We start from the raw sequence: 57,671 nt of genomic DNA, 5'->3' as shown, positions 1-57,671 counted from the left end.
ACTTCAAGACCAGCGGCTGCACCACCTGGAAGAAGACGGGCTGAGCCGCTCCACGGCGACGGCCCCCCACGGGCAACGGCGTCATTCCCCTCCGGTGGTTCCGCGTATCTTTTCGACAGTCGCCCACAGACCAGAAGAAGCAGGCGGAGGAAAGGACCACCCCATGGACTCGGCCGCAGCCGCAGTCTCGGCACCGGGCCCGAGCGCGGCCGGCACCCAGGTCGGGAGCCGCACCACCTGGCAGAAGGCCCTGCGGGCGCCACGGCTCGATCCCTACTGGCTGGCGGGGACGCTGTTCGTCCTCTACGCCACCCTGTCGGTCACCCGGCATCTGCGGATGCTGACCATGTCCTGGGACCTGGGTATCTTCGAGCAGGCCATCCGGACCTACGCACACCTCCAGACGCCCGTCGCCGACCTCAAGGGCCCCGGGACCAACATCCTCGGCGACCACTTCAGCCCGGTCACCGCACTCCTCGCCCCCTTCTACAGGCTCTTCCCCGGCCCCGTCACCCTCCTCATCGCCCAGGCCGCGCTGTTCGCACTGTCCGCCGTGCCCGTCACCCGGCTCGCCGCCGGGAAGCTGGGCCGGGCCCGGGGGCTGGCGATAGGTGTCGCCTACGGGTTCTCGTGGGGCGTGCAACGCGCTGTGGACTTCGACTTCCACGAGATAGCGTTCGCCGTGCCGCTCCTGGCCTTCTCCCTGGAGGCCGTGGTCAACCGGCGCTGGCGGACCGCCGCATGGTGGGCACTGCCCCTCGTCCTGGTCAAGGAGGACCTGGGGGTCACCGTCGCCGCGATCGGCGTGGCGATCCTGGTCTCCCTGCGCCGCACCGGCCGCGATCCCCGCGCGATGCGTCTGGCCTGCGGGCTCGTCGCCATCGGCCTCGCCGCCACCGCCCTGACCCTGACCGTGGCCATCCCGGCCTTCAACAACACCGGCTCCTACGACTACTGGCAGAAGCTCGACGGCGAGGGCCCCGCCCCCACCATCCCGCTGCTGACGGCACTGCGCACCCTGCTGTGGATACTGCTGCCGACCACCGGCCTGCTGGCCCTGCGCTCCCCGGTGCTGATCGCCGCCGTGCCGACCGTCGCCTGGCGCTTCGTCTCCCACGACGACCACTACTGGGGCACGGACTGGCACTACAACGCCGTCCTGATGCCGATCGTCTTCGTGGCACTGACCGACGCGCTCGCCAAAGCGCACCACAGCCCGCGCGCCTGGCTGCGCAGATACGCCGGGCAGCTGCCGGCCGCAGTGGCCGGGGCGGCGCTCGCGTTCAGCGCGGCCCTGCCGCTGTACGGCCTGACCGAGCCCGCCACCTACCGAATACCCGAGAGCGTCCGGGCCACCGAGCGGCTGCTGCAGCGCATACCCGACGGCGCCACCGTCGAGGCATCGGACGTGGCCTCCATAAGCCGCCTCACCAGTCGTTGCCGGGTCTTCTGGATCGGCGACACCCGGGGCATCGAGCCCGACTACCTGGTCGAGCGCGTCGGCGACGGCAGGGCCGCCAAGGATCTGGCGGCGGATGCCGAGCGGATGCATCCGAACACCCGCTACGAGATGTTCGGCGCCGAGGGCGCCACCGTGGTGCTCAAGCGGGTCGCCCCCGCGTGAGCACCACGGCACCGCCCCCAGCAGTGGGACCGCGATGCGGGCCCGCAGCCGGGGCCCGGGCGTGACCCGTGATGGCGCGACCCGTGATACGGGGCGCTATGGAGCCGCGCACGGCGCGAACCGGGCGCGACTGGGTCAGCCGGGTCTGCCGGGTCAGCCGGGTCAGCCGGGTCAGCCGGGTCAGCCGCCGAGGATCGTGGTGAGGAACTCGCCCGTCCACGCCAGGAGTTCCCGGCCGACCAGCGGCTTGCCGCCGATGGGACGGGTCGCCGGGCGGGGCACCAGGATCTGCTGCGTGGCCGGTTTCATGACCGTCCGCGGGTAGAGCCGCTTGAGCCTCAGCTCCTGCGACTCGCGCAGTTCCACCGGGCCGAAGCGGACGTTGGAGCCCTGGAGGGTGATGTCGGTGACCCCGCAGGCGCGGGCGAGCATACGCAGACCCGCGACGAGCAGCAGGTTCTCCACCGGCTCGGGGAGCTTGCCGTAGCGGTCGGTCAGCTCCTCGCGGACGGCCTTGATGTCCTCCTCGCTGTTGGCGGAGGCAATGGCCCGGTAGGCCTGGAGGCGCAGCCGCTCGCCCGGCGCGTAGTCGTGCGGGACGTGCGCGTCCACCGGGAGTTCGATCTTGACCTCGAGCGGCGGGGGCTCCTCCGCTCCGCCGGCCTCCAGCGAGGCCCGGTAGTCGGCCACGGCCTCGCCGACCATGCGGATGTAGAGGTCGAAGCCGACGCCGGCGATGTGTCCGGACTGCTCGCCGCCCAGGAGGTTGCCCGCGCCGCGGATCTCCAGGTCCTTCATTGCCACGTACATGCCCGCGCCCATCTCGGTGTGCTGGGCGATGGTGGCCAGGCGCTCGTGCGCGGTCTCGGTGAGCGGCTTCTCCGGCGGGTAGAGGAAGTAGGCGTAGCCGCGCTCACGGCTGCGGCCGACCCGGCCGCGCAGCTGGTGCAGCTGCGACAACCCGAAGTTGTCGCCGCGCTCGACGATGAGGGTGTTGGCGTTGGAGATGTCGATGCCCGACTCGACGATCGTCGTCGAGACCAGCACGTCGAACTTCTTCTCCCAGAAGTCGACCACGACCTGCTCCAGCGCGGACTCCGACATCTGGCCGTGCGCGGTGGCGATCCGGGCCTCGGGCACGATCTCCCGCAGCCGGGCCGCCGCCCGGTCGATGGACTCGACCCGGTTGTGGATGTAGAAGACCTGGCCCTCGCGGAGCAGTTCGCGCCGGATCGCGGCGCCGATCTGCTTCTGGTCGTACGGCCCGACGAAGGTCAGCACCGGGTGGCGCTCCTCCGGCGGGGTGGTGATCGTCGACATCTCGCGGATGCCGGTGACCGCCATCTCCAGCGTCCGGGGGATCGGGGTGGCCGACATGGTGAGCACGTCGACGTTTGCCCGCAGCTTCTTCAGCTGCTCCTTGTGCTCGACGCCGAAGCGCTGCTCCTCGTCGACGATGACCAGGCCCAGGTCCTTGAACTTGGTCTCCGAGGAGAAGAGGCGGTGCGTGCCGATGACGATGTCGACCGAGCCCTCGCGCAGGCCCTCCAGCGCGCCCTTGGCCTCGGTGTCGGTCTGGAAGCGGGAGAGCGCCTTGACCACGACGGGGAACTGCGCGTACCGCTCGGAGAAGGTGCCGAAGTGCTGCTGCACCAGCAGCGTGGTGGGCACCAGCACCGCGACCTGCTTGCCGTCCTGCACCGCCTTGAAGGCCGCGCGGACCGCGATCTCCGTCTTGCCGTAGCCGACGTCGCCGCAGACCAGGCGGTCCATGGGGACGGACTTCTCCATGTCCTCCTTGACCTCGGCGATGGTGGTGAGCTGGTCGGGCGTCTCCGCGTACGGGAAGGCGTCCTCCAGTTCCCGCTGCCAGGGTGTGTCCGGCCCGAAGGAATGGCCCGGGGCGGCCATCCGCGCCGAGTAGAGCTTGATCAGATCGGCGGCGATCTCCTTGACGGCCTTCTTGGCGCGCGCCTTGGTCTTCGTCCAGTCCGCGCCGCCGAGCCGGTGCAGCGTGGGGGCCTCGCCGCCCACGTACTTGGTGACCTGCTCCAGCTGGTCGGTGGGGATGTAGAGGCGGTCGCCGGGCTGGCCGCGCTTGGCCGGCGCGTACTCGACGAGCAGGTACTCGCGGGTGGCGCCCTGGACGGTGCGCTGGACCATCTCGATGTAGCGGCCCACGCCGTGCTGCTCGTGCACGATGTAGTCGCCGGCCTGGAGGGTCAGCGGGTCGATGGACTTGCGGCGGCGGGCCGGCATCCGGCCCATGTCCTTGCTCGCGGACTTCTGGCCGGAGAGGTCCGTCTCCGTGAGGACGGCGATCTTCAGCCCCGGGTCGACGAAGCCGTTGTCCAGGCTCGCGCAGGAGACGTGCACCAGGGACGGGGAGAAGTCGTCGAGCCCGGCGTCGAGCCTGGCGGGGATGCCCTCGCCGCCGAGCACCTCGACGGTGCGGGCGGCCGGTCCGTGCCCCTCGGTGACGAACAGCGTCCGCCAGCCGTCGGCCAGCCAGCCCTTGGTGTCGGCCAGGGCACGGGCGGTGTCGCCGCGGTAGCTCTCGGGGGCGTGCATGCCGAGCTTGAGGGTGTCCGAGTCGCCCTCCTCGTCGGCCGCACCGAATCCGATGTCGCCAGAGGCGAACGGCGTGACGGACCACCACATCGTGCCCAGTTCACGGGCCCGGTCGCGGACGTCGGCGATGCTCCACAGCGAGGCGGCGTCCACGTCGATGGGCGCCTCGCCGCCGCCGGCGGTGGCCGCCCACGACGCCTGGAGGAACTCCTGCGAGGTGGCCACCAGATCGGCCGCGCGGGTGCGCACCCGCTCCGGGTCGCAGACCACGGCCATGCTGCCGGCCGGCAGGACGTCGAGCAGCAGCTCCATGTCGTCCACCAGCACGGGCGCCAGGGACTCCATGCCCTCGACGGCGATGCCCTCGGCGATCTTCCCCAGCAGTTCGCCGAGCTCCGGGTGGTCCTCGGCGAGGGCCGCCGCGCGCTCCCGCACCTCGTCGGTCAGCAGCAGCTCACGGCAGGGCGGGGCCCACAGGCCGTGCTCCGCGACCTCCAGGGAGCGCTGGTCGGCGACCTTGAAGTAACGGATCTCCTCGACGTCGTCGCCCCAGAACTCCACGCGCAGCGGGTGCTCCTCGGTGGGCGGGAAGACGTCCAGGATGCCGCCGCGCACGGCGAACTCGCCGCGCTTCTCGACCAGCTCGACCCGGGCGTACGCGGCGGCGGCCAGCGCCTCGGTGACATCGCCGAGGTCGGCGCTCCGTCCGCTGCGCAGGCTGACCGGCTCCAGGTCGCCGAGCCCCTTGACCTGCGGCTGGAGGACCGAACGGACGGGCGCGACGACCACGCTGACCGGTCCGGCCGCCGGGTCGTCCGGGCTCGGGTGGGCCAGGCGGCGCAGCACGGCGAGGCGGCGGCCGACCGTGTCCGAGCGCGGGGAGAGCCGCTCGTGAGGCAGGGTCTCCCAGGACGGGTACTCCACGATCCCGTCCGGCGGCAGCAGATCGCGCAGGGCGGCGGCCAGGTCCTCGGCCTCACGGCCGGTGGCGGTGACAGCGAGCACGGGCCGCCCGGTGCGGGCGAGTGCCGCGACGGCGAAGGGGCGGGCGGCGGGAGGGCCGACGAGGTCGACGTGCGGCCGGTTGCCGTCGGCCGCGGCCTTCACCGCTTCGGCGAGCGCCGGATCGTTGACGACGGCGTCGAGCAGACCGTGCAGGCTCATGGAGGGCTTCCCGTCCAGGGTTGGGCGCAAGTGGACAACGCGAACGGCCCGACGCGTGGGGTGTACGGGTCGGGTGTCCCACCAGCGTACGACGGTCGGGGGGGCGGTGCGGGGGCGTTGGGGGGTGGGGAGGTTTGCCCCCCGGCCCTCCCTTTCACCGTTTCTCCCGGGGCTCCGCCCCTCGGCCCGAACCGCCCTCCGGGCGGTGGCGGGGGCTCCGCCCCCTGCACCCCCACCGGGGCTCCGCCCCTGGACCCCCTTTTCGGGGCTGCGCCCCTGCCCCCGCAACCGCGCTCCGCGCGGTTGCCCTCAAGCGCCGGACGGGCTGGAATCGCGGCTCCGCCGCTCGTCCTCGAACTCCCCGGAGGGGGCGACCCCCAGGCGGGCCGAATTCCGCCCCCGCCGAAGTTCGGCCCGGGCCAAGCCCCAAACAGGCCGAGCCCCCGAAAAGCCGGGCGCACAGCCCAAGGGCCCGGACGCGCACCCCCGTGGCGCGTCCGGGCCCTCGTTTCCCTCCCCCCGTTCCTCTCCTCCTCCGGAATCAGTCCGTCGCGCGGAATCAGTCCGTCGCGATCGCGTTCAGGACGTTCATCCGGCCCGCCCGGAAGGCCGGGACCAGGGCGGCCAGGAGGCCGACCAGGGCGGAGCCGAGGAAGACGGTGACGATCGTGGGCCAGGGGATGTCCAGCACCCCGAGTCCCTCCAGCGCCAGCAGTTTCTGGGCCGTCGCTCCCCAGGCCAGACCCAGGCCCAGGCCCAGCAGGGCGCCGAAGAGCGCGATCACCACCGACTCCAGGCGGATCATGCGGCGCAGCTGGCGGCGGGAGAGGCCGATGGCGCGCATCAGGCCGATCTCCCGGGTGCGCTCGACGACCGAGAGGGCGAGGGTGTTCACGACGCCCAGGACCGCCACGACGATCGCCAGGGCCAGCAGGCCGTAGATCATGTTGAGCAGCTGGCCGACCTGGTCCTTGATCAGCTCCTTGTAGTCGGCCTGGTCGCGGACCTTGAGCTGCGGGTAGTCCTTCAGCGCCGCCTTCAGCGCGGCGGCGGCCTCGTCGGCCTGCCCGTCCTGGGCCTTGGCCAGCATCATCAGCGGCGGCGGCATCTTGTCGGCTGGCAGGTACTGCCGGGCCGTGGCGATGCCCGTGTACATCGCGCCCTTGTCGATGCTGGTGTCGTCCGAGGTGATCGCGCCGACCTTCAGCCGTGCCGTGCGTCCGTCCGTCATGGCGACGGTCAGCCGGTCGCCGACCTTGATGCCGTGCTCCTCGGCGTAGCCCTCGGGGACGGACATGGCGTCCTTGCCGTAGGCGGCGGAGAGCTTGCCCGCCACCGTCCCGGCGCGCACGTCCTCGGCGTAGCTCGGGCTCGCGGCGGAGATCCGCTGGTCGCCCGCCTTGCCGTCGGGGGTGGTGATCCGGGCCCGGACGACGGCGTACTCGGTGACGTGCTCGACGTGGTCCGCGGACTTCACGGCCCTGACCATGGCCGGGGTGAGCGGCCCGTTGTTGCCGTCGATGATGAAGTCCGCGCCGACGGACCTGTCGAGCTGTTCGGTGGCCGAGGCGACCATCGAGGAGCCGACCACCGACAGGGCGGCGACCAGCGCGAGGCCGATCATCAGGGCCGAGGCCGTGGCGCCCGTACGCCGCGGGTTGCGCAGCGCGTTGCGCTCGGCGAGGCGGCCGACCGGTCCGAAGACCCGCAGGACGACCGCGCCGAGGACGCGCACGACGAAACCGGCGAGCAGCGGGCCGACGACGACGAAGCCGACCAGGGTGAGCAGGACGCCCGGCGCGAGCAGGCCGGAGCCGCCGGACGCGTCGTCCGCTCCGCCCGCCGCCACCAGGGCGGCCGCGCCGGCGCCGGTGAGCACCAGGCCGATGGCGGTCCGTACCTTGCCGGCCTTGGCGTCGGCGGGGTTGCCCGCGTCGCGCAGGGCCGCCATCGGGGAGATCTTCCCGGCCCGGCGGGCGGGCAGGTACGCGGCGAGGACGGTGACGACCACGCCGACCGCGAGGCCGACGAGCGGGGTGGTGGGCTTGACGGTCAGTTCGCCGAGGTCGAGCTTCACCCCCAGGGATCCCATGAGCTCCATGAGTCCCACGGCCAGCGCGATGCCGCCGCCGATGCCCAGGACCGAGCCGACGACGCCGAGCAGCAGGGCCTCGGTCAGCACGGACCGGTTGACCTGACGGCGGCTCGAACCGATGGCCCGCATCAGCCCGATCTCCCGGGTGCGCTGGGCGACCAGCATGGAGAAGGTGTTGACGATCAGGAAGACGCCGACCAGGACGGCGATGCCGGCGAAGCCGAGCAGCGCGTACTTCAGCACGTCGAGGACGGAGCCGAAGTCCTTCTCGTTCTCCTCCTTGGTCTCGGCGGCGGTGCGGACGGTGTAGTCGGTGCCGATGGCCGCGGTGACGTCCTTCTTGAGCCGGTCGTGCGTGACGCCGGACGCGGCGGTCAGCCCGAAGCCCGTATAGGCGCCGGAGGTGCCGAGCAGCTTGGCCTGCGCGGTCGGGGTGTCGAAGTAGAGGACGGCCGCACCGGGGTTGGTGGTCCGGTAGGTGACGATGCCGACGACCCGTACGGAGAAGTCACCGGGCGCGGTCGTCACCCGGAGCGTGTCGCCCATCTTCACGTGATGCTTGTCGGCGGTGTCCTTGTCGAGGACGACCTCGCCGGCGCCGTGCGGCTCGTGGCCGCTGGTGATCTCGACGGACTTCTTCTGGCCCTCGTGCCAGTTGACGCCCACCGTGGGAGCACCGGAGGAGGGGCTCAGGCTCTCGTTCTCCTTGGCGCTGGAGACGGCGAGCTGCTGGCTGGAGACCAGCGGCTCGACCTTGGCCGCGCCCGGCACCTTCGCCAGCCGGCCGGCCAGCGACGCGGGGAGCGTCTGCGGCGTGCCGGTCTCCTGGGCGCGGTCGTTCTTCTTCGGGCCGACGCCGACGTCGGAGGCGGTGGCGCCGAAGAGCTTGTCGAAGGTGGCGCTCATGGTGTCGGTGAACACCAGGGTCCCGCAGACGAACGCCACCGAGAGCAGGACCGCGACGGCGGACAGCGCCATGCGGCCCTTGTGCGCGAGGACGTTGCGCAGGGAGGTCTTGAGGACGGTCACGACACCCGTCCGCGGGCGTCGAAGTCGGCGGGGGTCCGGGGGCCGCTCCCCGGAATGAAGCGCAGCATGCGCTCCAGGACCATGTCGGCCGTGGGCTGGTGCATCTCGTCCACGATCCGGCCGTCGGCGAGGTAGAGGACGCGGTCGGCGTACGAGGCGGCGACCGCGTCGTGGGTGACCATCACAATGGTCTGGCCGAGCTCGTCCACCGAGCGGCGCAGGAAGCCGAGGACCTCGGCGCCGGAGCGGGAGTCGAGGTTGCCGGTCGGCTCGTCGCCGAAGATGATCTCGGGCCGGGCTCCAGGGCGTTGAGCGTCGGCAGCAGGTTGAACGCCTGGAAGATAAAGCCGATCCGGTCGCGGCGGAGCTGGGTGAGCTTCTTGTCCTTGAGACCGGAGATCTCGGTCTCGTCGATCCAGATCTGACCCGAGGTCACGGTGTCGAGTCCGGCCAGGCAGTGCATGAGGGTCGACTTGCCGGAGCCCGAGGGGCCCATGATCGCCGTGAAGCGGCCGCGGGCGATGTCCACATCCACGTGGTCCAGGGCGGTGACGCGGGTCTCGCCCGAGCCGTACGCCTTGACCACCTGCCGGGCCCTCGCCGCGACGGCGACCTGTCCCCCGCTGCCCCCGGTCCTGGGTATCGATACGGCCGTCGTCACGTGAGCTCTCCCGTTGGTGTCCTGATGCGCTGAACTGCGCCTTCCAGCCTGCTTGTCGCGCAGGGCCGGCGCGATGGGGCCCGGTGGTGTCTTCGGGGTGGGGCCAGCCCCACCCATGTCCTCCGGCTGCCTTCAACGAGCCTAGGAGCGGCGGACCGCCGCCCCCTCCTGCTGCGGGACGAACCGCGGCACCGGGGACGTACGGGCCGACCCCTAAGGGGCACGGCATCCCATGTCCGTTATGTCCCAGGGTCATCAGCCGTCACCCATGGGGTCTTTGATGCGCCCGAAAACAGTGGGAAAGGAGGGAAATGGCCGAACCGCGTTCCCCTCCGGGGGAACGCACGGCGAAGAAACCGTGAAGCACGTCCCGGGGCAAGACAATTGGGGCTTGAGGGAATTAGTGTTCGGGGTTATGGCCGAGGGGGGCGTCCGACGACCTCCCTGCGGACGGCCGCAGGTCTCCCGAGGAAGCAGCCCCAGTGAAGATACTTCGTACGCGCGCTGCCAGCGTCTCCCGACAGGGACTGTGCACTGCTCTGCTCGTCGCCAGCCTGACGGCCGCGGTCGCCGGCGCCAGCCCCCCGCACCCCAAGGCCAACGCCGAGGATCCCGCACCCGGGCCCGGCAATCCGCAGAGCCTGCCGCACGGCTCACCGAACCTGGCCCTGCCCGACCTCGTCCCGCCGCCGGGCTCCGGCAAGCCCGGCCCCGGCGGCCCGGGGAGCAAGGAGGAGGTCAAGGGCATCCCCGCAACGGCCCTGGCCGCCTACAAGAACGCGGAGAGATACGCGAAGGAGCAGTGGCCGGACTGCAACGTGTCCTGGGAACTCATCGCCGCCATCGGCAAGGTGGAGTCCGAGCACGGTGCCATGGGCGGCGGCCTGCGCCCCGACGGATCCACCGAGAAGGCCATCATCGGGCCCCGGCTGACGGGCGAGAAGTTCGCGCTCGTCCGCGACACGGACGGGGGGCGCTGGGACGGCGACACCCAGTACGACCACGCCATCGGGCCCATGCAGTTCATCCCGTCCACCTGGGCCTCCTACAGCGCGGACGGCCGGGGCACCGGGCAGAAGGACCCCAACAACATCTTCGACGCGGCGGCCGGCACGGCGCGCTATCTGTGCGCGGGCGGCCTGGACCTGAGCAAGCAGGCCGACCTGGAGAAGGCCGTCCTGCGCTACAACGCCTCGCGCGAGTACCTCAACAGCGTGGTCGCGTGGATGAACGCGTACCGCAACGGGGAGGGGGGCGCGATCCCCGAGCCGAGCGGCTCGACGCCGTACCCGGGGAGTACGCCCCGGCCGACGCGGCCGGTGCCGACGGCGCCGGGGACGCCGGGGACGACGCCGCCCGCCAAGACGCCGCCCTCGACTCGGCCGGAGCGGCCGGGCGACGCGCAGAAGCCGGGCGGCGACCGGGACAAGTCCCCGGCCCCGGGCAAGTCCCCGGACCGGCAGAAGCCCGGGGACAAGGACAAGCCGGGGGACAAGGGCAAGCCCACGCCCACTCCGCCGGCCCGGGCCGCCCGGCTCGACCGGGTCGATGACGAGGAGCTGACCGCGACGGTCGGCGGGACGTTCAAGCAGAGCCCGAGCGTGCGGGCCTTCACCGCCGACGGCAAGGCTGCCCCCCGGGGCACCCGCATCCGCTTCGAGATCATCGGTAAGACCGAGGCCCGCTTCCCGGACGGCACTCGGACAGCCTCCGTCGTCACCGGCCAGGGCGGCCTCGCCACGGCGAAGAAGATCAGCGCGGGTGACAAGCCGGGCGACTTCACCATCCGTGCCGCCGTCGAAGGACTCGACCTCAAGCCCGTCTACTTCGACGCGACGGTCGAGGCGCCGCGGGCCGCTCGCTTCGCGGCGGTGGGCGGTGACCTGAAGCTCACCAAGGGCACCTCCGCCAAGGAAAAGACCGTGGCCAAGGCGTACGACGCCGACGGCAAGCCCGTGGCCGGGGTCAAGGTCACCGTCACGGTGCTGAAGAACGGCCAGCAGGCCGGTACCGGCCCCTACTTCGGCGTCAAGGACGGCAAGCAAATCCGTACGACGACCGTCACGACCGACGCGGACGGTCTGGTCACGCTGAAGGAGCTGTTCGCGGGCGACCAGGACGGCACGTTCAACCTGATGCTGTCCACCGACGGCGACAAGCCCACCGTCCTCCCCCTGAAGCTGACCGTGGACAAGGACAAGGACAAGCCCACCACCCCGGGCAGTCCCGGCACGAAGCCCACGCCCACGGGCCAGGCCACGGCCAAGAGCAAGCCCACTCCCACGTCCAGCCGCTGATCCCGGCCCCGTCCCGTCCGCCCCGCCGGCGGGCGGGACGGTGCGTGCGGCCGGGCGGATCAGTCGCCCAGCGCCGGGTCCTCCGCCACCGGCTTGCCCGTCAACGCGGCCAGGCTGTGCCGGACATGGGCCATGTGCGAACGCAACTCCTCGCGCCGCTCCTCGTGTTCGCGGAGCACCCGCTCGGTCTCCCGGGCGATCCGCTCCTCGCGCACCCGGGCCTGGGCGATCAGCGAGGCCGCCTGCGCCTCCGCGTCCTCCTGGCCGTGCCGTGCCGCCTCCTCGGCGTCCGCGTAACGGCGCTGGGCCTCGCTCAGCGTGGAGCGGGCGTACTCCTCCATCGCCGCCACCCGGGCGTCCAGCGCGGCCTCGCGCTCGGCGGCCTCGCGGCCCGCCACGTCCCAGCGCTCGGCCTGGTCCTTCTCCTGGTCGGCGAGCATCGCGGCGGTCCGCTCGCGCATCTCCTGGAGCATGCGCACCGAGTCCGCGCGCCGCTGCTTGGCCTCCTGGCGGGCCGTCGCCCGCAGGTCGTCCGCCACCGACTGGGCCGCCAGCTGCGCCTGCCGGGCCCACTCCTCGGCCTCGGCCCGGACCTCCACCTGGTACTCGTGCGCCGCGTCGCGCACCTTGCGGCCGTGGACGCCCGCCGCGTCGTGCATCTCGGCGGCCTCGGCCTCGGCCCGCTCCCGCAGCCCCAGAGCCTCCGCCTCCGCCGTCGTCACCAGCCCCTGGGCGCGCGCGCCCAGCGTCTCGTACGTCTGCGGGGGCAACTGCGTGACCACCTGCGCCAGGCGCTGGACCTCGTCCTCCATCTCGCGCTGGAGGACCGTCAGCCGCGCGGCACGCTCCCACGCCGAGTCGCGCTGCCGCGCGAACTCGGCGAGGGCCCGGTCCACCTGGTCAGGCCGGTAGCCGCGGCCTCGTACGACAGTGAAACCGTCAGGAGACACCGATGCACTCATGCTTGTAGCCCCTTATTCCGGAAACCCGGTATGCGACGCGGTCAGGCGCACATCATTCCCGTACGGGAGAAGTGCCCGAAACGCGACACTCCGCCCGTCTCTGCTGTCAAGGATGCGCCAACCGGCAGCGCGGGGCGCTAGAAGAGACCGTCCCACATCTGCTCCAGCAGCACCGCCCACCAGTTCTCGGGCGAGGCCAGGGCCGCCGGGTCGAGCGCCGCGAGCTGGTCCTGGAAGTCCACGGTCCAGCGCCCGGCCTGTTCCGGAGTCAGACCGTAGCGCCAGCGCCACATCCGGCCGAGCAACGCCAAAGAGCGTACAAACTGAGGAAGGCTCGTGTTGACGAACTGCGGTGCCACGGACCGCCCGTCCGGGGCCGCCTCCAGCGGCACGGCCACGATGTGCGCCGTGCCGTACTGCACGCACAGCTGACGGCCGAAGTCGCTGCCCATCACCAGGTACGAACCGGCGTCCGGCGCCGGCTGGACCCCGCGCTCCAGCGCCAGCTCCGCCAGCGTCGGCACCGGGCGGCCCGGCTGCGCCTGCGCCCAGAAGAACGGGCCGAAGTCGCCCGGCAGGCCCGCCCACACCAGGGTCTGCGCGACCACGTCCGGCACGCCCTGGCGCGAGACCGCGCGCTGGTCGAAGCGGAAGACGCCCTGCGGGCCGAAGGAGTCCATGAGTTCCCGGCCGACGGCGTCCGGGGCGAGGGGCGGGGCCGGGCTCACCTGGTGCGGCTGCGGCGGCGGCACCCGGTTCGGCGCCGGCCGTGCCGGGCCGCCCGCCACCTGGTGCAGTTCGCCCTGGTGCTCCACCAGGTGCCGCACGCCCTGCTGACGGGTGGCGTGGTCGCGGCCGTACGGGGCGGTGTGGCTGACGCGCACCTGCGGCCAGGTCTCGCGGACCATCCGGGCGCAGTAACCGCCCGGCACGTCGCACGACTCCAGCTCCGTGTGCAGCTCCAGCACCTGCTGCGGCGGCACGTTGAGCGACCGCAGCTCGTGCAGGATCTGCCACTCCGGGTGCGGCGCGCCGAGCGCGCTGCGGCGGATGATCTGCTGCTCCGACCCGTCCTGCGCGCGGTAGCGCAGGACGGCCATGTAGCCCGGGCCCACGGTCGGCACGCCGGCCGGGGGCTGCGGGTAACCGTAGGCGCCGGACGCCTGCGGTGCGCCGGGAGTGCCCGGGGTGCCGGGGCTCGCGAACACCGTGGCCGCCCCGTGCACGCCGGCGCCCGGAGCGCCCGGCGCCGCGGAGGCGCCCGGAGCGGCGGACGGTTGGGCGCCCGGGGCGCTCGGTGCACCGGGAGCACCCGCGGGTTGCGGGGCGGACGCACCGGGACCGCCGACGGCGCCCGGAACACCCGGCGCGCCAGGGGCGGCGGGCGGTTGCACCCCGGGGCGGCCGGGGACGCCGGGGGGCGCGGGAGCGGCGGGTGCGCCGGGGGTATCAGGGTTCGCGAATACGGTCGCGGCGTGGTGGACCCCGCCGCCGGGGGTGCCCGGCGCCGCGGGAGGGGCGGCCGGGGGCTGCCCGGGGGCTGCGGGCACCCCGGCTGGCGGGGTGCCGGGGGCCGCGGGAGCGGCCGGAACGCCGGCGGCGGGCGTGCCGGGCGCACCAGGAGTACCCGGGACGGGCGGCCGGTCCAGCGTGTCCGGCGTCGCCAGGACCGTCGCGGCGTAGACGGGCGAGGGCCCCGGCGAGCTCGAAGTCGCACCGGGAACAGGCGGGTTGGAGGTCCCCGGCCCGGCCGGGGGCACGGGCGGCATCGCCGGGGCGGCCGGCGGCGCGGGGCGCTCCGGGTCCTCGACGGCCGGCGCGATCGCCGTTCGCGGCAGCGAACTGCCGCCGGGCATCAGCTCGGTACGGGCCTCCGCCGACACTCCGGGCGGGGGCACGTCGTCGGCGTCGGAGCCGGACAGCGCGGGCGCGAGGACGGTCGCGGGCAGGCCGATGGAAGCTTCCCCGCCGCCGTCCACGTCCGCGTCCGCGGGGTCCGCGTCGGGCCAGGCGGAGGCGTCCGTCCGCGCGGGCACCGACCGGCCTGACGTACCGAAGGAGCCGACGGACTCCGGCGGTGTACCGGGCATGCCCGAACTGCCCGCAGAAGCCGAAGAGTCGACAGAAGCCGCAGATGCCTCCGGGACGCCCGAAGGCGCCGCCGGAGACCCCCCGGCCGCCGGGACGTCCGCAGCACCCGGCGCACCTGGGGCACCCGGCGAGCTCGCGAAGCCCGACGACACGGTGGAAGCACCGGGACCACCGAGGCCACCGGAAGCACCGGGACCGCCAGGGACACCGGAACCGCCGGGGGCACCGACCCCGCCGGAAAGGGATTCCGGGGACGCCGGACCGGACGCGGAGGCGGGCGACGCGCCCTCCTCCTTCTTCCGGTCCGGTATCCCCATCGCGTCCGCCGCGTCCTGGAGCCACTGCGGCGGGCTCAGCAGGAAGGACGTCGCCTCCAGGTCCAGCCGTCGCGGCGGGGTGTCCGCCGCCGGTGCCGGTTCTTCCACCGCTCCGTACTCCTCCTCGTACCGCCGGATCACCTCGCCCACCGGCAGTCCCGGCCACAGCGTGGTCTCCCCGCTGTCCCGGGCGATCACCAGCCGGGTGCGCGCGCCGTCCGCCGCCGCCACGCCCTCGCGGTCCTCGGCCCAGGCCACGAAGCCCAGGCCGAACTCCCGCACCTTCACCTCGCGGTGCAGATACGCCGGCACGTCTCCGTTGACCCAGCGCTCCGCGCGCTCCTGGGCCTGCGCGAAGGTCACCACCGCGCTCATCCCTCCACCGGGACGGCGTACGCGAATCCGCCGTCGACCATCAGGTTCGCCACCGTCTCCAGCTCGGGCGGGCCGCCCGCCAGCCGGGTCAGGAACGCGTCGAAGTCCTCGCCGCAGGGCAGCATCAGCCGCTCCACCCGCTCCTGCACCGTCCGGCCGTCCCGGTCCCGGAAGTCGTCGTAGGGGCAGAACCACACCGAACCGAGCGCCTCGCCGCGCACCTTGACCGCGAGGACGCCGCCCTGCACGAAGGCCACGCCCAGGTAGTCCTTGGTGAAGTGGTCGCGCAGGCACTTGTTGACGTACACGAGGTCGTTGACGGCCGGTTCCTCGCGCACCGTGAAGAACGGCTGGTCCAGCAGCAGGCCCAGCTCGGCGTCGAGCGCCGCCCCGGCCGGCGCGCACCCGCCGGCCGCCTTGAGGAACGCGCGGTAGGCGCCGGGCAGCCGGTAGCCGAGGTCCTCCTCGACGCCGCGCACCTGCTCCTCCGTCACCGCCAGGTCCCGCTGCGGCAGCGCGAAGTGCACCGGCCGGGTCTCCTGGAGCGGCCGGGTGCCGCGCTTGTCCTGGTCCACGGCGGCCGTCGCCAGCCCGCCGTGGTGCCGCAGCAGCGCCTTGACCTCGACGGGGATCAGCTCCAGCCGGCGGGTGTGCGGCACGTGGTGCCAGGTCCAGCCGTGCGGGGTGGCCACCGGGGGCAGGCTCGCCCACAGCTCGTGGCCCTCCGCGTGCAGCGCGGCGTTGGCCGAGACGTAGTCCGTCAGCCGCAGCTCGTCCACCCCGAAGCCCTCCGGGGGCTCCGCGACCTCGGCCGCCGCCCGGGCGTAGGGCGAGAAGTCCGGATAACCGTCCTCGTCCACCCGCACGCCCTTGGGGTGGCGGCCGTGGCGCACCGGGTCCGGAAAGTGCACGACCTGCCCGGCGTAGGCCGCGTTCGGTGGCGCGGACTGCTGCGCGGCCCGACCTGTGGTCATGGCGGATGCCCCCTGCTGGCTGGCTTGCTGCGGTGTTCCCGGCGTTCCCGGCGTTCCCGGACCCCGGCGGGGCGGAATCCCCATGGGACCCCTTCGGCCCTCTCGGACCCCCTCGGGCCCGTCGGCCGGGAACGGCCATGACGGACAGCCTATGCGCTGGCGCAAGACGGACTCCCCGCCCGCCGGAGGCATCCCCGTCCGCCCGTTCGGGCGAAACCGCCCGCCTTCCGGCAAACCCGTGCACAGCAATCGCATCACCCCCGTGCCTTCACTGGGGCACCTCTCACCTATCCCGGCACACCATGCACACGCAACACCGCCCTGCCTTCCGCTCCCACCACCGCGTTTGGCAGGCTGATCCCCGCAACAGGGGGATTGCAGGGAGGGAAGAAGAACCACCATGCACACGACGCAGGACCACCAACCCCTGACCGGGGGCGCCGTCGGCGAGGCCCCCGGCGACCCCCGGCTCAGCTGGAGCGCGACCGAGGACGCCGAGCGTCCGCCTGCCCTGCTCCACCGCCGCGACGGCATCCTGCCCGCCGTCGCCGCCGCGCTCTCCGTCCGCGGCACCACGCTGACCTGCACCGCCGCCAAGTCCGAACAGCCGCCCGCCCTGCACCCCCTGGTCCAGGACTTCCTGGACACCCTCACCGGCGACAAGCGCGAGCGGTTCACCGGGCGCTGCCCCGAGGCCGTCCTCCTCACCCGCTTCCTCACCCAGCACGAGGCGGGCCGCAGCAAACGCGCCTCGCGCAAACCGCTCACCCACGGCGAGGCCCGGCGCGCCCTCAAACAGTCGAAGATCACCGCCCGGCACATCCGCGAGGACGGCGACCCCCGCCACGGCGCCTACGCCGCCCCCTGCCGCTCCTGCACCGCGCTCCTCACCCACTTCGGCGTCCGCGCCGTCGACCCCACTCCCACGGAACGAGGCAGGCCCTGACCTCCATGCGCGCATTCGACCGCACCGCCGCCACCCGCTTCCCCGTCGCCGTCGACGCGGCCCTGCGCGAGGCCGGCTGGCAGCCGGGCCGGTGGGACATCAAGGCCGCCGAGAAGTGGGCCGACGCGCTGCGCGCCCATGTGTCGCCCGCCGGACACCGGCACACCGTCTTCCCCGCCGCCGTCGAGGCCTGGGCCGAGTTCGGCGGCCTGCGCATCGCCGCCTCCGGGCCCGGCAAGCACATCGCCACCACGCCGTTCCACATCGACCCGCTGCACGGGCTGCACCTCGCCCGCACCGTCGCCGACCTCGGCCGGGCCCTCGGTACCGAGGTCTGCCCGCTGGGGCAGGAGCTGGACGGCCAGGCACTGCTGACCATCGACGCCCACGGCCGGGTCTACAGCCTCGACCACACCGGCGACTGGTACCTCGGCTCCGACATCGACCACGCCATAGGGACCCTGGTCACCGGCGCCCGCCCGGCCCGGCTCACGGCCGACGGCGCGGGCCGGCGAACCGGCCTCTGACGCCGGCCGGCAGCCGGGGAGGACGCCCGGCTACGCCGCGTCGGCGCGCCCCTGCGCCACGTCGGGTATCACCGCGGACACCCGGAAACCGCCCTTGTCCGTCGGCCCGGACACGAACACGCCGCCGAGCGCGGTCACCCGCTCCCGCATCCCGACCAGCCCGTTGCCCCCGCTGGGCAGGCCCGCGTCCGTACCGCCCCCGGACGGTCCGTTCTCCACCTGGAGCGCCACCTCGCGCTCCCGGTGCGCCAGCCGCACCCGGGCGGCCGCGCCCGGGGCGTGCTTGTGGACGTTGGTGAGCGCCTCCTGCACCACGCGGTACGCCGTGCGCTCCACCCGCGGCGCGTACGACCGGCCCTCCCCCTCGACCAGCAGCTCCACCGCCATCCCGGCCTCCCGGGACTGGCCCACCAGGGCCGCCAGCTCCGCCAGGCACGGCCCGTCGGCCGCGTCCGCCGCCCGCGCGCCGGCCGATCTGCGCACCCGCTCCGAGGCGGCCGCGGCCACCGCGGCCAGCCGCTCCGGCTCGCGCGCGGCCGGCGTCGCCGCCGAGGCGCCGTCCGGGGTCTTGCGCAGGACGCCGAGCATCTCCCGCAGCTCGGTCAGCGCCTGCCGGCCCATGTCGCCGACGAGCGCCGCGTTCCGCGAGGCCTTCTCCGGGTCCTTGAGGGCCACCGCCTGGAGCGCGGCGGCGTGCACCACCATCAGCGACACCCGGTGCGCCACCACGTCGTGCATCTCGCGCGCGATGCGGGTGCGCTCCTCGCCGCGGGCCCACTCGGCGCGCTCCTCGGCGCGCTCGGCCAGCAGCGACAGCTCCCGCTCCAGCCCGTCGGCCCGCTCCCGCAGGCTCTCGACCAGCCGCCGCCGCGCCCCGACGTACAGCCCCAGCAGCAGCGGCGGGGCGGTCAGGCCGAGGCCCATCACGGATGAGAACAGCACCACCATCCCCAGGCCCGGCCGGTAGTCGGCCTGGGCCATGTCCTGGTGGAACCGGGCCGCTGAGACGATCAGCGTCCCGGCCAGGGAAGCGGCCGAGAGCACGACGATGATCCGCCGCGGGACCTCCGAGGCGGCCAGGGAGTAGAGGCCGACGACCGCCAGCAGGAACCCCATCTCCGCCGGGGTCACCGCGATCGACACCAGGACGACGGCGACCGGCCACCGCCGCCGCATCAGCAACAGGCCGCCGACCGGCAGCCCCACCAGACCCCCCAGGACGCCCGGCAGCCCCACCTTGTGGGCGAAGGCGATCCCTTCCAGCACGCATTCCAGCGCCGACACCACGGCCAGCACGACGTCCAGCACCAGGCTCCGCCGCCTGGCCCACCACCACGGCCCCGCGGGCGCTCCCCGAGCGCCCGCAGCCGTGATTGCCCCCGTTGTGGTCATACCGACCAGACTACGGGTGGGTGCCAACGGTTTTCGAAAAACTGACAGTGTCACGCAATCGGCAGCCGCAGAAGCGAAGTTCACGACGCCCTGGCCGACACCGTCGCATCCGGCCCATGCCGTACGGCATAGTGGTGTCTGCGCGCGCTGCCGATCAAGCAATCGGGCGCGACGGGCGAACCATCCCGGGTCGTCTAATGGCAGGACAAATGATTTTGGTTCATTGAATGAGGGTTCGATTCCTTCCCCGGGAGCCAGGGCACAGGGTCCTGACCGCGCAGGTCAGGACCCTTCGGCATTCCGGGCCCCGTACGCACCGGTATCCTGCGGGTGTCACCCCCTCGAACCCTCGAAGCCGAAGGGCCCACCCGTGAGCGCCAACCGCCCGGCAGCCGTCGTCGTTCTCGCAGCGGGTGAGGGCACCCGCATGAAGTCGGCCACCCCCAAGGTCCTGCACTCGATCTGCGGCCGGTCCCTCGTCGGGCACGTCGTCGCCGCCGCCCGCGAGCTGGCGCCCGAGCAGCTCGTCGTGATCGTCGGGCACGCCCGCGAGCAGGTCACCGCGCACCTCGCCGAGACCGACCCGGCCGTCCGCACGGCCGTCCAGTACGAGCAGAACGGCACCGGCCACGCCGTGCGCATGGGCCTGGAGGAGCTGGCCCGCGAGGGCGTCCGCCCCGAGGGCACCGTGATCGTCGTCTGCGGCGACACCCCGCTGCTCACCGGCTCGACGCTGGCCCGCCTCGCGGACGTCCACGCCGCCGACGGCAACGCGGTGACCGTGCTGTCGGCCGAGGTGCCCGACTCCACCGGCTACGGGCGGATCGTGCGCGACCCCGCCACCGGCGCGGTGACCGAGATCGTCGAGCACAAGGACGCGACCGAGGAGCAGCGGGCGATCCGGGAGATCAACTCCGGGGTGTTCGCCTTCGACGGCAAGCTGCTGGCGGACGCGCTGGGCAAGGTCCGCACGGACAACAGCCAGGGCGAGGAGTACCTGACGGACGTCCTCGGCATCCTGCGCGAGGCCGGTCACCGGGTCGGCGCGGCGGTCGCCCCCGACCACCGGGAGATCCTCGGCATCAACAACCGCGTCCAGCTCGCCGAGGCCCGCCGGCTGCTCAACGAGCGGCTGCTCGTCGAGGCGATGATGAGCGGCGTGACCGTGGTGGACCCGGCGACGACCTGGGTGGACGTCACGGTGACCTTCGAGCCGGACGCGCTGGTGCACCCCGGCACCCAGCTGCTGGGCGCCACGCACGTGGCCACCGGTGCCGAGGTCGGCCCGAACTGCCGCCTGACGGACACCACCGTGGGCGCGGGCGCCCGGGTGGACAACACCGTGGCGGACTCCGCGCTGATCGGCGAGCGGGCCGCCGTCGGCCCCTTCGCCTACCTGCGGCCGGGCACGAAGCTCGGCGCGAAGTCGAAGGCCGGCGCCTACGTCGAGATGAAGAACGCCGAGGTCGGCGAGGGCACCAAGGTGCCGCACCTCTCCTACGTGGGCGACGCCACCATCGGCGAGTACACCAACATCGGCGCCGCGAGCGTCTTCGTGAACTACGACGGTGTGAACAAGCACCACACCACGATCGGCTCGCACTGCCGCACCGGATCGGACAACATGTTTGTGGCTCCGGTCACGATCGGGGACGGCGCCTACACCGCCGCCGGTTCGGTCATCACCAAGGATGTGCCCCCGGGTTCGCTGGCCGTCGCACGAGGCCAGCAGCGGAATATCGAGGGCTGGGTGGCGCGGAAGCGCCCGGGTAGCGCGGCCGCGCAGGCCGCTTCCTCCGCTCTCCAGGAGCATGACGGGGAGCAGTGACCGTGAAACGGCCCCGTCGATCGGGGCGTACCGTGATAAGCGCACACAAAGCGACATCCAAGGAGACTGTGCTGTGACCGGGATCAAGACGACCGGCGAGAAGAAGCTGATGCTCTTCTCCGGCCGCGCCCACCCCGAGCTTGCCGAGGAGGTCGCGCACCAGCTGGGCGTCGGCATCGTCCCGACCAAGGCGTTCGACTTCGCGAACGGCGAGATCTACGTCCGTTTCCAGGAGTCCGCGCGCGGCGCCGACTGCTTCCTGATGCAGAGCCACACGGCTCCCATCAACAAGTGGGTCATGGAGCAGCTGATCATGCTCGATGCTCTGAAGCGGGCCTCGGCCCGGAGCATCACCGTGATCGTGCCGTTCTACGGCTACGCCCGGCAGGACAAGAAGCACCGCGGCCGCGAGCCCATCTCGGCCCGTCTGATCGCCGACCTGTTCAAGACCGCCGGCGCCGACCGGATCCTCACGGTCGACCTGCACACCGACCAGATCCAGGGCTTCTTCGACGGCCCGGTGGACCACCTGTTCGCGCTGCCGATCCTGGCGGACTACGTGGGCGCCAAGGTGGACCGCGACAAGCTCACCGTCGTCTCCCCGGACGCCGGCCGGGTCCGCGTCGCCGACCGCTGGTGCGACCGGCTGGGCGCCCCGCTGGCGATCGTGCACAAGCGGCGTGACAAGGATGTCGCCAACCAGGTCACGGTGCACGAGGTCGTCGGTGACGTGAAGGATCGTGTCTGCGTACTGGTGGACGACATGATCGACACCGGTGGCACCATCTGCGCCGCCGCGGACGCCCTGTTCGCGCACGGCGCCGCGGACGTCATCGTCACCGCCACGCACGGTGTGCTCTCCGGCCCGGCCGCGGACCGGCTGAAGAACTCCAAGGTCAGCGAGTTCGTCTTCACCAACACCCTGCCGACGCCGAACGAGCTGGAGCTCGACAAGATCACGGTGCTGTCGATCGCGCCGACGATCGCCCGCGCGGTGCGCGAGGTGTTCGAGGACGGTTCGGTCACCAGCCTCTTCGACGAGCAGGCATAACCGGTCCCGGACTGATCGATTTAGAGTACGGCCTCCCCGCCGGGTAGACTCCTCGAGTTGCTCGGCGAGGGAGGCCGTACGCGTTTCGCGTCACGGCGGTCCGTTATCGACGCGCTCTTCGTAGCAGGCCGTTCGTGGGCCGGGTGACCCTGTCCACTGACAAGACCTCCGAGGAGTGCACCATGGCCGAGATCAAGCTCGCCGCCGCCGTCCGCACCGAGTTCGGCAAGGGCTCCGCCCGCCGCATCCGCCGTGCCCACCAGGTTCCGGCCGTCGTCTACGGTCACGGCTCCGAGCCGGTCCACGTGTCCCTGCCGGGCCACGACCTGATGATGGCGCTCAAGACCCCGAACGCCCTGCTCTCCCTGGACATCGAGGGCCGCGACGAGCTCGTCATCCCCAAGCAGGTCCAGCGTGACCCGCTGAAGGGCTTCCTGGAGCACGTCGACCTGCTGGTCGTCAAGCGTGGCGAGAAGGTCACCGTCGAGGTTCCGGTCCAGACCGAGGGCGACCTGGCCGCCGGCGGCAACCTGCTCGAGCACACCCTGACCGCCCTGCCGGTCCAGGCCGAGGCCACCCACATCCCCGAGGCCGTCACCGTCTCCATCGCGGGCCTGGAGGCCGGTGCCTCCGTCCTCGCCAAGGACGTCGTCCTGCCGGCCGGTGTCGAGCTGGCCGTGGACGCCGACGCGGTCGTCCTGCACGTCGTCGCCGGCCAGGCCGCTCCGGCCGAGGCCACCGAGGGTGCCGAGGCCTGAGCCTCGTATTTTCCTCCGGCCGCCGTCCCGCTCCCGACCCGGAGCGGGGCGGCGGTTGGCGTATGAAGGAGACATGCGGATGACGGACGACACGAGTGCGAGCCCCTGGCTGATCGTGGGCCTGGGCAACCCCGGACCCGAGTACGCGGGCAACCGCCACAACGTGGGCTTCATGGTCGCCGATCTGCTCGCGGAGCGGATCGGGGCGAAGTTCAAGGCGCACAAGGCGGGGCGGGCGCAGGTCGTCGAGGGACGGCTGGGCGCGCCCGGCCCGTCGAGCCGCCGGGTGGTGATCGCCAAGCCGATGTCGTTCATGAACCTGTCCGGGGGTCCGACGACGGCGCTGCGCGACTTCTACAAGGTGCCGGTGGGGCGGATCGTGGCCGTCCACGACGAGCTGGACATCGACTACGGCCAGCTGCGGCTGAAGGTGGGCGGCGGCGACAACGGCCACAACGGGCTGAAGTCGATCACGAAGTCGCTCGGGCCGGACTACTGCCGCGTCCGCTTCGGCATCGGCCGGCCGCCGGGGCGGATGCAGGTCGCGGACTTCGTGCTGAAGGACTTCTCCGCCGCGGAGCGCAAGGATCTCGCGTACGAAGTGGATCGCGCGGCCGACGCGGTCGAGTCGTTGATCGTGGACGGGCTCGAACGCGCGCAGGGGACGTACAACTCGTAGTGGGTGGGGGGTTGCCCCTGTCCCGCCCTTTCACCGTTTCTTCCGGGGCAAGCCCCGGGCCCACAACGCGGCTTCGCCGCGTTGACCGGGGGCTTCGCCCCCTGGACCCCCGAAACCGCGCTCCGCGCGGTTGTCCTCAAGCGCCGGACGGGCTACTTCAGCCCGTCCGGCGCTTGAGGACTTCGCCCGAAGGGCGAATGGGGTCCGGGGTCCCCCCGGAAGAAACGGTGAAAGGGCGGGGCCGGGGTAAATCCCCCTCCCGCCCCGGCCTCAGCCCGTGTTCCGCAGGCCCGCCGCCACCCCGTTCACGGTCAGCAGGAGCGCGCGCCCCAGCAGGGGATCCGGGGCCTCGCCCCGCGCCGCCGTCTCGCGCTGCCGGTGCAGCAGCGTGACCTGGAGGTACGAGATCGGGTCGAGGTACGCGTCCCGGATGTGGAAGGTCTGGCGCAACACGGGGCTCGCGTCGAGGAGTTCGCGCTCCCCCGTGATGCGGAGCACCTCCTGCACGGTCAGCTCGTGCTCGGTCTTGATCACATCGAAGACGTGCTTGAGCTCGTCGGGGACGAGCGTGTCGACGTAGTGCTGCGCGATGCGCAGATCCGTCTTGGCGAGCGTCATCTCCACGTTGGAGAGGAAGTTCTGGAAGAAGTGCCAGTGCTCGTGCATCTCGTCCAGGACCGTGTCGAGCCCGGCCTCGCGCGCCGCCTTGAGGCCCGAGCCGACGCCGTACCAGCCGGGGACGATCTGCCTCGACTGGGTCCAGCCGAACACCCAGGGGATGGCGCGCAGGCCGTCGAGGCCCGCGCCCGAGTCCGGGCGGCGCGACGGCCGGGAGCCCAGGTGCAGCTCGGCGAGCTGGTCCACGGGTGTGGAGGCGAAGAAGTACGCGGGCAGGTCCGGGTCCTCCACCAGCCGCCGGTACGCGGCGTGCGCGGCGTCGGAGACGGTGTCCATGGCCGCGTCCCAGCGGGCGAGCGCCTCGTCGGACTGGCGCGGGGAGGTGTGCAGGGCGGACGCCTGGAGCGTGGCGGCCACGGTCAGCTCCAGGTTCTCCCGGGCGAGCGCCGGGATGAGGTACTTGTCGGAGATGACCTCGCCCTGCTCGGTCACCTTGATCTCGCCGTCGAGCGTGCCCCACGGCTGGGCGAGGATCGCGTCGTGGGTGGGGCCGCCGCCCCGGCCGACCGTTCCCCCGCGGCCGTGGAAGAGGCGCAGCCGCACGCCGTAGCGATGCGCGACGTCGCGCAGCCTCCGCTGGGCGCGGTGGATCTCCCACTGCGAGGTGGTGATGCCGCCGAACTTGGAGGAGTCGGAGTAGCCGAGCATGACCTCCTGGACGTCCCCGCGCAGGGCGACCAGGCGCCGGTACGAGGGGTCGGCGAGCATCTCGTCGAGGAGCCGGTCGGCCTCCTTGAGCTCGTCGGTGGTCTCCAGCAGCGGGACGATGCCGATCTTCGCCCAGCCGGCGTGCAGGTCGAGCAGTCCGGCCTCGCGGGCGAGGACGGCGGCGGCGAAGACGTCGTCGGAACCCTGGCACATGGAGATGATGTAGGACTCGATCACCTCGGGGCCGAAGCGCTCCAGCGCCTCGCGGACGGTACGGAAGACACCGAGGGTCTTGGCGCCGGCCGCGTCCAGCGGCGCGGGGCTGGACGCCAGCGGGCGGCGTGAGCGCAGCTCCTTGGCGAGGAGCTTGCGGCGGTAGTCGCGCGGCATGTCGGCGTACCGCCAGGACTCCTCGCCGAGCCGGTCGAAGAGCTGGCCGAGCGCGTGGTGGTGGGCGTCGGCGTGCTCGCGGACGTCCATCGTGGCCAGGTGGAGGCCGAACGCGGCGAGGGTGCGCAGGGCGCGCTCCACACGGCCGTCGGCGATGAGCCCGCCGCGGTGGGCGCGCAGCGAGTCCTGGACCAGCTGGAGGTCGGCGAGCAGGTCGGCCGTGCCGAGGTAGTCGCGGCCCTCCAGGTGCGGGGTGTCGCGGGCCAGCCGCTCACGGGTGTTGAGGAGCTTCTGGCGGATGCAGGTGGCCTTGAGCCGGTAGGGCTCCTCGGCGTTGAGCCGCTTGTAGCGCGGGCTGATCTCGGGGAGCAGCTCCAGGTCGCGCTGGAGCGAGGTGAGCAGCTCCTCGGTGGCGCCGCTGTTGCGGATGGAGTTGGAGAGGGCGACGCGCAGTTCGTCGACCAGGTCGACGGCGTCGGTGATGCCGTGCTCGTGCTGGAGGATCAGGACGTCCCAGGTGACCTGGAGGGTCACGTTGGGGTTGCCGTCGCGGTCGCCGCCGATCCAGGTGCCGAAGGTCAGCGGGCGGGTGGTGACGGGCAGCGGGGCGCCGACCCGGTCGAGCTCGGCCGCGAGGTCCTCCAGGACGTCGCCGACGGCGCCGGTGTGCAGCTCGTCCAGGTAGTAGATGGCGTTGCGCGCCTCGTCGGTGGGCTCCGGGCGGGCCACGCGCAGCTCGTCGGTCTGCCAGAGCAGGTCGATGTTCTCGGCGAGGCGCAGGTCGAGGCGGCGCTTCTCGCCCTCGCCGGCGGCCGGCCGGTCCAGCAGGTCGGCGATGCGCAGGAGCTTGTTGAGGACGCTGCGACGGGCGGCCTCGGTGGGGTGGGCGGTGAAAACCGGCCGGACGCCCAGGTGCTCGACGGTCTGCCGCAGGTGCTCGGGGTCCGCGTCCTTCAGCTTGTCCGCGGTGCGGGCCAGGATCGAGCCCTCGGCGTCGCGCTTGGCGCCCAGCTCCCGCGCGCGGTGCACCTGTTCGGTGACGTTGGCCAGGTGGAAGTAGGTGGAGAAGGCCCGCACCAGCTTGGCGGCGGTCTGCGGGTCGGTGGTGCCGAGCAGCCGGGCGGCGGCCTCGCCGTCGGTGCGGGTCAGAGCGCGGACCTGCTCGACGAGGGCGAGGAGCTCGTCGCCCTCCTGACGGACCAGGGTCTCGCCGAGGAGGTCGCCGAGGCGGCGGATGTCGGCACGCAGGGCGGCGCTGCGCCGTGCTTCGGGGCTGGTGTGGTCGGCACTGCTCACAGGTGCGGCTCCTTGCGGTGTTTCCGAGCACGTCTGGAGGGGTGGCGGACCGCGCTGTCCGACGCCCCAAGCATAGGTCGCCGCCCGACGCGCGGTGGCCGAGAGCCCTCTTGCCCCCTCGCGGGGCCCTGCCATACTTACGTTGCCGTAGGTTACGGAACCGTAGCCAGCCCCCCGACCCCCACGAGGGAACCCCCATGACTGCAAGTCCCGACGTGCTCGAAGACGTGCCGAAGGCCCAACAGGCCGCGCTCCCTTCCGCCACGCTCGGTGGTGACAGCAAGCGCTCGATCGAACAGATCACCCTGCTGCTCTTCATCACCGTCCCCTTCGTCGCGCTCGTCGCCGCGGTACCGCTCGCCTGGGGCTGGGGGGTGAGCTGGCTCGATCTGGGGCTGATGACGGCGATGTACTTCATCGGCTGCCACGGCATCACGATCGGCTTCCACCGCTATTTCACACACGGTTCCTTCAAGGCCAAGCGGCCGCTGCGCATCGCGCTGGCGGTCATGGGGTCGCTGGCGGTCGAGGGGCCGGTGGTGCGCTGGGTGGCGGACCACCGCAGGCACCACAAGTTCTCGGACGCCGAGGGCGACCCGCATTCGCCGTGGCGCTTCGGTGAGACGATCCCGGCGCTGATGAAGGGCCTGTGGTGGGCCCACGTCGGCTGGATGTTCGACGAGGAGCAGACGCCGCAGCACAAGTACGCCCCGGACCTGATCAAGGATCCGGCGATCCGGGCGGTCTCCCGCCAGTTCGTGCTGTGGACGACGGTGTCGCTGCTGATCCCGCCGCTGGTGGGCGGTCTGGCGACCTGGTCGTGGCAGGGGGCGGTGACGGCCTTCTTCTGGGGTTCGCTGGTCCGGGTGGCGCTGCTGCACCATGTGACGTGGTCCATCAACTCGATCTGCCACGCGGTGGGCAAGCGGCCCTTCAAGTCGCGCGACCGCTCGGGGAACGTGTGGTGGCTGGCGATCCTGTCCTGCGGCGAGTCCTGGCACAACCTGCACCACGCCGACCCGACGTCGGCCCGGCACGGGGTCCTGCGCGGGCAGATCGACTCCAGCGCCCGTATCATCCGCTGGTTCGAGAAGGCCGGGTGGGCGTACGACGTGCGCTGGCCCAAGGCGGACCGCATCGCGTCCAAGCGCAAGGAGAAGGAGGGTGCCGCTCACGCGGCATGATTGACGGCGTGGCGATCGACAGCAAGACCACCGGTAAGAAGGACCAGAACCCCCCGGCCGGGACCAGACGCACCCGCCGGGTGCGGATGACCGGCGCGGAGCGCCGCGAGCAACTGCTGGACGTCGGTCGCACGCTCTTCGCCGAGCGCGGTTTCGAGGGCACGTCGGTCGAGGAGATCGCGGCGAAGGCCGGGGTCTCCAAGCCGGTGGTCTACGAGCACTTCGGGGGCAAAGAAGGGCTCTACGCGGTCGTCGTGGACCGCGAGATGCGGCAGCTGCTGGACATGGTCACGGGGGCGCTGACCGCGGGCCACCCGCGGGAGCTGCTGGAGCAGGCGGCGTTCGCCCTCCTCGACTACATCGACTCCTACACGGACGGCTTCCGGATCCTGGTCCGCGATTCGCCGGTGGCGCAGTCGACGGGCACCTTCGCCTCGCTGATCAGCGACATCGCCACGCAGGTCGAGGACATCCTGGGCCTGGAGTTCAAGGCCCGGGGCTTCGATCCGAAGCTGGCGCCGCTGTACGCGCAGGCGTTGGTGGGGATGGTGGCCCTGACGGGGCAGTGGTGGCTGGACGTCCGCCGGCCGAAGAAGGCGGAGGTGGCGGCGCATCTGGTGAACCTGGCGTGGCACGGGCTGGACGGGCTGGAGCCGAGGCCGAGGCTGGTCGGGCATCGGCGTTCTTGACGGGCCCGGCCCGTCGTCCGCCTCGGCCGGGGCGCGGGACCGGCGGGGCTTCGTCCCGGTTTTACTCCCCGCCCCGCCCTTTCACCGTTTCTTCCGGGGCTGCGCCCCTCGGCCCGGCACCGCGCTCCGCGCGGTGGGCGGGGGCTTCGCCCCCCCCGCGCCCCGCAACGCGGCTGCGCCGCGTTCGTCCTCAAGCGCCGGACGGGCTGAATCAGCCGGTCCGGCGCTTCACCCCTTCCGCGCCACCACGAAGATCCGGCGGAACGGGAAGACCGTCCCGTGCTCGCCCCGCGGGTACGCCGCGCGCAGCAGCGCCGCGTAGGCGGCGAGGAACTCCTCGCGGTCCGCAGGGGCGTCCGCCAGAGCCGTCAGGACGGGACGCAGGCCCGTGCCCTTCATCCAGTCGAGGACCGGGTCCTCGCCGGTCAGCAGGTGGCAGTACGTCGTCTCCCAGGCGTCGACGGCCAGGCCCAGGGCCGCCAGGCGCTCCAGATACTCCGCCGGCTCCAGCACGCGGTGCGGCCCGCGCAGGACGCCGTCGAGGCGGTCCCGCCAGCGGAGGGATTCGCACAGCTCGTGCAGCAGGGTGTGGGACGGGGCGTCCGCGTTGCCGGGGACCTGGAAGGCGAACACGCCGCCCGGGGAGAGCGCCGAGGTCCAGGCGGGGAAGGAGTCGGCATGCCCGGGCACCCACTGGAGCGCGGCGTTGGAGACGATCAGGTCGAGGGGCCCGATCGGGGCCCAGTCGGCGGCGTCCGCCCCGGCGAAGGAGATCCGGCCGCCACCACCGGTGCGGCCCGCGTGCGCCTGCGCGTCGCGCAGCATCTCGGGCGAGTTGTCCAGCCCGGTGATCAGCGCGTCCGGCCAGCGCTCGGCGAGGAGGGCCGTGACGTTGCCCGCGCCGCAGCCGAGGTCCACGATGCGGGCGGGACCGGTGGCCGGCAGAGCGGGGACGCGGGCGAGCAGATCGAGGAAGGGACGGGTGCGGTGGCCCGCGTGGCGCAGATACTGCGCGGGGTCCCAGGTGGGGGTGTGCGGCATGGTGATCGTGGTCCTCCCGTGGAGCGGGCGTGCTGCCGGCATCCCTCCGACAGCATCCCTCCGAACTATCTTGACGTCAAGAGACTTCATATCGACAGACCCACTACACTGATCTCATGGAGGACGAGGTCGATCGGCTGGTCGCAGCGTGGCGCCGGGAGCGCCCTGACCTCGACGTGGAGCCGCTGGAGGTGCTCAGCCGGGTCAGCCGGCTCGCCCGCCACCTCGACCGCGCCCGTCGACTGGCCTTCGCCGAGCACCAGTTGGAGCCCTGGGAGTTCGACGTCCTGACGTCGCTGCGCCGGGCCGGCGCGCCCTACCAGCTCTCCCCGGGGCAGCTGCTCACCCAGACCCTGGTCACCTCGGGCACCATGACCAACCGGATCGACCGGCTCGCCAAGAAGGGCCTCGTCCTGCGCGAGCCCGACCCCAACGACCGGCGCGGCGTGCTGGTGCGGCTCACCGAGGAGGGGCAGGACCGGGCGGACGAGGCGCTCGCCGGGCTGCTCGCCCAGGAGCGCGCGATCCTCGCCGAGCTCTCCACCGCCCAGCGCCACGAACTGGCCGGGCTGCTACGCCAGTTGACCGCCCCGTTCGACAACGTCCCCGGCTAGGTCCACCGGGCCGACCCCGGCGCGGCGGGCCAGCGCCACCGCGGCGAGCGTGGAGTGCACCCCGAGCTTGCCCAGCACGTTCTGCATGTGGGTGCGGACCGTGTGCGGGGAGAGGTAGAGCCGCTCCGCGACGGCCTTGCGGCCCAGCCCGGCCACCATGCAGCGGAGCACCTCGCGCTCGCGCGGGGTCAGCGACTCCACCAGCCGCTCGCTCTCCGTGCGGTGCTTGCGCGCGGCCGTGAGCTCCCGCAGCACGCCCGTGAGCAGTGCGGGCGGCAGGTGCGTCTCGTCCCGCAGCACACCGCGTATCACCGCGAGCAGGCGCGAGAGCGAACAGTCCTTGGCGACCCAGCCGCCGGCGCCGGCCTGCAGCGCGGCGGCCGCCCGCCGCGGGTCGTCGCGCTCGGCGAGGACCACCGTCCGCACCCCGGGGTGGCCCGAGCGCACCCCGGACACCAGCGAGATGCCGTCCACCGCGCCGCCGCCGTCCGGCCCCTGGACCGGGCGGCCGGGCGGCCGCCGCTGCTCGGGGACCCGGGTGGCCTCCACGGCCACCGCGCCCAGATCGGCGTCGATGAGCAGGACGTCGAACCGACGCCCCTCCAGCGCCGCGCGCTCCAGCGCGCGCAGCGCGGCCGGCCCGCTGCCGGCCGCCGAGACGTCCACATCCTGCTCCGCCGCGAGGGCGGCCGCGAGGGACTCGGCGAAGATGCGGTGGTCGTCGACGACCAGTACCCGAATACGTGCCACAACCACCCCCAAATCCGGGGAGGCGCGCAGTGCCGGTACGGCGCCCGGTACGGAGCCGTCGTCCCGGCGCACGGCCGCCGCCGCGCTCCGACAACCACCCCGCCCCGGGCGTCGTACCTGCCTGTCTCGCCCCCTGATCGGCGTCGGCCCCCACCGACGCTGTGCTCAGCGTACGGCCGGGGTACGACAACGGAAGCCGATTCGCAAAACTGCTTGACCCGGATGTTTATGGTGAGCTTTCTGTTCAGTATTGAGGCAGTCGGCGACACGGAACGACGCGATGTGACGCACGGATGGCTCAAGCGCCGCAGCGCCGCAGGTCAGTTGGGCACCGTCGGCCCCGCCCCGGCCCGGCCGCCGGGCTCAGCGGTCGCGCCGCGCGCCGTCCGCCGGCTCCACGGCGAACACCCTCGGCGGCCGGTGGCCCGCGGCCGCGAAGGCGGCGCCCACCTCCCGCGCCACACCCGCCGCGTCCGTCTCCTCGGCCAGCACCACCGCCGAACCGCCGAAGCCGCCGCCCGTCATCCGGGCCCCGAGCGCTCCGGCCCGGCAGGCGACCGAGACCGCCAGGTCCAGTTCGGCGCAGGAGACGGCGAAGTCGTCGCGGAGCGAGGCGTGTCCGGCCGTGAGGGACTCCCCCACGGCACGCGGATCGCCGGCCTCCAGCCGGGAGACCACCCGGGCGACGCGCTCCTCCTCCGTCAGCACGTGCCGCAGCAGCGGCCGCAGCGGCGGAGCCAACTCCCAGAGTCCCCAGTCGAGTTGCGAGGGGGTGAGATCGCACAGCAGCCGTACGCCGAGCGCCCGCGCGCCCGCCTCGCAACCGGCGCGCCGCGCCGCGTACGCGCCGTCCCTCAGCGCGTGGACGACCCGGGTGTCCACGACCAGGAGCCGCAGCCCGTGCGCCGCCGGGTCGAACGGGACCTGGCGCAGGGCGAGATCACGGGTGCCGAGATGGAGCACGTGGCCCGTCGTGCAGCACAGGGCCGCCGCCTGGTCCATGATCCCGCAGGGCATCCCGGTGAAGGCGTGCTCGGCGTCCCTGGTCAGCCGGGCCAGCTGGAGACGGGCGGCGTACCCGGCCGGAAAGGCCCGCCCGGCGAGCCCGGTCAGCGCCAGGGCCACGGCGACCTCCAGAGCCGCCGAGGAGGACAGCCCGGCCCCCAGGGGCACATCCGTCTCCACATGCACATCCGCACCGCCCGTCCCGTACCCGGCCCGGCGCAGCGCCCAGGCGACGCCCGCCGGGTAGGCGGCCCAGCCGCGCACCGCGCCCGGGGCCAGCTCCGCGACGGCCAGCTGGACCAGCTCGCCGGGGAAGCGCGCGGAGTGCAGCCGCAGCAGCCCGTCGGCGCGGGGCGCGGCGGCCGCCCAGGTGCGGTGCGGCAGGGCCAGGGGCAGCACCGAGCCACCGTTGTAGTCGGTGTGCTCGCCGATGAGGTTGACGCGGCCGGGCGCGGACCAGACGCCCGCGCACGCGGTGCCGAAGACCGCGCGGAAGGCGTCCGCGACGCGCCCGGCCCGGCTCATCCGTCCGCCGGGAGCCGGGTCGCGGACCGGGCGAAGTCCCAGGCGTCCGCGATGATTCCGGCCAGGTCCGGGCGGCGGGGCCGCCAGCCGAGGACCTCGCGGGCGCGCTCGGCGGAGGCGACCAGCACGGCGGGGTCGCCGGGCCGGCGGGGGCCGGTGCGCTGCGGGATCGGCCGGCCGGTGACCTCGCGCGCGGTCTCGACGACCTCGCGGACGGAGAAGCCGCTGCCGTTGCCGAGGTTGCACACCAGGTGCTCGCCGGGCCGGGCGGCGGCCAGGGCGAGCAGATGCGCCTCGGCCAGGTCGGCGACGTGCAGGTAGTCGCGGACGCAGGTGCCGTCCGGGGTCGGGTAGTCGGCGCCGTGGACGGCGATCTCCGGCCGCTCGCCGAGGGCGACCCGCAGGACGAGCGGGACCAGGTGCGACTCGGGATCGTGCCGCTCGCCCCAACGGCCGTGCGCGCCCGCCACGTTGAAGTAGCGCAGCGAGACGCCGGCCAGCCCGTGGGCCGCGCACTCGGCGGCGATCATGTGGTCCACGGCGAGCTTGCTGGCGCCGTACGGGCTGGTGGGCACGGTGGGGGAGTCCTCGGTGACCGGCACGGCGGCCGGCTCGCCATAGGTGGCGGCGGTGGAGGAGAAGACCAGGGTGCGCACGCCCGCGGTGCGCATGGCGTCGAGCAGGTCGAGCGTCCCGCCGACGTTGTTGCGCCAGTACTTCTCGGGGTGCGCGACGGACTCGCCGACCTGGGAGGAGGCCGCGAAGTGCAGCACCGCGCCGTACGAACCGTCCAGATGGCGCGCCGCGTCCTGCACGCGCCCCTCGATGAAGCGCGCGCCCTCCGGAACGGCGTCGCGGTGGCCGGTGGAGAGGTCGTCGAGCACGGTCACGGTGTGTCCGGCGGCCAGCAGATGGGCCGCGACGACGCTGCCGACATAGCCCGCGCCGCCCGTGACCAGGCACTTGCTCGTGTTCATTCGTTTGCTGCCTCTCGCAGTCGCTCGGCCGCGGCCTCCGGCGGCACATCGTTGATGAACACGTTCATGCCGGATTCGGAACCTGCGAGGAACTTGAGCTTGCCGGGAGTGCGGCGGACGGTGAAGACCTCGAGGTGAAGGGCGAACTCCGCGCGCAGCGGGTGGCGCACGGGGGCCTGGTGCCAGCCGCTGACGTACGGGGCGGGCGGTGCGCCGGGGCCGAAGAGCCGGTCGAAGCGGCGCAGCAGCTCCCGCTGGAGGCCCGGCAGCTCGGCGCGGGCGCCGTCGCCGAGGGCGGTCAGGTCGGGGACCCTCCGCCGGGGGTGGAGGTGGACCTCGTACGGCCAGTGGGCGGCGTACGGCACGAACGCCGTCCAGTGCTCCCCGGCGAGCACCACGCGCCGCCCGTCCGCCTCCTCGGCGGCCACGACGTCGTCGAAGAGGTTGCGGCCGGTGCGTTCGCCGTGGGCGGCGACGGAGGCGAGGACGCGCTCGGTGCGCGGGGTGACGAACGGGTAGCCGTAGATCTGGCCGTGCGGGTGGGTCAGGGTGACGCCGATCTCCGCGCCCCGGTTCTCGAAGCAGAAGACCTGCTCGACGCCGGGAAGGGCGGACAGCTCGGCCGTGCGGTCCGTCCACGCCGCCAGGACCAGCGCGGCCCGCTCGTCGTCCAGGGCGGCGAAGGAGCCGTCGTGGTCGGGCGTGAAGCAGACGACCTCGCAGCGGCCGGGCCCCGCGAAGGCGGGGAACCGGTTCTCCAGGACGACGACCTCGTAGTCGGCGGCCGGGATCTCGGTGGGCCGGCCGTCGCGGGTGGGGCACAGCGGGCAGTCGCCGGGCGGCGGGTGGTGGGTGCGGCCCTGGCGGTGGGAGGCGACGGCCACGGTGTCGCCCAGCAGCGGATCGGTGCGCAGCTCGCCGCCGCGCCCGGCCGGGGCGAGGGTGCGCCGGTCCGCGGCGTCGCGGACGGCGCCGTCCCGGGCGTCGTAGTAGAGCAGCTCGCGGCCGTCCGCGAGGCGGGTCGCCGTCCTCTTCACACCGGGACCCTTCCCTCGGCGGCTTCCCTCCCACACCTTCCCTCCCCACCCGGCACGGGGAACCATGGGGCGACAACTCGTCGATCCGAGCGAGGTGTTCCCCATGCGCTGCCTGGCCGACGGGCTCCGGCTCCCGGTGAACGGCCTCGACTACACCATCCTGGGCCTCTACTTCGCCGTCGTGCTGGGCATCGGCTGGGCCGCCCGCCGGACGGTGCGCACCAGCCTGGACTTCTTCCTCTCGGGCCGTACGCTGCCCGCCTGGGTCACCGGTCTCGCCTTCGTCGCCGCCAACCTGGGCGCCACCGAGATCCTGGGCATGGCCGCCAACGGGGCCCAGTACGGCGTCCCGACCGTGCACTGGTACTGGATCGGCGCGATACCGGCCATGGTCTTCCTGGGGCTGGTGATGATGCCGTTCTACTACGGCTCCGAGGTGCGCTCGGTACCGGAGTTCCTGCTGCGCCGCTTCGGGCCGGCCTCGCACCTGCTGTCGTCGGTCATCTTCGCCGTCGCGTCGGTGCTGATCGCCGGCGTCAACCTCTACGCCCTGGCGATCGTGCTGCGGGCGCTGCTCGGCTGGCCGCAGTGGGTGGCCGTGGTCGTCGCCGGTTTCTTCGTCCTGGTCTACATCACCCTGGGCGGCCTCACCTCGGCCGTCTACAACGAGGTGCTCCAGTTCTTCGTCATCCTGGCCTCGCTGATCCCGCTGACGGTGGTGGGCCTGCGGCGGGCCGGCGGCTGGGGCGGGCTGGCGGACGCGGTGGCCGAGCGGCGCGGCGACGACTTCCTGACCGCCTGGGGCGGTACGGGGATCGGGCACGCCAATCCGCTGGGCGCGAACTGGCTCACCATCGTCCTGGGGCTGGGCTTCGTGCTGAGCTTCGGCTACTGGACGACCAACTTCGCGGAGGTGCAACGGGCGCTGTCGGCCCGGGACCTGGGCGCGGCCCGGCGGACGCCGCTGATCGCCGCGTTCCCCAAACTGCTCGTCCCGCTGGTGGTCGTGGTGCCGGGGCTGATCGCGCTGGTCGTGGAGCCGACGCTGGGGCGGGCGGGCAGCGGGCTGGACTACAACGACGCGATCCCGGTCCTGATGCGCGACCTGCTGCCCAACGGCGTGCTGGGGCTGGCCGTGACCGGGCTGCTCGCCGCCTTCATGGCCGGCATGGCGGCCAACGTCTCGTCCTTCAACACGGTGTTCACCAGCGACATCTGGGCCCGCTACGTGCGGCCGGACCGGGAGGACGCGTACTACCTGGCGACCGGGCGGGTGGTGACGGTGCTCGGAGTGCTCGCGGGCATGGGCACCGCGTTCGTCGCCGCGTCCTTCTCCAACATCATGAACTACCTCCAGACGCTGTTCTCGTTCTTCAACGTCCCGCTGTTCTGCGTCTTCGTCATCGGGATGTTCTGGCGGCGGGCCACGGCCGCGGGCGGTTTCTGGGGGCTGCTGTCCGGCACGCTGGCCGCGATGGCGCACTACTTCGGCCTCTACCGGCAGGGGATCGTCTCCATCCCCTCCGACCAGGGCGCCAACTTCGTCTCCGCGATCGTGGCGTTCGCGGTCGGCGCGGTGGTGACGGTGGCGGTCTCCTGGCGCACCGCGCCGCGGCCGGACGCCGAGCTGGCCGGGCTGGTGCACGGCCTGCGGGCCGCGGGGGCGGCCGGGGAGCCGGCGGCGGGCGAGGACGCCTGGTACCGCAGGCCCGCCGTGCTGGGCTGGGGGGCGGTCGTCCTCGCGGCCGCGTGTTACGTGCCGTTCTCCTGGTGAAGCACAGTGAGGAGCATGATGCGCGAACCCGGGCACCGGGCAAGGCCGTTCGACATCCGGCTGGTCCTCGGCGGGCTGTTCACCGTCTACGGCGTCCTCGTCACCGCCGCCGGGATCGCCGCCTCGGACGAGGACCTGGCCAAGGCCCAGGGCGTCAACATCAACCTCTGGACCGGGCTGGGCCTGCTCGCCCTGGGCGGCGTCTTCCTCCTGTGGCTCAGGTGGCGCCCGGGCGGCCCACCGCGCTCCGGGGAGCGCCCCGAGGACTGACGACCGGCGTACCGCTCGCGGCCCGGTCCAGCAGCCCCGTGCGGGCGGCCAGGGCGGCGGCCTCCAGCCGGGAGCCGACGCCGAGCTTCATCAGCACGCGCTGGACGTGCGTGCGCGCCGTGCTGGGCGCTATGCCCATTCCGGCGGCGATCAGCCGGGTGTCCTCGCCCTCGGCCACCCGGACCAGCACCTCGACCTCGCGCGGGGTCAGCAGCTGGAGCAGCCGGGCGCCCTCGTCGTCCGGCTGGGCCGCCGGGTTGAGCAGCTCGGTGAACGCGCCCTGGAGCAGCTGCGGTTCGACCGCGGCCTCGCCCGCGCGGGCCTTGAGCATGGCCCGCTCGACGCCCTCGATGCGCTCGTTGTGCCGGACGTAGCCGGAGGCGCCGGCGGCGAAGGCGGCCGCGATGCCGAGGGGGCTGGGGACCGGCCCGAGCACGACGACGGCGACCTGCGGACGGTCCCGCTTGATCCGGACGACCGGCTCGAACGCGCCGGGCTCGGCCGGGGCCGCCGTGCCCAGCAGGCACACTTCGGGCGCGCGGCTCACCACCAGATCGGCCGCCCCCGCGCTCGGCGCGGCCGCCGCCAGCACCCTGTGCCCGCGCAACTTCAGCGCCGAGGCGAGGGCCTCGGCCAGCAGTCGGTGGTCATCGACCACCATGAGCCGCACGCCCATGCGCTGCCCCCCTGTCGCCCGCGTACGTCTCCACGTCGCCACGCTTCTCACGTCGCTACGTCTCTTTGTCGCCCTCTTGCCCCCGGAAGCTACACGCTTGTTCGACGTTCCGCGCCCCCTACTGGTGAGAAGTCCCCCGGAATGCCGAAATCCCTGCCAATCACGTGTACTTCGCGTCTGAAACGGATCGTTCAGGCATGCACGCGCGATGGACAGGGATGCGGCAGGGATACGGCGTCGAGCGCTCGCCAAATGATCAGCGGTGCGCCAACCGGTCGTCAACCGCGGTCAGTCGACCATCAGTCGATCGAGAGCGTCCGGTTCCCTCCACTCGTCAGCCGGTGCCCCAGATCATGGCGATGTACTCCTTGCCTTCCGCGAACGGGCTCGGCTTGTGGACGTAGTTGCGGCCCAGATAGAGGCGCCCCTGCGCCCAGATCGCCGGCTCGAACTGCGGCGAGATCTGGCTCTCGATCTTCTGGGTGGCGAGCGGGTTCTTCAACAGCTCCTGCGCGGCGAAGGAGTTCGGGTCGATCCGGACGACCGTTCCCCCCGCGCGCCAGCTCGCCGTCAGGTAGGCGATGGCGGCGCCGTCCTTGTCCGTGCCGATCGGCACCATCGTGGAGCTCACCCGGCCGTCCGTCTTGCCCTTCGCCCGGCCGTTGGACAGGTCGAACGCCACGACCTCGTTGATCCGGCCGGCCTCGCCGGACTTGCCGGTCTGGTGGTCGTCCGACGGCAGGTAGAGGGTGTCCTTGCCGACGGCGAGCCTGTAGCAGCCCTCCACGGCGGTCGAGGGGCAGCGCGGGGCGAACTTGCCGTTCTCCGTGGCGACCTTGCTGCGCAGCTTGCCGTCCTTGCCGCTGTCGTCGATCGCCATGAAGTCGGAGACGCCGTTGCCCGTGTGGTCGCCCGCGTTGACGCCGATGACCAGCGGATCGGTCGACACGATGTGCGCGTAGTCGATCCCGTTGGGCACCTTGAAGGAGGACTTGGGCATGCCCGTCGCCGGGTCCAGGGTCTGCACCTTCAGCTGCGGACGCTCGTAGTCGCCGCAGCGCTGCACCGCGACGAGCTTGTTGCCGCCGCCGTAGCCGTCGTCCCGGCAGGCGTCGTCGGCCTTGGGCTTCCACAGCTCCTTGCCGTCCAGCGACCAGGCGGCGCCGCCGCCCAGGCCGCCCGCGGCGACGGTGCCGCCGCCGACGGTGACCTCGGCGAACGTGACTTCCTTGTCGCCGAGTCCGACCGACTTCTGCCAGAGCTTCTTGCCGTTGTTCAGGTCGAGCGCGACGACCTGGTTGCACGGGCCGCCGTACGGCTTGCTGCTGCTGGGCGGCGCCTGCGCGACCAGCACGGCCGTCTTGCCGTCGGCGGTGACGTGCTTGGGCGCCGAGCAGATGTCGCCGTCCAGCGGGATCTCCCACTGCTTGCCGCCGGTCAGGCCGTAGCCGACGACCTTGTCGAGGTCGCCCTTGGCGAAGACCTTGTCGGTGATCCACATGCCGCCGGCGGGCCGGCTGCTGTCCTTGATCGACGGCTGCTCGGCGCCGAAGAGGAACTTGCCCTCCTTGGCCTTGCCGGCGTCCTTCCCGGCCGCTTCCCCGCCGTCGTCCTTGCCCTTGCCCTTGCCCCCGTCCTTGGTGGCGGACGAGGACTTGGCCTGATCGTCCTTGCCGTCGTCACCGCCGCCCGCGACGGCGTACCAGACGCCTCCGCCGGCGAGGAGGACGAAGGCGGTGACGGCACCGACGAGGGCGACGGCGCGCTTCTTGTTCTTCGCCGGGGGCGGGGGCGGCTGCTGGGCGTACCCGTACCCGTACCCGGCCGGATAGCCGTAGCCGCCGGGGGGCGTCTGGGGCGTCTGGGGCGTCTGGGGCGTCTGGGGCGTCTGGGGCGTCTGGGGGTAGCCGTAACCGCCGGGGGCCGGTGGGGGCGGCGCCTGCGGGTAGCCGTACGCGGGCGGCGTGGGGCCCGCGGGAGGCGCGGCCGGGGGGACCGGCGGAGCGGGTGGCGCCGCCGGAGGGACCGGTGGGGCCGGAGGGGCCGGAGGGGCCTGCGGCGGCTGGGGCGGCATGGCGGGAGGAGCCCCGAAACCGGGGGGCTGGTCCTGGGGTGCGCCGAAGCCTTGGGGGGGCTGGGGCGGCTGTGACATCAGCTTTCCTCATTTACGCGCGGAATCCGCGGCCCGGGCGGCCTCCCCCGCGATCCCGGTGACGCCACGGCGCCGGCCGGCGCACGGCGCCCTCCCGGGAAGGAGCGCATCGGGTGCGGATCCCGCCGGTGAGCGGCACGTGAGCGGGTGTTCTTTGTATCACCCGGTGATACGGCGGACGGGCCGCTCGCGGGTGCCCGGGGGAGCCGATACCGGGCTGTGACGAGACCGTTGTGAGGGGGTTGTGACGCGTGGGGTGTGCGTGGGGTGTGCGTGGGGTCGAGTTTCCCCACCCCGCCCTTTCACCGTTTCCCGGGGCAAGTCCCCGGCCCCGAGCCGCCCTTCGGCCGACCGGCGGGGGCTCCGCCCCCTGCACCCCGGCCCGCGCTCCGCGCGGGTTCGAGGCGGTGGCGGCAGGGCGCGGCGCGGAGTTGGCGGGGCTGTGCGAGAGGGTGGGCGGGACTGTGCGCAGGGGTGGCGGAGGTCGGCGCCGACGGGGGCCGGGGCAGAGCCCCGAAGAGGGTCCAGGGAGCGGCCGCGCTCGGGCCGGGGTGCAGCCCCAGGGGTGCAGAGGCGGAGCCCCACCCGGATGCAGGGGCGCAACCCCACCGGGGCTCAGGGGTGCAACCCCGGCCGGGGTGCAGGGGGCGCAGCCCCCGCCTCCGCCCGGAGGGCGGATGGGGGCCGGGGTCTCCCCGGAAGAAACGGTGAAAGGGCGGGGCCGGGGCAAGCCCCGCCCGGGGCGCGCGCCCCTACACCTCCTCCGCCAGCTCCAGCCAGCGCAGCTCCAGGTCCTCCCGCTCCGACGCCAGCCCGCGCAGCTCCGCGTCCAGCTTCGCCACCGCCTCGAAGTCCGTCGCCTGCGCGGCGATCCGCTCGTGGAGCTTGGCCTCCAGCTCGCTGACCTTGTCGAGCCGGCGCTCGATCTTCTGCAGCTCCTTCTTCGCGGCCCGCGCGTCCCCGGCGGACTTCTGCTTCACCGGAGCGGCCGCCGGAGCCGCCGCCGCGGCCGCGTCCAGGACCGCCGCCCGCCGCTCCAGGTACTCGTCCAGCCCCCGCGGCAGCATCCGCAGGAAGCGGTCGCCGAGCAGGGCGAACACCCGGTCCGTCGTGCGCTCCACGAAGTACCGGTCGTGGCTGATGACGACCATCGAGCCGGGCCACCCGTCGAGCAGGTCCTCCAGCTGCGTCAGCGTCTCGATGTCGAGGTCGTTGGTCGGCTCGTCGAGGAAGAGCACGTTCGGCTCGTCCATCAGCAGCCGCAGCAGCTGGAGACGGCGGCGCTCACCGCCGGACAGGTCCCCGACCGGCGTCCACTGCTTCTCCTTCGTGAAGCCGAACTTCTCGCACAGCTGCCCGGCCGTCATCTCCCGGCCCTTGCCGAGGTCGACGCGGTCGCGTACCTGCTGGACGGCCTCCAGCACCCGCATGGCGGGGGCGAGTTCGGCCACCTCCTGCGACAGGTAGGCCAGCTTCACGGTCTTTCCGACGACCACCTTGCCCGCCGCGGGCTGCTTCTCGCCCTCCGACCGGGCCGCCTCGGCGAGCGTGCGCAGCAGCGAGGTCTTGCCGGCGCCGTTGACGCCGACGAGGCCGACCCGGTCGCCCGGGCCCAGCTGCCACGTCAGGTGCTCGATCAGCACCTTCGGGCCCGCCTGGACGGTGACGTTCTCCAGGTCGAAGACCGTCTTGCCCAGCCGCGAGCCGGCGAACTTCATCAGCTCGGCGCTGTCCCGCGGCGGCGGCACGTCCGCGATCAGCTCGTTCGCGGCCTCGATGCGGAAGCGCGGCTTGCTGGTGCGCGCCGGGGCGCCGCGCCGGAGCCAGGCGAGCTCCTTGCGGACGAGGTTCTGCCGCTTGGCCTCCTCGGAGGCCGCGATCCGCTCCCGCTCGGCGCGGGCGAAGACGTAGTCGCTGTAGCCGCCCTCGTACTCGTGGACCGTGCCGCGCTGGACGTCCCACATCCGGGTGCAGACCTGGTCGAGGAACCAGCGGTCGTGCGTGACGCAGACGAGCGCCGAGCGGCGCTCCCGCAGGTGGCCGGCGAGCCAGGAGATGCCCTCGACGTCCAGGTGGTTGGTGGGCTCGTCGAGGACGATGAGGTCCTGCTCGGCGATCAGCAGCTTCGCCAGGGCGATGCGGCGGCGCTCGCCGCCGGAGAGCGGGCCGATGACGGTGTCCAGGCCCTGCGGGAAGCCGGGCAGGTCGAGCCCGCCGAACAGCCCGGTGAGCACGTCGCGGATCTTGGCGTTGCCCGCCCACTCGTGGTCGGCGAGGTCGCCGATCACCTCGTGCCGGACGGTGGCGGAGGCGTCCAGCGAGTCGTGCTGGGTGAGGACGCCGAGCCGCACGTGACCCGCGTGGGTGACGCGGCCCTTGTCGGCCTCCTCCAGCTTGGCGAGGACGCGGATGAGGGTGGTCTTGCCGTCGCCGTTGCGGCCGACCACGCCGATCCGGTCGCCCTCGTTGACGCCGAGGGAGACGCCGTCGAGCAGCGCACGGGTGCCGTACACCTTGTCGACGGCTTCCAGATTGACCAGGTTGGCTGCCATTCCGCTCCTCGTTCTGTGGTCCTCCCTTCAGGATCCCATGGGCCGGCCGCGCCCCGGACTAGACCCTGGCCGCCTCCACCGGGCGGGTGCGCAGCGCCGCCCGGGCGGGCAGCAGCGTCGCGCCGAGGGTCACGGTCACGGCGCCGGCGACGACGCCGAGGTAGACCGTGACGGGTCCGTACGGCAGGACGCGGTCCGAGGCGGCGAGGGCGAACGGGACGAGCGCGGTGGCCGCCGCCAGCGTGCCCAGGACGACGCCGACCAGGGCGACCAGGCACCCTTCGACCGTCATCATGCGCAGCACCTGGCCCTTGGTCGCCCCGGTGAGCCGCCGGAGCGCGAACTCCTTGCGGCGGCCGCCGACGGCGACGGCGGTCGAGTTGACGACCGAGACGACGGTGTAGGCGACGAGCATGCCGACGACGAGGTAGTTGACCCAGGCCTGGGTGCGGGTGTTCTCGGCGTGCCCGGCGGCGAGCGCGTCCCGGTCGTGGACCTCCAGCCCGGGGTGGCGCGCGGCGAAGCGGGTGAGCGCGGCCGTGAGCCGGTCCCGGCCGGTGCCGTCGGCCGCGCGGACCACGATCTGCGACGGCAGGCCCCGGGTGGTGTGCGGGGCGAGCAGTTCGACGCTGGCCAGGGCGTGCTCGTAGCCCTCGCGGGCGGCGACGAGGGCGACCACCCGGACGTCCGCCGCGGCACCGTCCCCCAGGCGCAGCCGCAGGGTGTCCCCCACGCCGCGGTGGATCCGGCGGGCCAGGGGCTCGGGCAGGGCGACGGCGGCGCCGCGCAGCGCGGCCAGGCTGCCCGCGGTGACCTTCGCGCCGACGGTCTCTTCGGCCCCGTCCGCGCCGATGCCCGTCAGGGGCAGTCCTCGCTTGCTCTCGGCGCCGTCGTGGGGACGTTCGGTGTATCCGGTGCTGTTGACGGACGGGCTCGCGGCGGCGACCTCGGGCAGCCGGCGCACGGCCGCCGCCAGGGCCGGGTCCACGCCGGCGGCACAGGAGAGCACCGCGTCGGCGCGCAGTTCGTCGGCGAACGCCTTCGCGGTGAGCGCGGCCGTGCTGGTCTGGAGGTAGATCATGCCGGTGGCGAGGGCGGTCACCAGCATCACCGGAGTGGCGACGGCGGCCGTCCGGACGGAGGTCGCACGGCAGTTGAGGACCGCGAGCCGGCCGGACGCGCCGGTGAGCAGGCGTACGGGCCAGTGCAGCAGCGCCGTCACGGCCCTGGTGAACCACGGGCCGAGCAGGGCGAGGCCGATGGCCGCGCACATCACGGTGGGGCCGGCGGTGCTCGCCGCGACCGGGCCGCGCAGCACCAGCGCCGTGACAATGCCCAGCGCGGCCGTCCCCGCCAGGAACAGCAGCCCCAGCACCAGCCGGACGGGAGTCAACCACCGCTCCTGGACGGCCGCTTCGCCCAGCGCCTCCACGGGACGCGCCCGTACGGCGCGCCGGGCACCGATCAGTCCGCCGCCCACGGCGGTGAGCAGGAGCGCCCCGAAGGCGGGCATCGCCGGGATCCAGCCCTGACCGAACTCAAGGGTCTCCGCGGCCATTCCGCTGTCCACCAGCGCGTCGAACAGCAGCCGGCCCGCGACGGGCCCGGCGAACCAGGCGGCGGCCCCCGCGAGGACGGCGACCAGCAGCGTCTCGCCGACGATCAGCCGGCGCAGCATGCCCCGGCCGGCGCCGATCGCCCGCAGCAGGGCGAGCTCGCGGCGGCGCTGCCGGACGCACAGGCCGACGGTGCCGGAGACGACGAACACCGAGACGGCGACGGCGAGTCCGCCGAAGACCCCGGAGAGGGCGATCAGGTCCTCGGCGCCGCGGACGGCCTCCGGGTGCTCGACCGTGCCCCGGTCGTCGCCCGTCAGCACGGTCTGCCCCTTCAGGGCCTCCCGCACCCGCTCGCGGACGGCGTCCCGGTCCGCGCCCGGCTCGGTGACGATCGCGATGTCGGCGACCGTGCCCGGGTGGGGGGCGAGACGCCGGGCGTCGGCGTCGGCGAAGAACAGCGTGGGGCGCGCGGCGGTGCCGTGGGCCACCCCGCTCACGCGGTACGCGGTGGCGCTTCCGCCGCGGGTGGTGATCCGTACGGTGCCGCCGGCGCGGACCCCGGCGCGGGCCGCCAGGTCCGTGTCGAGGACGACCTCGCCGGGACGGGGGGCGGTGCCGCCGGTAAGCCTGTACGGGGTGAGGGCCGCGGACTCCCACCCGTGGGCCTCCGCCCTGCCCCCCGCGACGACCACGTCGAAGGTGCGCTCGCCGACGGCACGGCGGACGCCGGGCACGCGGCTCGCCCGTCGCGCCGACTCCTCGTCGAGTCCGGCCCGTTCGGGGAGCACGGCCTCGTGCTTCTCCCCCGGCTGCCGGTAGGTGCGCTCGCCCGTGACGAGGATCTGGGCGCCCGCGAGGCGCTGCGGCGGCACGTTGTTGCGGATCCCGGTCTCCATGAGGCCCCCGCAGGCCATGACGATGGTCGCGCCGATGGCGAGGGCGAGGAAGGTGGCGAGGAATCCGCCGGTGCGGTGCCGGAGGGAACGCCGGGCGAGCTTGCCGATCATAGGACCGACGGTAGGGAGGGGGGTGGGTGCGGGCCCATGGGAGCAGCGGGTGTTGTGGGGGTGGGGGTAGCCCCAGGGTGGGGGTGGGGAGGGTTTCGCCCCGGCCCCACCCTTTCACCGTTTCTTCCGGGGCAAGCCCCGGGGCCCGCAACGCGGCTGCGCCGCGTTGGCCGGGGGCTGCACCCCCTGGACCCCTGGAACCGCGCTGCGCGCGGTGGGCGGGGGCTGCGCCTCCGAGGCCGCGCTCCGCGCGGTGGGCGGGGGCTGCGCCTCCGAGGCCGCGCTCCGCGCGGTGAGGCGGGGGCTCCGCCCCCTGCACCCCCGAAGCGCCCTCCGGGCGCTGTCCTCAAACTCCCCGGAGGGGGCGACCCCCAGACAGGCTGATTCGTGCCCGCGCAGGATGTCCAGCCCCACGCAGGATGTCCAGCCCGGCCGCCCACCGCGCGAAGCGCGGTGCCGGGCCGAGGGGCCCAGGGGGCGAAGCCCCCGCACCCACCGCGCGGAGCGCAGGCCCGGCGCGCCCCGCGCCACACGGGGGTTACGAAGGGGCGCAGCCCCTGCGGAAACGGTGAAAGGGCGGGCCGGGGGGCGAACCCCTCACCCCACCACCGTCGCACCACCCACCGGCCCCGCCGCCCCCCGCACCGCCCGGCACGTCCCCGACGCCGCCAGCGCCGCCGCCACCCGCTCCCCGTCCTCCGCCGACTTCACCAGGAAGGCCGTCGTCGGGCCGGAGCCCGAGACCAGCGCGGCCAGCGCGCCCGCCTCGGCGCCGGCGGCGAGCGTCGACGCCAGCGACGGCCGCAGCGAAAGCGCCGCCGGCTGGAGGTCGTTGGAGACCGCGCCCGCCAGCGCCGCCGCGTCGCCCGCGCGCAGCGCGGCGAGCAGGGCGGGGGACGCCGAGGGCTGCCCCGGCCCGGGGTCCGTGCCCGCCGCCGCCCGCAGCCGGTCGCACTCGCCGTAGACGGCCGGGGTCGACAGCCCGCCGTCCGCGACGGCGAAGACCCAGTGGAAGGTGCCACCCGTCTCCAGCGGGGTGAGCACCTCGCCCCGCCCCTCCCCCAGCGCGGCCCCGCCGATCAGGCTGAAGGGCACGTCGCTGCCCAATTCGGCGCAGATCTCCAGGAGTTCGTCCCGCGAGGCACCCGTGCCCCACAGCGCGTCGCACGCCACCAGCGCGCCGGCCCCGTCCGCGCTCCCGCCGGCCATGCCCCCGGCGACGGGGATGTCCTTGTCGATGTGGATGTGGACGCGCGCCTCGCGCCCGTACCGCCCGGCCAGGGCGAGGGCGGCCCGGGCGGCCAGGTTGCTCGCGTCCAGCGGTACCTGCGCCGCGTCCGGCCCGGAGCAGGTCACCCGCAGCTCGTCCGCGGGCGTGACGGTGACGCGGTCGTACAGGGAGACGGCGAGGAAGACGTTGGCCAGCGCGTGGAAGCCGTCGGACCGCGGCCCGGCGACGGCGAGCTGGACGTTGACCTTGGCGGGGACGCGGACGGTGACGGACGACGGCGCGGTCACGGGGAACAGCTCCTCAAAAAGATCAAGAAGATCGGGTCAGTCCTGAGATCGGGTCAGTCCTGCTTGTGCTCGGCGATGGCCACGAACTCCTCGACCGTCAGCGACTCCCCGCGGGCCTGCGGCGAGACCCCGGCCGCGACCAGCGCGGCCTCCGCCGCCGCCGCGGAGCCCGCCCAGCCCGCGAGCGCGGCGCGCAGCGTCTTGCGGCGCTGGGCGAACGCGGCGTCCACGACGGCGAAGACCTCCGCCTTGCTCGCCGTGGTCTCGATGGGCTTCGCGCGCCGCACCAGCGAGACGAGGCCGGAGTCGACGTTCGGGGCGGGCCAGAAGACGTTGCGGCCGATGGCGCCGGCCCGCTTCACCTCGGCGTACCAGGCGGCCTTCACGGACGGCACGCCGTAGACCTTGGAGCCGGGCGGCGCGGCCAGCCGGTCGGCCACCTCGGCCTGCACCATGACCAGGGTCCGCTCGATGCTGGGGAAGCGGTCGAGCATGTGCAGCAGCACAGGGACGGCGACGTTGTACGGCAGGTTGGCGACCAGCGCGGTGGGCGCCGGGCCGGGCAGCTCCTCGACCCGCATGGCGTCGCTGTGCACGAGGGAGAAGCGGTCGGCGCGGCCGGGCAGCCGGGCGGCGACGGTCGACGGCAGCGCGGCCGCGAGCGCGTCGTCGATCTCGACGGCGACGACCCGGTCGGCCGCCTCCAGCAGGGCGAGGGTCAGCGAGCCGAGCCCGGGGCCGACCTCGACGACGACGTCGTCGGGCCGCACCTCGGCGGTCCGGACGATGCGCCGGACCGTGTTGGCGTCGATCACGAAGTTCTGGCCGCGCTGCTTGGTCGGCCGCACCCCGAGGGCGGCGGCCAGTTCGCGGATGTCGGCGGGGCCGAGCAGGGCGCCGTTCTCGTCTGTGCTGGGGGTGCTCACCCGTGAAGTTTACGGCCGCACACCGGCCACGGGCTCGCCCCCCGGCGCACGTAGAGCTTCTTGGCCCGCAGCGTCTGCTCCTCGGCGGAGGCGTCCTGCGGGCGGCCGGAGCCGCCGAGGGACTGCCAGGTGCGGACGTCGAACTGGTAGAGGCCGCCGTAGGTGCCCGACGGATCCACCGCACCGGCCCGCCCGCCCGCCTCGCACTGGCCCAGCGCCCTCCAGTTGAGCCCCTCGGCGCCCTGGACCGTGGTGGGCACCGCCTTGGTGCCGACCTTGACGATCTGGGTGCGGGGCTTGCGCACGGTCTCCGAGGAGATCTTCTTGGGCTTCTGCTTGACACCGTTGACAGTGCGCAGCGCGTAGGTGACGCGCTGGAGGCCCTTCTCGCCGCGCTGGGCGACGACCTCGGTGCCCTTGGTGAGCGTGGGGTCGTCGTGGCGCTCGGTGGTGAAGTCGACGGGAATCTCGCGGACCTCCTGGCCACCGGTGATCCTCATGATCGAGATCGTCTGGCCGTCGCGCGGGAAGCTCTCGGGGTCCACGGAGGCGGTGTCCTGCCCGCGGAGGACGATGCCGGCCTGCTGGATGGCCTCGCGGACGGTGGCGGCGTTGGTGCGCAGGGTGTGCTCGTGGCCGTCGGCCATGAAGGTGAGGGTGCGCTCGGTGCGGACGTCCAGGTCCAGGCCGCGGCGGGAGATCGGGGCGGAGCGGGAGGCGGAGAGGTGGGCGCCCTCGGCGCGGACGCCGAGCTGGCGCAGGGCGCCGTCCACGGTCCGGGCGGTGGTCCACACCTGGCGCCGCTCGCCGTCGAGGGTGAGGGCGACCGGGCGGCCGTAGCGGACGACGACGCGGTCGCCGGCCGCGAGGTCGTGGTCGCGGCCGGGGGCGACGATGTCGTGCTCGCCGACGGCCATGCCCTCGTCGGCCAGCAGCTCCCCGACGTCGTCGGCGAAGGTGTGCAGGGTGCGCGGCGTGCCGTCGACGCTGAGCTGGACGGCCTTGTCGCTGGCGATGAAGGCGGAGGTGCCGCCGGCCAGGAAGGCGACGACCAGGGCCTGCGGGAGCAGCCGGCGCAGCGGGTCAGGGACGGTCCCGGTCCGCTTGCGGCGCGTCGCCCGGCGGCCGCCGGCGCGGCCGGGCCGGCCGGGCTCGCCGTAGAGGTCCTCGGGCGGCTCGTCGTCGTAGCCGCCGAAGGGGCCCGCCGGGAGGCGGTGCTGGGCGGGGACGGGAGCGATGGAGGCGGGGTCGGCGTAGGCGGCGGGGTCGTACGGGGGGTGGACGACCCCCGTCAGGACATCCGCGCCGTCCGTGGGCGACCCCGAGGACTGCCGGGGCACGTACGCCTCGTGGATCTCAGGGGCACCATGGACCCCGTAGGACTCCTGGGTCCCGTACGCGTCGTGCTGCGGTGCGTACGGGAGGTACGACGGCGGCTCCGCCGCACCGAGGCGCGCAGCGTGGGGGCTGCCCTGAGGATGGCTCACGACACTCCACTGGGTCCGGGCTGACGGGCCAGGACTGTAGCGAAGCTTTGGTGACTCTCCAAAGTCCGATAGTCACACTGTGTCGTGATTCAGGGGTCAATAGCGGAACGCGCGTGCGGTATTCGCGCCGACCGCCGTGGCCAGGGCGTCCTCGTCGACGCCCTTCACTGCGGCCATCGCCCGCAAAGTGACCGGAATGAGGTACGGCGCGTTGGGCCGTCCCCGGTGGGGCGCGGGTGTCAGGAAGGGGGCGTCGGTCTCGACGAGGATGCGGTCGAGCGGGGCGACGGCCAGGGCGTCGCGCAGCGGCCGGGCGTTCTTGAAGGTGACGTTGCCGGCGAAGGAGAGGTAGTAGCCGGCCTCGGCGCAGATCTTGGCCATCGCGGCGTCGCCGGAGAAGCAGTGGAAGACCACCGTCTCGGGCGCGCCCTCCTCGGCGAGCACCCGCAGCACGTCGTCGTGGGCGTCCCGGTCGTGGATGACCAGGGCCTTGCCGTGCCGCTTGGCGATGTCGATGTGCCGGCGGAAGGAGTACTCCTGGGCGGCCACGCCCTCCGGCCCGGTGCGGAAGAAGTCGAGGCCGGTCTCGCCCACGCCGCGCACCGCCTCCAGGGCGGCCAGGGCGTCGATCTCCGCCAGCGCCTCGTCGAGGGCGGCCGTGCCGCCCGGTTCGCGGGCCCCCTGGCGCGACCAGCCGTCGGGGTCGCCGAGGACGATCCTCGGCGCTTCGTTGGGGTGCAGGGCCACGGCGGCCCAGACGTTCTCGTGCTCGGCGGCGGTCTTCGCCGCCCAGCGGGAGCCTGCCAGGTCGCACCCCACCTGGATCACCGTGGTCACACCGACGGCGGCGGCCGCGGCCAGGGCCTCCTCGACGCTCGTGCCCTGCATGTCCAGATGGGTGTGCGAGTCGGCCACGGGCACGTTCAGCGGGGCCGGGGGCGGCGGAGGGACGTCCTTGAGGTCCTTGTCCTTCTTCTTCCGCTCGCCGTCCGCCGAACCGCTGTTCCGTGCTGTCGCCGCCATGGTCGGGATTCTAGAGACCGGCTCCGGGCCCGGTCCGGCCGGGCCGCCTCCGGTGAAAGCCGGGGCTGCTTCCGGCGAAAGCCGGACTGCGTCCGGTGGAACCCGGCTGCTTCCGCCCGGCTACTTCCGGTGGAAGGGGTGCAGCAGGTCGGAGAGGTGCCAGTGGCGGTGCTTCTCCTCGCCCGCTTCCGGCCGGCTGTCGACCGGAATGCCGCCGCTGTTGAACGGGCCGGTCGGGGAGACCGGCGAAACGGTCGAGTGCGAGGCGAGGTGGAGGGCGTCGGCCACCTGGGACACCTGCCCCGAGCGCATGATGCGGACGACGTGCGCGCCGCAGTTCGCGCACGTGGGGCGGGTCAGCGGGGAGGGCACGCGGACCCCGTCCGCGTAGTACGTCACGAAGGGCTTCCCCTCGGCGTCCACGTGGTGCTCTATCTCGTACGACTGCTCCCAGCAGTGCCCGCACCGCATGCAGGCGAAGGCGTACGACTCGTGCACGGTCTCCGGCCCGGGGCGGGCGGGCGCCGTGCGGATCGTGGTCGCGGGCTCCACGCCGCTCGAGGTTCCTGCGGTCTCGCTCATGGCAGCTCCTCTTGTCCGCCGGACATTTCCTGTCCTGATCGGACGCTGTTTCCGGGATCGGACGTCCCACCACCAGGGAACGCCCATTCCCGCGCCGACGCAGCACCCCAATCACCGAATTGGGGGAAACTTAACCGCTCCATGCCCGAAGAGCCCGGGAGCAAGGTATGACCTTTGCTTTTAACTCCGGCCCTTTACTTTACGGCGAGACTTGTCGCCCGGCATTTTTTGGCGTGTCCACTTCCGCTTCCACGACTACTCGACGACCACTCGACGGCTACTCCACGGATTTCGCGGCGGTTTTCGCGGCGACCACCGCGTCGAACACCTCACGCTTCGGCACCCCGGCTTCCGCGGCCACGGCGGCGATCGCCTCCTTGCGGCGCTCCCCCGCCTCCTCGCGCACCCGCACGCGGCGGACCAGCTCGTCCGCGTCCGTCTCCGGGGGTCCGGGGACGGCGCCCTGGACGACGATCGTGATCTCGCCGCGGACGTCCCCGGCCGCCCACTCGGCCAGCTCCGCCAGCGGACCGCGGCGGACCTCCTCGTAGGTCTTGGTCAGCTCCCGGCAGACGGCCGCCCGGCGCTCGGCGCCGAAGGCCTCGGCCATGGCCGCCAGGGAGTCCTCCAGCCGGTGCGGGGACTCGAAGTAGACGAGGGTCCGGCGCTCGTCCGCCACCTCGCGCAGCCGGCCCAGCCGCTCCCCGGCCTTGCGCGGCAGGAAGCCCTCGAAGCAGAACCGGTCCACCGGCAGCCCGGACACCGCGAGCGCGGTGAGCACCGCGGACGGACCGGGGACGGCGGTCACCTTCACCCCGCGCTCGACGGCGGCGGCGACCAGCCGGTAGCCGGGGTCGGAGACCGACGGCATCCCCGCGTCCGTGACCAGCAGCACCCGCGCCCCGCCGGCCAGCGCCTCGACGAGCTCGGGCGTCCGCGCCGACTCGTTGCCCTCGAAGTACGAGACGACCCGGCCCGTGGTGTGCACCCCCAGCGCCTGGGTGAGCCGGCGCAGCCGCCGGGTGTCCTCCGCGGCGATGACCTCGGCGGCGGCCAGCTCGGCGGCGAGCCGCGGCGGCGCGTCGGCCACGTCGCCGATGGGGGTTCCTGCGAGTACGAGCGTTCCAGTCACCTCCCCATCCTCGCAGGCCGCCCGGCGCGCGCCGACCGCCCGCTCCGCCGCCGCGCGCTCCCCGCTCCCCCGCCCCCGCACAGGCCGGTTCCCTACGATGGCGCGGTGACCAGTGACACCGCGACGCACGACCGGCGAGAGAGCACGGCCGCCGGCCAGCCGCCCCCGTGGCAGCTCCGACTGCGCCGCTTCGGCTACGCGGCCCCCCCGCGCGGGGGCGGCGTGCGCGAGCGGCTCGTACCGCCCTTCCCCGAGCCGGGCACCCGGCTGTGGACGGTGCTGGGCGTGCGGCCGGGGCCGGCGCGGCTGCTCGCGCGCTCGCTGGGCTGGCTCGGCCCGCTGCTGGTGGCGCTGGTCGCGGGGCTGACGCGGTTCCACAACCTGCGCAGCCCGAACGCGGTGATATTCGACGAGACGTACTACGCCAAGGACGCCTGGGCGCTGTGGAAGTACGGCTACGAGGCCAAGTGGCCGGACGACATCAACGCCCGGATCATCCAGGGCCACGACCACGTCGCCGACGCCCCCTCGTTCGTCGTGCACCCGCCGGCCGGCAAGTGGGTCATCGGCATCGGCGAGCAGCTCTTCGGGCTCACGCCGTTCGGCTGGCGCTTCATGGTCGCGCTGCTGGGCACGCTGTCGGTGCTGATGCTCTGCCGGATCGGGCGGCGGCTGTTCCGCTCCACCTTCCTCGGCTGCGTCGCCGGCGGGCTGATGGCCGTGGACGGCATGCACTTCGTGATGAGCCGCACCTCGCTGCTCGACCTGGTGCTGATGTTCTTCGTGCTCGCGGCCTTCGGCTGCGTCCTCGTCGACCGCGACAAGGCCCGGGCCCGGCTGGCCGCGGCGCTGCCGGAGACCGACGAGGGCGTCGCCCGCCCGGACGCGGCGGTCGGCGGCACGCTGCGGCTCGGCTGGCGGCCCTGGCGGATCGCGGCCGGGGTGTTCCTGGGGCTCGCCGCCGCCACGAAGTGGAACGGCGCGGTCTACCTGGCCGCGTTCGGCCTGCTGATCGTGCTGTGGGACGTGGGCTCGCGCCGCCTGGCGGGCGCCCGCCGGCCCTGGCGCGCGATGCTGCGGCGGGACGCGCCCTGGGCGTTCCTCGCCACGGTGCCGGTGGCGCTCGCCGTCTACCTGGCCTCCTGGGCCGGCTGGTTCGCCAACAGCGGTACGTACAGCGAGACCCAGGGCTGGCAGCACAGCGGCTACTACCGGCACTGGGCCGAGACCGAGGGCGGCTACAGCTCCGACGGCTTCCTGGCCGGCGTCCTCAACCCGCTGCGCAGCCTGTGGCACTACGAGGAGGAGGTGTGGAAGTTCAACACCAACCTCGCCTCCCCGCACACCTACCAGTCCAACCCGTGGAGCTGGCTGGTCCAGGGCCGCCCCGTCTCCTACTTCTACGAGTCCCCGGCCGCCGGGCACGACGGCTGTCCCACGGACACCGCGGGCAAGTGCGCGCGCGAAGTCCTCGCGCTGGGCACGCCGGTGCTGTGGTGGGCCGCCTGCTTCGCCCTGGCCTACCTGCTCTTCCGCTGGTTCTTCCGGCGCGACTGGCGGGCCGGCGCGATCCTGTGCGGCGTGGCGGCGGGTCTGCTGCCGTGGTTCAAGTGGCAGGACCGGACGATCTTCGACTTCTACACCGTGGTGTTCGTACCGTTCCTGTGCCTGGCGGTGGCCATGATGATCGGGGCGATCGTGGGCCCGCGCGGGACGACGGAACGCCGGCGGGTGGCCGGGATCGTCGGGGCGGGGACGCTGATCCTGCTGATCGTCTGGAACTTCATCTACTTCTTCCCCCTCTACACCGGCCAGGCGATCCCGTTGGACGCGTGGCGGAACCGGATGTGGTTCGACACCTGGATCTGACACGGCCGTTGTCCGAGGTGTCTGCGGCTGTTGTCCGCCGTGTCTGATATGAGGTGAGTTACGACTCCCGGTCACGCACGGTGCGTTGTCAGTGCCCTCCCGTAGTGTGCTGAGCCGAGGAACAGTTCCGCGGCGCAGGGTGTGCCGCGGGTGGGGAGGGGCTGACGATGCGCACGGGAGCGAAGGTCACGGTGGGGGTCATCGCCGCGGCGCTGCTGGGCGGCGCCGGGTTCGGGGCGTACCGGCTGGTGGACGACGTGGGGAGCGGCGTGAGCCGGGAGGCGAGACCCGAGCGGACGGGCCCGCCGACGGCGGACGAAGTGGAGCGCACCGCGCGGGACTTCCTCGCCGCGTGGGCGAAGGGCGACGCGGAGGGGGCCGCGGCGCTCACCGACAACGCGCAGGCGGCGTCGGCCGCGTTGGGCGGGTACCGCGAGGGCGCGGGCATCACGAAGGTGACGTTCCGGCAGGGGGCCGCCGCGGGGCCGAAGGTGCCCTTCACCGTCACCGCCGAGGTCGCTTTCAAGGACCGGCGCTCGACGTGGACGTACGAGTCGTCGCTCGGCGTCGTGCGCGGCCGGACGACCGGGCGCGCGGTGGTGGACTGGCAGCCGGCGGTGCTGCACCCGAAGCTGGCGCCGGGCGAGACGCTGCGGACGGGCCCCGGCGGGACGTCCGGTCTCAAGGCCGTCGACCGCGCCGGGCGGGAGCTGAACGCCGGGGAGTTCCCGTCGCTCGCGGCCGTCCTGCCCGATCTGCGCAAGCGGTTCGGGCAGCGGGCCGGCGGCCGGCAGGCGGTGGAGGTCCGCGCCGAGCGGGCCGACGGCACGGGCCCCGGCCGCACGCTGCACGTGATCGACAAGGGCGAGCCCGCCGTGCTGCGCACGACGCTGGACGCCCGCGCCCAGCGGGCCGCGGAGGACGCGGTGGCCCGGCGCGACGAGGCGTCGGTGGTGGCGCTGCGCCCGAGCACCGGGGAGATCCTGGCCGTCGCCGACACCGGCGCCCGGCGCGCCGGGTTCAACGCGGCGCTGCTGGGCCGCACGGCGCCCGGGTCGACGATGAAGGTGGTCACCGCCGCGCTGCTGCTGGAGAAGGGCGCGGCGCGGACGAACGAGCCGCTGCCCTGCCCCCGGTACGCCACCTACGGCAAGCAGTTCCACAACGTGGAGAAGAGCGAGAACGCGGGCGCCACCTTCGCCCAGGACTTCGCCGCCTCCTGCAACACCGCCTTCGTCTCGCTGGCCGGCAAGGTCACGGACGCGGACCTCGGCGCCGAGGCGCGGGACGTGTTCGGCCTCGGCATGGACTGGCAGGCCGGGGTGACCACGTTCGACGGCCGGGTGCCGGACGGGAGCGGCGCGGAGAAGGCGGCCGCGATGATAGGCCAGGGCCAGGTGCAGATGAATCCGCTCACCATGGCGTCGGTGTCCGCCACCGTGAAGGACGGCACCTTCCGCCAGCCGCACCTGGTGGACCCCGAGGTGGCCGGCCTGAAACTCGCCCGCGCCGCCCGCCCGTTGCCCGGGCCCGTCGCGGACGGGCTGCGCCGCATGATGCGCCTCACCGCGCTCGGCGGCACCGGCCGGACGGCGATGGCCGGGCTCGGCGGGGACGTCGGTGCGAAGACCGGCTCGGCGGAAGTGGACGGCCAGGAGCGGCCCAACGGCTGGTTCACCGCCTACCGGGGCGACATGGCGGCCGCGGCGGTCATACCCCGGGGCGGCCACGGCGGCGACTCGGCGGGTCCGGTGGTGGCGGCGGTGCTGCGCACCGGGTGACGCGGACAACAGCACCCGGCCGCCCGCCCCGCATACGGTCGTCACCATGACCCCACTGGTCGTCCTCGCCGTCCTCACCGCCGCCGTCACCCACGCCGGCTGGAACGCCATCGCCCATGGCATACGGGACCAGTTGGTCGCCTTCACGCTGGTGGGCCTGGGCAACGCGCTCTGCGGCGCCGCCCTGCTGCTGTTCGCCCCGCCGCCCGACCCGGCGTCCTGGCCCTACCTGGGCGCCTCGGCGGTGCTGCACGTGCTCTACATGACGCTGCTGATGCGCTCGTTCTCGCTCGGCGACTTCGGGCAGATGTATCCCATCGCCCGGGGCACGGCACCGCTGGCGGTCACCGTCCTGGCGGCCCTGTTCGCCGGGGAGTTGCCGGACGGGTGGCAGCTCGCCGGGGTGGCGGTGGCGTCGGCCGGGCTGGTGGGCGTGGCGCTGTGGGGCGTACGCGGCGGGGGTGGCGGCTCGGTCGACGGGACGGCGGTCCTGGCGGCGGTGGGGACGGGGCTGGCCATCGCGGGCTACACCGTCGTGGACGGCCTGGGGGTGCGCCACTCCGGCTCGTCGCTGGGCTTCACGGCCTGGCTGATGATCCTGGAGGGGGCGCCGATCCCCCTGTACGCCCTGGCCGTCCGGCGGCGCGCGCTCGTGGCGGACGCCCGGCCGTTCGCGGTGCGCGGGCTGTTCGGCGGCGCGCTGTCGGTGTTCGCCTACGGGCTGGTGCTGTGGGCGCAGACGCGGGCCGAGCTGGCGCCGGTCGCGGCGCTGCGCGAATCGTCGATCATCGTGGGGGCGGCGATCGGGACGGTGCTGTTCAAGGAGCGGTTCGGGGCGCCGCGGGTCGCGGCGGCGGCGTTGCTGGTGGTGGGCATCGGGCTGATGCTGCACGCGGGTTGAGCCCTCACTCGCCCCTGAGCGCCCTGCGCAGGCCGATGTTGCCGACGAGGATCCCGCCGTCGACGGGCAGCGTCACGCCCGTGATCCATGCCGCGTCCCGCGAGGCGAGGAAGGCGACGGCCGCCGCGATGTCCTCGGGGCGGCCGACCCGGCCGAGCGGATAGTGCGGTGCGGCCCGGCGCAACACGTCCTCACGGCCGTCCCAGTTGGGGGTGTGGACGGTGCCCGGGGCGACGAGGTTGACCCGTACGCCGCGGGGTGCGGCCTGGCCGGCCAGGGTGCGGGTGAGGCTCGCGAGGCCGGCCTTGGCGGCGCTGTAGGCGTGGTTGCCGAAGTCCTGCTCGCCGTTGACGGAGCCGATGTTGACGACGGCCCCGCGGCCGTCGGCGGCGGCCAGGTGCGGCAGCGCGGCCCGCGCGCAGCGGAAGGCTCCGCCGAGGGTGATGTCGAGGTCGCGCTGCCAGAGTTCGTCCGGGTAGTCCTCGAAGAGGGCGGGATCGGGGCCGCAGGAGAGGGCGTTGTTGACGAGGACGTCGAGGCGGCCGAAGGCCCTGACGGCGTGTGCGACGGCCCGGTCGACGGCGGCGCGGTCCGCGACGTCGCAGACGAGGGCTTCGGCGGTACCGCCGCCCGCGCGGATGCCGGCGGCGGTGCGCTCGGCGCGGTCGCCGTCGAGGTCCGTGACGAGGACGCGGGCGCCTTCGCCGGCGAGGCGCCGGGCGGTGGCGGCGCCGATGCCGCGGCCCGCGCCGGTGACGAGGACGGACCAGTCGGCGAAGCGCGGTTCCGGCATGTGCGGGCCCCTTCGGGTGGTGAGTCGTGCCCCGGACCCGCCCTTTCTTCCGGGCTGCGCCCGCACCGCAGCGCGCCCGCACCGCAATGCGGCTGCGCCGCGTTCGTCCTCGAAGCTTCCCGGACGGGCTGACCGGGCGGGTCAGGACTCCCTACCCCGCCAGCGAGCGCGCCACCCCACGGACCAGTGCCTGCGCCCGCGGGTCCGCCGTCACGTTCTTCTGCATGCCGTTCGTCACGTAGCCGAAGGAGATGCCGCTCTCCGGGTCCGCGAAGGCCAGGCAGCCGCCCCGGCCGGGGTGACCGAAGGAGCCGGGGCCCAGCAGCGGCGACGCGGGGCCGTGCAGCATGTAGCCGAGGCCGAAGCGGGTCCTGGCGATGAGGACCCGGTCCGGGCCGGCGGACTCCTCCGTGCGGGCCAGGGTCAGCGTCGCGGGCGCGAACAGCCGGCGGCCGCCGCCCTCGACGTCCCCGATGAGCGCCGCGTAGAAGCGGGAGAGCGCCTCGGCGGTGGCGATGCCCGCCGAGGCGGGGAGTTCGGCCGCCCGGTAGGCGGGGTCGTTCTCGTCCGGGGCCGGGTCGATCGCGGCGAAGGCGCGCCGCGTGAGGGAGGCCGGGTCCGCGTAGGCGTCGGCGACGGCCTGCTTGGGCCGGATCCGCAGGCCGGGCGTGCCGCCGGCCGGCTCCGGCGGCGTGACGTCGCCCATGCGCCCGGCGCGGTGCTGCTCGGCCGCGGGCAGGCCCATCCACAGGTCGAGGCCGAGCGGCCCGGATATCTCCTCGGCGGTCCACTCGCCGATCGTCCGGCCGGTGATGCGCAGCACGAGTTCGCCGAGGAGCCAGCTGTAGGTCTGGGCGTGGTAGCCGTGGTCGGTCCCCGGTTCCCAGGCCGGCGCCTGGGCGGCGACGGCGCGCGGGCCGCTGACGCCGTCGATGGCCTGGGCGGGGGTGAGCGGGGTGTCGAGGGCGGGCACCCCGGCGCGGTGCGCGAGCAGATGCCGGACCAGGACGCGTTCCTTGCCGGCGGCCTTGAACTCCGGCCAGTACGTGCCGACGGGGGCGTCGAGGTCGACCAGGCCGCGCTGGTGGAGGAGGAGGGGGACGGCCGCGGCGACGCCCTTGGTGGCGGAGCGGACGATCTGGGCGGTGCCGGGGGTCCAGGGGGTGGTGCCGTCGACGTCCGCGGTGCCGGCGCGGAGGTCGACGACCTTGCGGCCGTGCCGGTGGACGACGACGGCGGCGCCGCGTTCGCCTCGGCGGGCGAAGTTGTCTGCGAAGGCGTCCCGGACCGGTTCGAAACCGGTCGCTGTCGTGCCTTGGACGTCCGTCACGTTTGTCCGCTCCCACTGCGTTGTTCCTTGCACGTGCCCCTCCATGGTGCACGTGCGCGGTTTACGCGCGTGGACCGGGTCCGCCCGGGGCGGCCGCTGCGCGGGGAGGTTGCCCCTGCCCCGCCCTTTCACCGTTTCTTCCGGGGCTCCGCCCCGGGGCCCGG

41 protein-coding genes, 1 tRNA gene and 1 pseudogene (1 of these 43 cut by a window edge) are annotated in these 57,671 nt (G+C 73.5%); 18 read left to right on the top strand and 25 right to left on the bottom strand.

Features of this window, described 5'->3' with window-relative positions; all coding sequences use genetic code 11:
• Both I5Q34_RS14215 and I5Q34_RS14210 read left to right on the top strand, forming a co-directional pair.
• Nucleotides 1-44, top strand: the final stretch of a protein-coding gene (locus I5Q34_RS14215; RefSeq protein WP_199892535.1) for a hypothetical protein. It extends 700 nt beyond the left edge of the window; only the last 44 of its 744 coding nucleotides appear in the window; its start codon lies beyond the left edge, outside the window; its stop codon occupies nucleotides 42-44.
• Nucleotides 45-163: 119 nt separating this feature from the next.
• Entirely contained in the window at nucleotides 164-1,624 is a 1,461-nt protein-coding gene (locus tag I5Q34_RS14210) for a DUF2079 domain-containing protein (RefSeq protein WP_199892534.1), read from the top strand.
• Between the two features lie 180 nt (nucleotides 1,625-1,804).
• Here I5Q34_RS14210 and mfd read toward each other — a convergent pair whose 3' ends face one another.
• From mfd to I5Q34_RS14195, 3 genes and pseudogenes are all read right to left on the bottom strand, one after another.
• Nucleotides 1,805-5,359, bottom strand: coding sequence for a transcription-repair coupling factor (gene mfd, locus I5Q34_RS14205; RefSeq protein ID WP_199892533.1), 3,555 nt, complete (start codon nucleotides 5,357-5,359; stop codon nucleotides 1,805-1,807).
• A gap of 559 nt (nucleotides 5,360-5,918) precedes the next feature.
• Nucleotides 5,919-8,483 (bottom strand): ABC transporter permease, encoded by a 2,565-nt coding sequence (locus I5Q34_RS14200; RefSeq protein ID WP_199892532.1) that lies wholly within the window; start codon nucleotides 8,481-8,483, stop codon nucleotides 5,919-5,921.
• Nucleotides 8,480-9,144 (bottom strand): annotated as a pseudogene (locus tag I5Q34_RS14195) (ABC transporter ATP-binding protein). Before I5Q34_RS14195 ends, I5Q34_RS14200 begins: the two are co-directional and overlap by 4 nt.
• Before the next feature lie 482 nt (nucleotides 9,145-9,626).
• On the opposite strand from I5Q34_RS14195, the gene I5Q34_RS14190 reads away from it, so the two are divergent.
• The gene (locus I5Q34_RS14190; RefSeq protein ID WP_199892531.1) at nucleotides 9,627-11,441 is read left to right on the top strand and encodes a lytic transglycosylase domain-containing protein; all 1,815 of its coding nucleotides are present in this window, start codon (nucleotides 9,627-9,629) and stop codon (nucleotides 11,439-11,441) included.
• Between the two features lie 59 nt (nucleotides 11,442-11,500).
• Here I5Q34_RS14190 and I5Q34_RS14185 read toward each other — a convergent pair whose 3' ends face one another.
• The 3 genes from I5Q34_RS14185 to I5Q34_RS14175 form a co-directional block, all read right to left on the bottom strand.
• Complete coding sequence (locus I5Q34_RS14185) at nucleotides 11,501-12,403, bottom strand: cellulose-binding protein (RefSeq protein WP_199892530.1); 903 nt, start codon at nucleotides 12,401-12,403, stop codon at nucleotides 11,501-11,503.
• Nucleotides 12,404-12,540: 137 nt separating this feature from the next.
• Nucleotides 12,541-15,177, bottom strand: coding sequence for an SUKH-4 family immunity protein (locus I5Q34_RS14180; protein WP_199892956.1), 2,637 nt, complete (start codon nucleotides 15,175-15,177; stop codon nucleotides 12,541-12,543).
• 5 nt (nucleotides 15,178-15,182) lie between these two features.
• On the bottom strand, nucleotides 15,183-16,160 hold the full coding sequence (locus tag I5Q34_RS14175) for an SMI1/KNR4 family protein (RefSeq protein ID WP_199892529.1): 978 nt from the start codon (nucleotides 16,158-16,160) through the stop codon (nucleotides 15,183-15,185).
• A gap of 400 nt (nucleotides 16,161-16,560) precedes the next feature.
• On the opposite strand from I5Q34_RS14175, the gene I5Q34_RS14170 reads away from it, so the two are divergent.
• The gene (locus tag I5Q34_RS14170; protein WP_199892528.1) at nucleotides 16,561-17,106 is read left to right on the top strand and encodes a YwqJ-related putative deaminase; all 546 of its coding nucleotides are present in this window, start codon (nucleotides 16,561-16,563) and stop codon (nucleotides 17,104-17,106) included.
• Between the two features lie 5 nt (nucleotides 17,107-17,111).
• Nucleotides 17,112-17,633: an SUKH-3 domain-containing protein gene (locus I5Q34_RS14165; RefSeq protein WP_199892527.1), complete on the top strand. Its 522-nt coding sequence runs from the start codon at nucleotides 17,112-17,114 to the stop codon at nucleotides 17,631-17,633.
• Nucleotides 17,634-17,663: 30 nt separating this feature from the next.
• On the opposite strand, the gene I5Q34_RS14160 is transcribed toward I5Q34_RS14165, so the two are convergent.
• A complete protein-coding gene (locus I5Q34_RS14160; protein ID WP_199892526.1) occupies nucleotides 17,664-19,025 on the bottom strand; it encodes a sensor histidine kinase in 1,362 nt (453 codons plus the stop codon).
• Nucleotides 19,026-19,208: 183 nt separating this feature from the next.
• Between I5Q34_RS14160 and I5Q34_RS14155 the strand changes: the two genes are divergently transcribed.
• From I5Q34_RS14155 to pth, 5 genes are all read left to right on the top strand, one after another.
• Nucleotides 19,209-19,282 (top strand) — tRNA-Gln (locus tag I5Q34_RS14155).
• 113 nt (nucleotides 19,283-19,395) lie between these two features.
• A complete protein-coding gene (gene glmU, locus I5Q34_RS14150) occupies nucleotides 19,396-20,853 on the top strand; it encodes a bifunctional UDP-N-acetylglucosamine diphosphorylase/glucosamine-1-phosphate N-acetyltransferase GlmU (RefSeq protein WP_199892525.1) in 1,458 nt (485 codons plus the stop codon).
• Nucleotides 20,854-20,926: 73 nt separating this feature from the next.
• Nucleotides 20,927-21,904 (top strand): ribose-phosphate diphosphokinase, encoded by a 978-nt coding sequence (locus tag I5Q34_RS14145; protein ID WP_199892524.1) that lies wholly within the window; start codon nucleotides 20,927-20,929, stop codon nucleotides 21,902-21,904.
• A 182-nt stretch (nucleotides 21,905-22,086) separates the two neighbouring features.
• Complete coding sequence (locus I5Q34_RS14140; RefSeq protein ID WP_199892955.1) at nucleotides 22,087-22,662, top strand: 50S ribosomal protein L25/general stress protein Ctc; 576 nt, start codon at nucleotides 22,087-22,089, stop codon at nucleotides 22,660-22,662.
• Nucleotides 22,663-22,741: 79 nt separating this feature from the next.
• A complete protein-coding gene (pth, locus tag I5Q34_RS14135; RefSeq protein WP_199892523.1) occupies nucleotides 22,742-23,341 on the top strand; it encodes an aminoacyl-tRNA hydrolase in 600 nt (199 codons plus the stop codon).
• A 270-nt stretch (nucleotides 23,342-23,611) separates the two neighbouring features.
• On the opposite strand, the gene ppc is transcribed toward pth, so the two are convergent.
• Nucleotides 23,612-26,353 (bottom strand): phosphoenolpyruvate carboxylase, encoded by a 2,742-nt coding sequence (gene ppc, locus I5Q34_RS14130; protein ID WP_199892522.1) that lies wholly within the window; start codon nucleotides 26,351-26,353, stop codon nucleotides 23,612-23,614.
• Nucleotides 26,354-26,550: 197 nt separating this feature from the next.
• Between ppc and I5Q34_RS14125 the strand changes: the two genes are divergently transcribed.
• Both I5Q34_RS14125 and I5Q34_RS14120 read left to right on the top strand, forming a co-directional pair.
• A complete protein-coding gene (locus I5Q34_RS14125; protein ID WP_199892521.1) occupies nucleotides 26,551-27,537 on the top strand; it encodes a fatty acid desaturase in 987 nt (328 codons plus the stop codon).
• Nucleotides 27,534-28,226, top strand: a complete 693-nt coding sequence (locus I5Q34_RS14120; protein ID WP_199892520.1) for a TetR/AcrR family transcriptional regulator — start codon at nucleotides 27,534-27,536, stop codon at nucleotides 28,224-28,226. Before I5Q34_RS14125 ends, I5Q34_RS14120 begins: the two co-directional genes overlap by 4 nt.
• Nucleotides 28,227-28,454: 228 nt before the next feature.
• On the opposite strand, the gene I5Q34_RS14115 is transcribed toward I5Q34_RS14120, so the two are convergent.
• Nucleotides 28,455-29,267, bottom strand: coding sequence for a trans-aconitate 2-methyltransferase (locus I5Q34_RS14115; RefSeq protein WP_199892519.1), 813 nt, complete (start codon nucleotides 29,265-29,267; stop codon nucleotides 28,455-28,457).
• A 116-nt stretch (nucleotides 29,268-29,383) separates the two neighbouring features.
• On the opposite strand from I5Q34_RS14115, the gene I5Q34_RS14110 reads away from it, so the two are divergent.
• Nucleotides 29,384-29,881 carry a MarR family winged helix-turn-helix transcriptional regulator gene (locus I5Q34_RS14110; protein ID WP_199892518.1) on the top strand — a complete coding sequence of 166 codons (498 nt, stop codon included), beginning with the start codon at nucleotides 29,384-29,386 and terminating at the stop codon, nucleotides 29,879-29,881.
• On the opposite strand, the gene I5Q34_RS14105 is transcribed toward I5Q34_RS14110, so the two are convergent.
• The 4 genes from I5Q34_RS14105 to galT all read right to left on the bottom strand — a co-directional run bounded on the left by I5Q34_RS14105 (nucleotide 29,840) and on the right by galT (nucleotide 34,175).
• Nucleotides 29,840-30,631, bottom strand: coding sequence for a response regulator transcription factor (locus I5Q34_RS14105; protein ID WP_277965265.1), 792 nt, complete (start codon nucleotides 30,629-30,631; stop codon nucleotides 29,840-29,842). The genes I5Q34_RS14110 and I5Q34_RS14105 overlap by 42 nt on opposite strands.
• Before the next feature lie 363 nt (nucleotides 30,632-30,994).
• Entirely contained in the window at nucleotides 30,995-32,161 is a 1,167-nt protein-coding gene (gene galK, locus I5Q34_RS14100) for a galactokinase (protein ID WP_199892517.1), read from the bottom strand.
• Nucleotides 32,158-33,138, bottom strand: a complete 981-nt coding sequence (gene galE, locus I5Q34_RS14095) for a UDP-glucose 4-epimerase GalE (RefSeq protein ID WP_199892516.1) — start codon at nucleotides 33,136-33,138, stop codon at nucleotides 32,158-32,160. Before galE ends, galK begins: the two co-directional genes overlap by 4 nt.
• Complete coding sequence (gene galT / locus I5Q34_RS14090) at nucleotides 33,135-34,175, bottom strand: galactose-1-phosphate uridylyltransferase (protein ID WP_199892515.1); 1,041 nt, start codon at nucleotides 34,173-34,175, stop codon at nucleotides 33,135-33,137. The genes galE and galT overlap by 4 nt, the downstream gene beginning before the upstream one ends.
• A gap of 103 nt (nucleotides 34,176-34,278) precedes the next feature.
• On the opposite strand from galT, the gene I5Q34_RS14085 reads away from it, so the two are divergent.
• On the top strand, nucleotides 34,279-35,949 hold the full coding sequence (locus I5Q34_RS14085) for a sodium:solute symporter family protein (protein WP_199892953.1): 1,671 nt from the start codon (nucleotides 34,279-34,281) through the stop codon (nucleotides 35,947-35,949).
• 15 nt (nucleotides 35,950-35,964) lie between these two features.
• Nucleotides 35,965-36,219: a hypothetical protein gene (locus I5Q34_RS14080; protein WP_199892514.1), complete on the top strand. Its 255-nt coding sequence runs from the start codon at nucleotides 35,965-35,967 to the stop codon at nucleotides 36,217-36,219.
• Here the strand turns inward: I5Q34_RS14080 and I5Q34_RS14075 are convergent.
• The 10 genes from I5Q34_RS14075 to rsmI form a co-directional block, all read right to left on the bottom strand.
• Nucleotides 36,167-36,895 carry a LuxR C-terminal-related transcriptional regulator gene (locus tag I5Q34_RS14075; RefSeq protein ID WP_199892513.1) on the bottom strand — a complete coding sequence of 243 codons (729 nt, stop codon included), beginning with the start codon at nucleotides 36,893-36,895 and terminating at the stop codon, nucleotides 36,167-36,169. The two genes, I5Q34_RS14080 and I5Q34_RS14075, sit on opposite strands and share 53 nt — an antisense overlap.
• A gap of 334 nt (nucleotides 36,896-37,229) precedes the next feature.
• Nucleotides 37,230-38,969, bottom strand: coding sequence for a PQQ-binding-like beta-propeller repeat protein (locus tag I5Q34_RS14070; RefSeq protein ID WP_199892512.1), 1,740 nt, complete (start codon nucleotides 38,967-38,969; stop codon nucleotides 37,230-37,232).
• An 830-nt stretch (nucleotides 38,970-39,799) separates the two neighbouring features.
• Nucleotides 39,800-41,599 (bottom strand): ABC-F family ATP-binding cassette domain-containing protein, encoded by a 1,800-nt coding sequence (locus I5Q34_RS14065; RefSeq protein ID WP_199892511.1) that lies wholly within the window; start codon nucleotides 41,597-41,599, stop codon nucleotides 39,800-39,802.
• Between the two features lie 58 nt (nucleotides 41,600-41,657).
• Nucleotides 41,658-44,165 (bottom strand): FtsX-like permease family protein, encoded by a 2,508-nt coding sequence (locus tag I5Q34_RS14060; RefSeq protein ID WP_234428757.1) that lies wholly within the window; start codon nucleotides 44,163-44,165, stop codon nucleotides 41,658-41,660.
• Between the two features lie 597 nt (nucleotides 44,166-44,762).
• The gene (locus I5Q34_RS14055) at nucleotides 44,763-45,683 is read right to left on the bottom strand and encodes a 4-(cytidine 5'-diphospho)-2-C-methyl-D-erythritol kinase (protein WP_199892510.1); all 921 of its coding nucleotides are present in this window, start codon (nucleotides 45,681-45,683) and stop codon (nucleotides 44,763-44,765) included.
• 53 nt (nucleotides 45,684-45,736) lie between these two features.
• Nucleotides 45,737-46,609, bottom strand: a complete 873-nt coding sequence (rsmA, locus tag I5Q34_RS14050; protein ID WP_199892509.1) for a 16S rRNA (adenine(1518)-N(6)/adenine(1519)-N(6))-dimethyltransferase RsmA — start codon at nucleotides 46,607-46,609, stop codon at nucleotides 45,737-45,739.
• Nucleotides 46,606-48,096: a resuscitation-promoting factor gene (locus I5Q34_RS14045; RefSeq protein ID WP_199892508.1), complete on the bottom strand. Its 1,491-nt coding sequence runs from the start codon at nucleotides 48,094-48,096 to the stop codon at nucleotides 46,606-46,608. The genes rsmA and I5Q34_RS14045 overlap by 4 nt, the downstream gene beginning before the upstream one ends.
• A 96-nt stretch (nucleotides 48,097-48,192) precedes the next feature.
• Nucleotides 48,193-49,119, bottom strand: a complete 927-nt coding sequence (locus tag I5Q34_RS14040; protein WP_199892507.1) for a TatD family hydrolase — start codon at nucleotides 49,117-49,119, stop codon at nucleotides 48,193-48,195.
• Nucleotides 49,120-49,239: 120 nt separating this feature from the next.
• A complete protein-coding gene (locus tag I5Q34_RS14035; protein ID WP_199892506.1) occupies nucleotides 49,240-49,701 on the bottom strand; it encodes a hypothetical protein in 462 nt (153 codons plus the stop codon).
• A gap of 277 nt (nucleotides 49,702-49,978) precedes the next feature.
• Entirely contained in the window at nucleotides 49,979-50,833 is an 855-nt protein-coding gene (gene rsmI / locus I5Q34_RS14030; protein WP_199892505.1) for a 16S rRNA (cytidine(1402)-2'-O)-methyltransferase, read from the bottom strand.
• 105 nt (nucleotides 50,834-50,938) lie between these two features.
• Here rsmI and I5Q34_RS14025 point away from each other — a divergent pair, with 105 nt between their 5' ends.
• The 3 genes from I5Q34_RS14025 (at nucleotide 50,939) to I5Q34_RS14015 (ending at nucleotide 55,384) form a co-directional block, all read left to right on the top strand.
• Nucleotides 50,939-52,702, top strand: coding sequence for a dolichyl-phosphate-mannose--protein mannosyltransferase (locus I5Q34_RS14025; protein ID WP_199892504.1), 1,764 nt, complete (start codon nucleotides 50,939-50,941; stop codon nucleotides 52,700-52,702).
• A 167-nt stretch (nucleotides 52,703-52,869) separates the two neighbouring features.
• A complete protein-coding gene (locus tag I5Q34_RS14020) occupies nucleotides 52,870-54,483 on the top strand; it encodes a penicillin-binding transpeptidase domain-containing protein (RefSeq protein ID WP_199892503.1) in 1,614 nt (537 codons plus the stop codon).
• 46 nt (nucleotides 54,484-54,529) lie between these two features.
• Nucleotides 54,530-55,384: an EamA family transporter gene (locus tag I5Q34_RS14015; RefSeq protein ID WP_199892502.1), complete on the top strand. Its 855-nt coding sequence runs from the start codon at nucleotides 54,530-54,532 to the stop codon at nucleotides 55,382-55,384.
• Nucleotides 55,385-55,388: 4 nt separating this feature from the next.
• Here I5Q34_RS14015 and I5Q34_RS14010 read toward each other — a convergent pair whose 3' ends face one another.
• A complete protein-coding gene (locus tag I5Q34_RS14010; RefSeq protein WP_199892501.1) occupies nucleotides 55,389-56,177 on the bottom strand; it encodes an SDR family NAD(P)-dependent oxidoreductase in 789 nt (262 codons plus the stop codon).
• A gap of 151 nt (nucleotides 56,178-56,328) precedes the next feature.
• The gene (locus I5Q34_RS14005) at nucleotides 56,329-57,552 is read right to left on the bottom strand and encodes a serine hydrolase (protein ID WP_199892500.1); all 1,224 of its coding nucleotides are present in this window, start codon (nucleotides 57,550-57,552) and stop codon (nucleotides 56,329-56,331) included.
• Nucleotides 57,553-57,671: the final 119 nt, after the last annotated feature.

This window comes from Streptomyces sp. AV19, from assembly GCF_015999245.1.
Taxonomy (GTDB): domain Bacteria; phylum Actinomycetota; class Actinomycetes; order Streptomycetales; family Streptomycetaceae; genus Streptomyces.
The sequence above is the reverse complement of the archived record's forward strand: the minus strand, read 5'-3'. Positions and strand labels throughout refer to the sequence as shown.

What these genes read in the sequence shown, in the direction of transcription:
- I5Q34_RS14210 (WP_199892534.1), top strand. Translation starts at nt 164, where the DNA reads ATGGACTCGGCCGCAGCCGCAGTCTCGGCACCGGGCCCGAGCGCGGCC.
- mfd (WP_199892533.1), bottom strand. Translation starts at nt 5,359, where the DNA reads ATGAGCCTGCACGGTCTGCTCGACGCCGTCGTCAACGATCCGGCGCTC.
- I5Q34_RS14185 (WP_199892530.1), bottom strand. Translation starts at nt 12,403, where the DNA reads ATGAGTGCATCGGTGTCTCCTGACGGTTTCACTGTCGTACGAGGCCGC.
- I5Q34_RS14175 (WP_199892529.1), bottom strand. Translation starts at nt 16,160, where the DNA reads ATGACCACAGGTCGGGCCGCGCAGCAGTCCGCGCCACCGAACGCGGCC.
- I5Q34_RS14170 (WP_199892528.1), top strand. Translation starts at nt 16,561, where the DNA reads ATGCACACGACGCAGGACCACCAACCCCTGACCGGGGGCGCCGTCGGC.
- I5Q34_RS14165 (WP_199892527.1), top strand. Translation starts at nt 17,112, where the DNA reads ATGCGCGCATTCGACCGCACCGCCGCCACCCGCTTCCCCGTCGCCGTC.
- I5Q34_RS14160 (WP_199892526.1), bottom strand. Translation starts at nt 19,025, where the DNA reads ATGACCACAACGGGGGCAATCACGGCTGCGGGCGCTCGGGGAGCGCCC.
- I5Q34_RS14140 (WP_199892955.1), top strand. Translation starts at nt 22,087, where the DNA reads ATGGCCGAGATCAAGCTCGCCGCCGCCGTCCGCACCGAGTTCGGCAAG.
- pth (WP_199892523.1), top strand. Translation starts at nt 22,742, where the DNA reads ATGACGGACGACACGAGTGCGAGCCCCTGGCTGATCGTGGGCCTGGGC.
- I5Q34_RS14125 (WP_199892521.1), top strand. Translation starts at nt 26,551, where the DNA reads ATGACTGCAAGTCCCGACGTGCTCGAAGACGTGCCGAAGGCCCAACAG.
- I5Q34_RS14120 (WP_199892520.1), top strand. Translation starts at nt 27,534, where the DNA reads ATGATTGACGGCGTGGCGATCGACAGCAAGACCACCGGTAAGAAGGAC.
- I5Q34_RS14115 (WP_199892519.1), bottom strand. Translation starts at nt 29,267, where the DNA reads ATGCCGCACACCCCCACCTGGGACCCCGCGCAGTATCTGCGCCACGCG.
- I5Q34_RS14110 (WP_199892518.1), top strand. Translation starts at nt 29,384, where the DNA reads ATGGAGGACGAGGTCGATCGGCTGGTCGCAGCGTGGCGCCGGGAGCGC.
- galK (WP_199892517.1), bottom strand. Translation starts at nt 32,161, where the DNA reads ATGAGCCGGGCCGGGCGCGTCGCGGACGCCTTCCGCGCGGTCTTCGGC.
- galE (WP_199892516.1), bottom strand. Translation starts at nt 33,138, where the DNA reads ATGAACACGAGCAAGTGCCTGGTCACGGGCGGCGCGGGCTATGTCGGC.
- I5Q34_RS14085 (WP_199892953.1), top strand. Translation starts at nt 34,279, where the DNA reads ATGCGCTGCCTGGCCGACGGGCTCCGGCTCCCGGTGAACGGCCTCGAC.
- I5Q34_RS14080 (WP_199892514.1), top strand. Translation starts at nt 35,965, where the DNA reads ATGATGCGCGAACCCGGGCACCGGGCAAGGCCGTTCGACATCCGGCTG.
- I5Q34_RS14075 (WP_199892513.1), bottom strand. Translation starts at nt 36,895, where the DNA reads ATGGGCGTGCGGCTCATGGTGGTCGATGACCACCGACTGCTGGCCGAG.
- I5Q34_RS14070 (WP_199892512.1), bottom strand. Translation starts at nt 38,969, where the DNA reads ATGCCGCCCCAGCCGCCGCAGGCCCCTCCGGCCCCTCCGGCCCCACCG.
- I5Q34_RS14065 (WP_199892511.1), bottom strand. Translation starts at nt 41,599, where the DNA reads ATGGCAGCCAACCTGGTCAATCTGGAAGCCGTCGACAAGGTGTACGGC.
- I5Q34_RS14060 (WP_234428757.1), bottom strand. Translation starts at nt 44,165, where the DNA reads ATGATCGGCAAGCTCGCCCGGCGTTCCCTCCGGCACCGCACCGGCGGA.
- I5Q34_RS14040 (WP_199892507.1), bottom strand. Translation starts at nt 49,119, where the DNA reads ATGGCGGCGACAGCACGGAACAGCGGTTCGGCGGACGGCGAGCGGAAG.
- I5Q34_RS14035 (WP_199892506.1), bottom strand. Translation starts at nt 49,701, where the DNA reads ATGAGCGAGACCGCAGGAACCTCGAGCGGCGTGGAGCCCGCGACCACG.
- I5Q34_RS14020 (WP_199892503.1), top strand. Translation starts at nt 52,870, where the DNA reads ATGCGCACGGGAGCGAAGGTCACGGTGGGGGTCATCGCCGCGGCGCTG.
- I5Q34_RS14015 (WP_199892502.1), top strand. Translation starts at nt 54,530, where the DNA reads ATGACCCCACTGGTCGTCCTCGCCGTCCTCACCGCCGCCGTCACCCAC.
- I5Q34_RS14010 (WP_199892501.1), bottom strand. Translation starts at nt 56,177, where the DNA reads ATGCCGGAACCGCGCTTCGCCGACTGGTCCGTCCTCGTCACCGGCGCG.
- I5Q34_RS14005 (WP_199892500.1), bottom strand. Translation starts at nt 57,552, where the DNA reads ATGGAGGGGCACGTGCAAGGAACAACGCAGTGGGAGCGGACAAACGTG.